The organism is Lutimaribacter pacificus (assembly GCF_900142185.1).
Lineage (GTDB): Bacteria > Pseudomonadota > Alphaproteobacteria > Rhodobacterales > Rhodobacteraceae > Lutimaribacter > Lutimaribacter pacificus.
The window spans coordinates 392,391-448,283 of the sequence record NZ_FQZZ01000002.1; the positions used below are offsets into that span (position 1 = coordinate 392,391).

Below are 55,893 nucleotides of genomic sequence, written 5' to 3' on the forward strand. Positions count from 1 at the left end.
ATGTCGTCCTGGCTGACGCTGACCGTATCGGGGCTGGCGATGGGGATGATGATCTTCATCATGGCGTCGGGCATGACGCTGGTCTTCGGCCTGATGGACGTGATCAATTTCGGGCATGGCGTGTTCATCTCGGTCGGTGCCTTTGTCGGCATCTCGATCCTGCTGGTGCTGGGACACATGACCGAAGCGCCGTCGCTGGCGCTGAACCTGGCCGCGATCCTGGCCGCCGTGCTGGCTGCGATGGCCGCCACCGGCGTTCTGGGCTGGGCGTTCGAGCGGGTGATCGTCAAACCCGTTTACGGTGCGCATCTCAAACAGATTCTTGTCACGATGGGCGGGCTGATCGTGGTGGAGCAGCTGATCATCGTGCTGTGGGGGCCCGAAGAGATCTATATCCTGCGGCCCGAGGCGCTGCGCGGCGCGATCACCTTTGCCGGGGCCGCGATGGAGAAATACCGCCTGCTGGCCGTGGGCATCGGGGCGGTGCTGTTCCTGGTCATGCGCTACACCCTGCGGCGCACCAAGATCGGGCTGATCGTGCGCGCGGGCGTCGAAAACGGCGAGATGGTCGAGGCGCTGGGATACCGGTTGCGGCTGGTCTTCGTGGGCGTGTTCATCGCCGGGTCGGCGCTGGCGGGGCTGGGCGGCGTGATGTGGGGCCTGTATCAAGAGGTCATCACCGCCCATATGGGCCAGCAGATCATGATCCTGATCTTCATCGTCGTCATCATCGGCGGGCTCGGTTCGGTCGAGGGCTGTTTCATCGGCGCGCTGCTGGTGGGGCTGTTGCAGAACTACATCGCGTTTCTCGAGCCCAAGCTGGCGCTGATTTCCAATATCGGCCTGATGGTCGCCATCCTGATGTGGCGCCCGCAGGGCATGATCCCGGTGGTAAAGGCAAAATGATCGTGAAACTCCTGTCCGGCGACACGCCCCGCAGCCCGGTCCTGGCGGTGATCCTGCTGGCGATCCTTGTCGCGCTGGCCTTTGCGCCCTTCCTGTTTCCCGGCGTGCGCTCGGTCGATACGGCGGCGCGCATCTGCATTTTCATCGTGCTGGTCGCCAGTTACGACCTGATGCTGGGCTATGGCGGGATCGTCAGCTTCGCGCATACGATGTTCTTCGGCATGGGTGCCTATGGCGTGGCGCTTGCCAGCACGCATATGGGGCGCGGGTTCGACGCGGTGGCTGTGGGTGCGCTGTCGGGCGCACTGCTGGCGGCGGCCATCGCGTTCCTGATCGGGCTGTTCAGCCTGCGGGTCAGGGCGATCTTTTTCGCAATGATCACGCTGGCCGTGGCCAGTGCCGTTGCCGTGCTGGTCAGCCAGCTTTCGGGCCTGACGGGCGGCGAGGACGGGCTGAGCTTCCAGACCCCGCGCGCGCTGACCCCGGCCTTCCGGTTCGGGGACGAGCTGTTCGGGGTCAGGCTGAACGGCCGGCTGCTGGCCTATTACCTGATCTTCGGGGTGTCGCTGATCCTGTTCCTTCTGATGTTGCGGGTCGTGAACTCGCCCTTCGGGCGGGTGCTGCAGGCGATCCGCGAAAACGATTTCCGGGCCGAGGCGATCGGCTATCGCGTGGTCGGCTACCGCGTGACGGTGACCTGCCTGTCGGCCTTCATCGCGGCGCTGGCGGGGGCGCTTTACGCGATCTGGCTCCGCTATGTCGGGCCGGATACGGTGCTGAGCTTCGATATCATGGTGGATATCCTGCTGATGGTCGTCATCGGTGGCATGGGCACGATGTATGGCGCGGTGATCGGCGCGGCGTTGCTGGTGCTGGCGCAGAACTACCTTCAGGCGCTGATGGGCATGGCCGCCGGCGCGGTGGCGGGGCTGCCGGTTTTGCCGGAGCTGATGAATGCCGACCGCTGGCTGCTGTGGCTGGGCGTGCTGTTCGTTCTCAGCATCTATTTCTTCCCCACCGGTATCGTCGGGCGGTTGCGGCAGCGGCGGCAGGGCAGGGCGGCGCAGGGTCGTTAACGCCTTAAGCGTCTTGCATCTTCGGTCCGCGCGTGCCACCCAATTGCCGGACGTCAGGGAGGAAGGCGGATGAAACTGGGGATGGTGCTGCTGTGCGCAGCCTATGTTCTGAGCCAATTTTTCCGTGCCTTTCTGGCGGTTCTCACCAATGCGCTGGAGCGTGATGTCGGGGCCACGCCCGACGACCTGGCCTTTGCCTCGGGCATGTGGTTCCTGGTTTTCGCGCTGATGCAGCTTCCCATAGGCGAGGCGCTGGACCGGGTCGGCCCGCGCCGCACGGCGGCGATCCTGCTGGCGCTGGGCGGTGGCGGCGGCGCGGCGATATTCGCGCTGGCGACGACGCCGGTGCATATCTCGGTCGCCATGGCGCTGATCGGGGTGGGGTGTTCGCCGGTGCTGATGGCGTCCTACTATATCTTCGCGCGGATGTTCCCGCCGGCGATGTTCGCCACGCTGGGCGCGGCGATGATCGGCGTCGGGTCCATCGGCAACCTTGCCAGCGCCGCGCCGCTGGCCTGGGCGATCGAGGCGTTCGGCTGGCGCGAAAGCCTGTGGGCGCTGTCGGCGATCTCGGTCCTCGTGGCGGTCGGTGTCTGGGCCGTGGTGCAGGACCCGCCCCGTGCCGAAGGGGCCGAGGGCGGCAGCGTGCTGGCGGTGCTGAAAATCCCCGCGCTGTGGCTGATCCTGCCGCTGCTGGCGGTCAACTATGCCCCGGCGGCGGGTCTGCGGGGGCTGTGGGTGGGGCCATACCTGTCGGATGTCTATGGCGCGACCGCACAGGTGATCGGCACCGCGACCCTGATCATGGGGTTGGTCATGGTGGTGGCGGTTTTCGTCTACGGCCCGCTCGACCGGCTGTTCGGCACCCGAAAATGGGTGGTGGTGGGCGGCAACACGGCGGGGATCGTCGCCTGCGGTATCCTGGCCCTGACGCCCGAACCGGGATACTGGCCGTCGGTCATTCTTTGCGCGGCGATCGCCATGTTCGGGCTCAGCTATCCGGTCATCATGGCACATGGGCGCAGCTTTCTGCCGCCGCACCTGACCGGGCGGGGCGTGACGCTGATGAACCTGTTTTCCATCGGTGGCGTGGGGCTGTTCCAGGTGATCACCGGGCGGCTGTATTCGGCAGCGGCGGCCACCACCGAAAGCGCGGTCGCGCCCTATCAGCTTTTGTTCGGTTTCTTCGCGGCGATCCTTGCGCTGGGCATGATCCCCTACCTGTTCAGCCGCGACCGGCTGGACTGATCGGCCCTTTCCCTTGGCCCTGCGCTCATGTATTGAGCGCGCGTCCTGAAACGAAAGGAGCGACCCCATGGGGTATAACGTCGTCGTCGTCGGCGCCACGGGCAATGTGGGCCGGGAAATGCTGAACATCCTCGCGGAACGCCAGTTCCCGGTGGACAAGATCGCCGCGCTGGCCTCGCGCCGCAGCCTTGGCACCGAGGTCAGCTTTGGCGACAAGACACTGACCACCGAGGATCTGGATACGTTCGATTTCACCGGCTGGGACATGGCGCTGTTCGCCATCGGCTCGGACGCGACAAAGAAATACGCGCCCGTCGCGGCCAAGGCCGGTTGCGTGGTGATCGACAACAGCTCGCTCTACCGCTACGACCCGGATGTGCCGCTGATCGTGCCCGAGGTGAACCCGCAGGCGGTGCACGGCTATGCGAAGAAGAACATCATCGCCAATCCCAACTGCTCGACCGCGCAGATGGTTGTGGCGCTCAAGCCGCTGCATGACCGCGCCACGATCAGGCGCGTCGTGGTGTCGACCTATCAATCCGTGTCGGGCGCCGGCAAGGAAGGCATGGACGAGCTGTGGGACCAGACGAAAGCCGTCTACAACCCCACCGCCGAGGTGCCGCCCAAGAAGTTCCAGAAGCAGATCGCTTTCAACGTGATTCCGCATATCGACGTCTTCATGGAGGACGGTTCGACCAAGGAAGAATGGAAGATGGTGGCCGAGACGAAAAAGATCGTCGATCCGGCGATCAAGCTGACCGCCACCTGCGTGCGGGTGCCGGTTTTCGTCGGCCATTCCGAGGCGATCAATATCGAGTTCGAAGAATTCCTGGACGAGGACGAGGCCCGCGACATCCTGCGCGAATCGCCGGGGATCATGGTCATCGACAAGCGCGAGGACGGCGGATACGCGACCCCGGTCGAATGCGTGGGCGATTTCGCCACCTTCATCAGCCGCATCCGCCAGGATTCGACCATCGAGAACGGTCTGAACCTGTGGTGCGTCAGCGACAACCTGCGCAAGGGCGCGGCCCTGAACGCGGTGCAGATCGCCGAATTGCTGGGCCGCGAGGTTCTGAAAAAAGGCTGAGCGCCGTTGCGCGCGCGTGAAACAGGGGCCGGGCGGGATCACCGCCCGGCCCTTGCCGTCCGGCGGTTTCGTCCACTCACAGGGGTTTGCGTTTCTTCCTTGAACGCCCAGAAAGCCGCCCGTCGATCGCCAGCAGCCCGATGGCGATCAGGCCCATTCCGGCATAGTGCCTCGGGGCCAGTTCCTCGCCCAGGACAAGCGTGCCCAGCAGGATCGCGCTGACCGGAACCAGCAGCGTGACCAGCGCGGTATTCACCGCCCCGGCCGAGGCAAGGATGCGGAAGAAGATCACATAGGCCAGCGCCGTCGACACGATGGCCAGCGCCAGAACCGCCGCGATCACCGGCAGGCCGGGGGGCGGCAGTGTCCACGGCCGGTCGGTCACGGCGACGATGGGCAGCATCATGGCCGTCGTTGCGACAAGCTGGCCGAACGCGACCTGCGTGGCACTCAGCCTCATCGCCTTGAACCTGCGCCCGAAAACCGAGGCGAACCCGTAGGACAGCGCCGCCCCCAGACAGGCCAGCATTCCCAGCGATGCGATGCCCGCCCCGGTCACGACATTACCCCTCAGCAGAACCACCACGCCCAGGAACCCGAACAGGATGCCCGTGGCCTTGTTGGGCGCCATGCGTTCGTCGGCCAGCAGGAAATGTGCCACGACAATGGAAAAGATCGGCGTGGTGGCGTTCAGGATCGAGGCAAGGCCGCTGGGTATCGTGGTCTGCGCCCAGAACAGCAGGCTGAACGGTATCATGTTGTTCAGCAGCCCCATGACGAGGAACGCGCCGGTTGCACCCCCGGCGAGGGGCCACGCCTCACCCCGCATCCGCAGGATCGCACCCAGGGCCAGCGCCGCGATGCCGGTGCGCAGCACCACGACGGTCAGCGGGGGCAGGTCCCGAATCGCGATGGCAACGAAGAAGAACGACCCGCCCCAGAGGATCGAAAGCAGGAACAGCAGCGCCCAGTCCTGTAATGTCATACGCATGGCATTTGTCCGTGATGCAGAAAGATGCCCGAGCTCTACCGCTTTGCACCTTTCCGCACTGGCCGTTTTCGGACGTCATCACCGGCGCGATCTCGCCTTGCGCCGTGGCGGGGGGTAAACTCTGCCCCATGTTCGATTTCGACACATGCAACGCGGCGCGGCTGAGGCGCGACCCCGCCTTCGACGGAAAGTTCTTTACGGCTGTCCGCACGACGATGATCTATTGCCGCCCGGTCTGTCCGGTAAAGCAGCCGCTGACGGCGAATGTCAGCTACTACCCGACCGCCGCCGCGGCCGAGCAGGCAGGATACCGCCCCTGCCTGCGCTGCCGCCCCGAAACCGCGCCGTTCTGCGCGGCCTGGAACGGCACCCGCACCACGGTCGCGCGCGCGCTGAAACTGATCGAGGCGGGCGCGCTGGATACCGGCACGGTCGCGGAGCTGGCGGCGCGGCTGGGTGTCGGCGCACGACACCTGACGCGGCTGTTCGCGGATCATGTCGGCGCCTCGCCGGTTCAGACCGCGCAGACCCTGCGCATCGGGCGTGCCAAGCGGCTGCTGGACGAAACCACGCTGCCGGTCACGGATATCGCGTTCCGGGCGGGGTTCGGCAGCGTCCGGCGGTTCAACGCGGCCTTCCTGAAACTCTATGGCCGCCCGCCCTCGTCGATCCGCAGGCCAAAGGGATGAGCGGGCTGTATTATACCCATATCGCCAGCCCGGTCGGGCAGCTTCTGGTGGCGGGCACCGGTGACGCCCTGCATTTCCTGAGCTTCCCGTCGGGGCACAAGGCGTTCGGCCCGCGTGCGGACTGGCGGCAGGCCGATGCGCCGTTTCGTGAGGTCGCGCGCCAGCTCGACGCCTATTTCGCCGGTGACCTGCAACGGTTCGACCTGCCCCTGCACCTGTCGGGCACCGCCTTTCAGAACAGCGTCTGGCGCTACCTTGCCGATATCCCGTTCGGCGACACGCGCAGCTACGGCCAGATCGCGGCAGAGCTTGGCCGCCCGAAGGCCAGCCGCGCGGTCGGCGCCGCCAACGGCAACAACCCGCTGCCGGTCATCCTGCCCTGCCACCGTGTCCTTGGGGCCGACGGATCGCTGACCGGATTCGGCGGCGGCATCCCGGTCAAGGAGTTTCTTTTGCGGCACGAAGGCGTTTTGCCCCGGAATCGCGGGTCCGCTACCCGCCTTTTTAACGGTTTTTCGTAAAAACCTATCCGTTCGGATATTCGGCTGTCCCTATGTTCGGGGTGCCTATCCCACCGTCCGCGGGCTTTTGTCGGGCGACTCGATTAGAAACAGGGGTGTCGCAAGACACAACATCAACTCCACAAGGTATTGGCTGGCCGCACCGTACTCTCTCACACTCTCTCACATCACCGGGCGGCCAGCCGGTCCAGATCAGCAGACCATCCGTTCCCTCACGGATCAGGTTGCCAAAGGTCTTAACAGGATACGGGGCGTATCGCTTGGTCGATACGCCCCTTCTTTTTCAGCGGCGCCCGGCCACATATCCGAACGGCTAGGGAAATAGACGCATGGGCGCATCGCCTATTCAGGTGGGTCGCCGCGGGTTGGGGAAGAATCGGTTTACGGTTCAGGGAATGTCACGCAGGGGATCGAGACATGCTTGCCATGCTTAAGACGCTGGGCCCGCAACCGGCTGCAAATCCGAAACATGCGGCACCCGGCAAGACCGGGACGCGCCAGACCCGCGCCGGGATGGTGACGCGGGACGAGGTTTCACGCCTGTTTCGCCATGATCTGGACAAGCTCAGCGACCGGGCCGCGCGCCTGTCGCAGACCCGCCCGAACAGCTGAAAACCGGCCTTACAGAATCGCCGAAGTCAGCGCCGCGCTGGCAATGCCATAGCCCGCGAACACGAACATCAGCGCGTAGTTCAGCGTGATATTGCGGAATCGCGAGGCAACGGCCCCCAGAACACCGCCCAGAAGCGCCAGGTGCGCCACGGCGACAAAGGCCATGAGCGGCAGGTAATTCGCCGCGTCCGGCGTGATGCCGGGACCGACAAACAGGGTCGTCATCAGGCCGATGGCCAGGCCCACCGGAACCATCATGATCCCCGTCATCACCAGCTTTGCCGAACCCGGCCGGTTCGGCATCGCGGCCTTTACGCGGCTGTTCCTGCGCACCGCGTCCACATCGGCCGGCCCCGCCAGCATCTCCACCTCTCCCGAACGCTGCTGAATCCGCGCAATACGCTCGTGAAAACTCTGCTGGACCATCGTTCCCTCTCCCGATTCCAGTACCCTCTGTGACAACCATGGGCTGTCACCGCGTCAGGAACTGGGAGGATTTGTGCCATTTTTTTGACGTCAAGGTTAACGCCACAAGGGAAACGCCACGCCGCGCCGGTCAGACGCGGGCGAAATCCTTTTTGCCGGTGTCGAAATACTCCAGCGACCCCTCGCCGATATCGGTCCAAAGCCCGTGCAGCGACAGCTTTCCGTCCTCGACCGCCTCGGAAACGAAGGGAAAGGTCATCAGGTTTTCAAGGCTGACCAGCACCGCCTGTTTCTCCAGCGCGTTGCGCCGCGATTCGGTGTTCTCGATCTCTTTTACGCGCTCGTAACCGGGGCGCAGGATGTCCATCCAGCGTCCGACGAAGCTGGATTTTTCCTCAAGCTCGGGGGCGTGGCCGGAACACATGTCCAGGCAGCCCTGCACACCGCCGCAATTGGAATGGCCCAGCACGATGATATGCGCGACCTTCAGCGCGTTGACCGCGTATTCCACCGCCGCCGAGGTGCCGTGCTGCTGCCCGTCGGGTTTGTGCGGCGGCACCAGGTTGGCGATGTTGCGGTGGATGAAGAACTCGCCCTGGTCCGCCCCGAAGATCGAGGTCACGTGAACCCGGCTGTCGCAGCAGGAAATGACCATCGCCCGCGGGTGCTGCCCGCTTTCGGCAAGGCGGCGGTACCAGCTTTCGTTTTCCTGGTAGGTGGTGGCCTTCCAGCCCTGATAGCGGTGGACCAGATAGCTTGGCAGGGGCTTGGCGTGCTGCATGTCACCTCTCGTCGTCTTTCGATCTGCACGGCGTCATAGACGGTATTCGACGCGAATTCGAGAGGAAAGACCACACCGCCTAAACCTTTTGGAAGGGTGCAGGGGGCAGGTTCGGCACCCGTGGGGGCAGGAACATCAGGGGTGAGAATTTGGAACAGGTCACGGTATTGCAAACCGATGAGCGGGTTCGCCTGGACCATGACAGGCTGGGCGAACTGTATGAACGGCTGGGCCCCTCGGGGGCCGAGGATGTCGTTTGCCGCGCGATGGAGGAACTGGCCGCGCGGCTGGCGCAGATCGACCGCGACTATCGCGCGGGCCACCGGGCCGAGCTGCGCAAGGGCGCGCGGGCGCTGGCCGCCATCGCCGACCAGATCGGCATGAATACGCTGGCACGCGTCGGGCGCGACGTCACGCGATGCGTGGATACGGGCGATCACGTGGCGCTGACGGCGGTTCTGGCGCGGCTTTTCCGGTCGGGCGAACGCTCGCTCACGGCGGTGTGGGACATGCAGGGGCTGTCGGTCTGACAAGGGCCTTGCAGGCGGGACGCAGGGGGGTAACCTGCGCGGCAGGAACCGCAGCAGGGAGTACCAGTGCATGACGCCCCAATTCGCAGACGCCACCGACAGCGCCATCCCCGTCCACGTGATCGAAGAGGGCGCTCAGGACGCATGGGCCAATGATCGGCCGCCGCGTGTGCAGGCATGGGTCAGGGCCAACGGCTTTACCGGCGCACTGGGCTGGCACCTGCTGATTCCGGGCGATGACGGTGCCCCCGCTGCCGTCCTGGCGGGCTATGGCACGGCAGCGGCACGGGCGCGCGGGCGGTTCCACCTGGCGGCGATGGCCGCGACCCTGCCCGAAGGCACCTACCGCATCGCCTCGGGCCTGCCCGAAAGCGACACCGAGACCGAGGCGCTGGGCTGGCTTCTGTCGGGCTACGCCTTCGCCCGATACAAGGCGCAGGAGGCCGGCAAGGCCCGCCTCGTCGCACCCGAGGGGACCGATGCCGCCCGGCTGCAAACCATCGCTGCGGGCGAATGCCTGACCCGCGACCTGATCAACACCCCCGCCAGCGACATGGGCCCCGAGGCGCTGGACCAGGCGGCGCGCGATCTGGCGGCTGATTTCGGCGCCGCCGTCACCGTCACGGCGGGCGACGACCTGCTGGCGCAGAACCTGCCGCTGATCCACACGGTCGGCCGCGCCGCCGCGCAGGCCCCGCGCCTGATCGACATGCGCTGGGGCGATGCCGGCCCGGCGCTGACGCTGGTGGGCAAGGGCGTCTGCTTCGATACCGGCGGGCTGAACCTGAAACCCGGCGCGTCGATGGGACTGATGAAAAAGGACATGGGCGGCGCCGCCACGGTGTTGGGGCTGGCGCGCATGATCATGGCGCTGAAGCTGCCGCTGCGCCTGCGTGTCCTGATCCCGGCGGTCGAAAACAGCGTCGCGGGCAACAGCTTTCGCCCCGGCGATATCCTGACCGCGCGGAACGGCAAGACGGTCGAGATCAACAACACCGATGCCGAGGGGCGGCTGGTGCTGGCGGACGCGCTGACGCTGGGCGCCGAAGACAGCCCCGACCTGATGATCTCGATGGCGACCCTCACCGGCGCCGCGCGGGTGGCCGTGGGGCCGGACCTTGCGCCCTTCTACACCGATGATGACGCGATGGCGCAGGCGGTGTCCGACGCCGCCGCGCAGGTGGCCGATCCGGTCTGGCGGATGCCGTTCTGGGAGCCGTATGAGAAGATGATCGAACCCGGCATCGCCGATCTCGACAACGCGCCCTCGGGCGGCTTCGCGGGCTCGATCACCGCCGCGCTGTTCCTGCGCCGCTTTGCCGGCGACACGCCCTATACCCATTTCGACATCTACGGCTGGAACCCGACGCCCGCGCCCGCCCGCCCCAAGGGCGGCGTGGGGCAGGGCGCGCGCGCCCTGCTGGATGCGCTGCCGCAGGTGCTGGGGCTGTGACCGACCGGCGCACGCATTTCGCCAATCCCCACGTGGCGCATGACAGCCTCAGGGGCCAGGTGGATGCGCCGCGCTTCTCCGCCGGAAAGCGGATGGCCGTCACCCGCCCGGTCGCGCCGGTTCATGCCCGCCCCGACGATCCCGCGCTCGACCGGCAGGCGTTGTTTGGCCATCCGGTCACGGTGCTTGAGATCCGCGACGGTATGGCCTTCGCCCGGTGCGAAACGATGGGCCATGTGGGATACATGCCCGCCGATTGCCTCGGGCCCTGGCTGGCGCCGACCCATCGGGTTGCGGCCCGCGCGACGCTGCTGTTCGACCGGCCCGATTTCAAGTCGCCCGATCCGCTGGCGCTGTCCTGCGGGGCGCTTGTCACCGTGGCCGGGACCGAGGCGCGCTATGCCCGGCTTGCCGGCGGCGGTTTCGCCATCGCCGGTCACCTCGCCCCGCTGGACCAACCCGAACCCGACCCCGTCACTGTCGCCGAACGCCTGACCGGCACGCCTTACCTCTGGGGCGGCAACTCGGCCTTCGGGATCGACTGTTCCGGCCTCGTGCAGATCGCCTGCCATGCCTGCGGCATCGCCTGCCCCGGCGACAGCGACCAGCAGGAAACCGCGCTGGGCCACACGCTGCCCCCCGGCACCCCGCCCGAACGCGGCGACCTGCTGTTCTGGCCCGGCCATGTCGCCTGGGTCGCCGATGCCGACACGCTGCTGCACGCCAACGCGTGTCACATGGCCGTGGCGTTCGAGCCGATGCAGCAGGCCATCGCGCGGATCGCGGCGCAGGGCGATGGCCCCGTCACCCGCCACGCGCGCCTGACCGCCTGATCTTCATCGTTCCACAAATACTCACTGGAAACGCTGGCCGCGCAGTCCGACGGCCCGCCCTTAATGCGCCTCGGCCCAGTTCGCGCCTTGCCCCGCATCCACGATCAGCGGCACGTCGAGCTTGATCGCCGGTTCCGCCGCGCCCTCCATGATCTCGCGGGCGGCGCGGGTCACCTTGTCGGCGGCACCCTCTTCGACCTCGAACAGCAATTCGTCATGGACCTGCAACAGCATCTTCGCGGGCAGTCCTGCGATGGCGCCGGGCATCCGCACCATCGCGCGGCGGATCACGTCGGCCGCGGTGCCCTGGATCGGCGCGTTGATCGCCGCGCGCTTGGCAAAGCCCGCGCCGGGGCCCTTGGCGTTGATCTCGGGTGTGTGGATCTTGCGCCCGAACAGCGTCTGCACGAACCCGTGTTCCTTTGCGAAATTCACCGTGTCGTCCATATAGGCGCGGATGCCGGGGAAACGCTCGAAATAGCGGTCGATGAATCCCTGCGCCTCGGCGCGCGGGATGCGCAGGTTGCGCGCCAGCCCGAACCCCGAAATGCCATAGATCACCCCGAAATTGATCGCCTTGGCCTGCCGGCGGATATCCGGCGTCATTTCGTCCATCGGCACATCGAACATTTCCGACGCGGTCATGGCGTGGATGTCCTGCCCCTCGCGGAACGCCGCCTTCAGCGCGTCGATACCGGCCACATGGGCCAGGATGCGCAGCTCGATCTGGCTGTAATCGAGGCTCAGCAGCACCTTGCCCGGCTCGGCCACGAACGCCTCGCGGATGCGGCGGCCTTCCTCGGTGCGCACGGGGATGTTCTGCAGGTTCGGATCGGTCGAGGCCAGCCGCCCGGTCGAGGCCCCGGTCTGCACGTATGAGGTATGCACCCGCCCGGTATCGGGGTCGATATGATCCTGCAACGCGTCCGTATAGGTCGACTTCAGCTTGGATACCTGCCGCCAGTCCAGGATGCGTGCGGGCAGGTCGTGCTCGGTCGCCAGGTCTTCCAGCACATCGGCGGGGGTCGAGTATTTGCCGGTCTTGCCCTTCTTGCCGCCTTCCAGCCCCATCTTCTCGAACAGGATCTCGCCCACCTGCGCGGGCGAGCCGACGTTGAATTTCTCGCCCGCCAGCCCGTGTATCTCGTCCTCAAGCTGCGCCATCTTCTGCGCAAAGGCGTTCGACATGCGCGACAGCACTTCGCGGTCGACCCGGATACCGGCCATTTCCATCCCGGCCAGAACCGGCACCAATGGGCGTTCCAGCGTTTCATAGACCGTCGTCACCTGCGTCTGGTGCAGCTGCGGCCTGAACCGCTGCCACAGCCGCAGGGTGATGTCGGCATCCTCGGCGGCGTATTTCGTGGCATCGTCGATGGCGACCCGGTCAAATGTGACCTGGCTCTTGCCCGAACCGATCAACTCCTTGATCGGGATCGGCGTGTGACCCAGGTACCGCTCGGACAGGGTATCCATCCCGTGCCCGTGCAGCCCCGCATTCATGGCGTAGGACATCAGCATCGTGTCGTCGATCGGCGCGATGGTAACGCCATGGCGCGCCAGGATCTTGGCGTCGTATTTCATGTTCTGCCCGATCTTGAGGATCGAGTCGTCCTCCAGTACCGGCTTCAGCGCGGCCAGCACATCGTCCAGCGGCAACTGCCCCTCGGCCAGCTCGTCCGAGCCGAACAAGTCGTCCGCCCCACCCGCGCGATGGGTCAGCGGGATGTAACAGGCATGGCCCGGATCGACAGACAGCGAGATGCCGACAAGGTCGGCCTGCATCTCGTTCAGCCCCGTGGTTTCGGTGTCGAAGGCCACGTAACCGCGTTCGGCGATCCGGTCGATCCAGCCCTGCAGCGCGCCCATGTCGCGGATGCATTCATATGTCTCGGGCGCAAAGGGCAGGTCGGCGGGGCCTTCCACCTCGGTGCCGCCGGGATCGGTATCCATGATGACCGGCGGCTCCACATGCAGCGCGTCGGCGATGCGCTTGGACAGCGTGCGGAATTCCATCTCGGCCAGGAACGCCAGCAGCGTGTCGGGTTCGGGGTCGCGTGCCTCAAGATCGTCCAGCGTGAAATCCAGCTCCATGTCCCGGTCAAGCTGCACCAGCGCCTTCGACAGCTCGATCTGCGCGCGGTTCTCGATCAGGGTCTGGCGGCGCTTGGGCTGCTTGATCTCGTCGGCGCGCTCCAGCAGATCCTCAAGGCTGCCGAACTCGTTGATCAGCAGCGCGGCGGTCTTGATGCCGATGCCTGGCGCGCCGGGGATGTTGTCGACGCTGTCACCGGCCAGCGCCTGCACGTCGACCACCCGTTCCGGGCCGACGCCGAATTTCTCCATCACGCCCTCGCGGTCGATGCGGCGGTTCTTCATCGGGTCCAGCATTTCGACCCCGTCGCCCACAAGCTGCATCAGGTCCTTGTCCGAGGACAGGATCGTGACCCGGCCGCCCGCATCGCGCGCCCGGCAGGCCAGCGTCGCCATGATGTCGTCGGCCTCGAACCCCTCGATCTCCTTGCAGGCGATGTTGAACGCCTCGGTCGCGCGGCGGGTCAGCGGGATCTGCGGGCGCAGATCCTCGGGCATCTCGTCGCGGTTGGCCTTGTACTGATCGTAAAGATCGTTGCGGAACGTATGGCTGCCCTTGTCGAAGATCACCGCCACATGGGTCGGCGCGTCCGAGCCGTTGGCGTTACCGTCGATATAACGTTGCAGCATGTTGCAGAACCCGCTGACCGCCCCGATCGGCAGCCCGTCGGATTTGCGCGTCAGCGGCGGCAGCGCGTGATAGGCGCGAAAGATAAAGGCCGATCCGTCGATCAGGTGCAGGTGACAGCCTTTGCCGAATGCCATGTGGTTTCCCTCCGCGCGGTGATTGCCCGCCGTTCTTGCCACGAAGCGCCGCGCGCTTCCAGCCGCTTAACCGCTCGCGGGGCAGGGCGGCGGCAGATCACCGGCGCGTTCGGCCCCGATCAGGCGCAGCAGTTCGTGCCGCGCCATCCGGCCCGTCACCGCCGTGCGCCTGATGACCAGCGCCGGCGTGCCGACAAAGCCAAAGCGCCGTGCCAGCGCCGCCGTCACCGCAAGCTGGCGTTCCACCGCCGGGCTGTCCATGTCGGCCAGCAGCCGCGCGGGGTCGATCCCGGCCTCCTGCGCCAGCCGTGTCAGATAGCTTTCCGTCGGCAACAGGGTCGCCCCCATCAGCCGTTCATGGAACAGCCCGTAGGCCCCCTGCACCCGTGCCGCCAGCGCCGCGCGGGCGGCGCGCACCGACATCGGCCCGAGGATCGGCCATTCGTGCCAGGTGACATGCACGCCGGGTTCCGCGTCCAGCTTCGCCAGTATCGGGCTGACCACCCGGCAATTGACGCAGCGCGCGTCCGAGAAATAGGCGATGGGCACGGCATCTGCCGGCCGGTCGGGCGCGAACAGCGCGGTGCAGATATCGGGCAGGTCCACCTGCGGGGCCGGGCTGTCGCCAAGGCCCACGAAAAGCGCGGCACCCGACGACACCGGTCCGCCCGCCACGCGGCGAAAGCCGGGCAATCCGGGCAGGGGTTCGTAATCCGGCGCAGGCACCATCAGGCGCCGCAGCAGCCCCGCGCCGCCATAGGCCGCGCCGATCACGCCACCCGCGACGGCCAGTTTCAGGAAAGCCCGCCGAGGGGTCAGGCCTTGCCCTCGAAATCCCGGTGCACGTATTTCGCGTCGCAATAGGGACATTCGACAAATCCCGTCTCATGCGGGATCTGCAGCCAGACGCGGGGATGGCCCAGGGCACCCTCGCCACCGTCGCAGGCGATGCGCCAGCTGTCCACAACCTTGGTTTCCGGGGCGTCGATCGTCATCGGGGACATTCCCTTTCGGCTGCTGATGGTTTAGCCCCTTATGAGCGAAGCAGCGAACGGGGGCAAGTGGGCCATGAGCGGGAACGCCATCGAGATCGAGGGCTTGCGAAAGACCTATGCCGGCCAGAAGGGCACCGGCCCCAAGCAGGCGCTGAAAGGTATCGACCTGGCGATTCCCGAAGGCTCGGTTTTCGGGCTGCTGGGGCCGAACGGCGCGGGCAAGTCGACGCTGATCAACATCCTTGCCGGGCTGGTGGTGAAAACGGCGGGCCGCGTGCGCATCTGGGGGTTCGACCAGGATGTGAACCCGCGCCAGTCGCGCGCCGCCATCGGCGTGATGCCGCAAGAGCTGAACCTCGATCCGTTCTTCACCCCGCGCGCCGCGCTCGAGGTGCAGGCGGGGCTTTACGGCGTGCCGAAATCGCAACGGCGCTCGGACGAGATCCTTGCCCTTGTCGGGCTCGAGGACAAGGCCGAATCCTATGCCCGCACACTCAGCGGCGGGATGCGGCGGCGGCTGTTGCTGGCCAAGGCGCTGGTGCATTCGCCGCAGATCCTGGTGCTGGACGAACCCACCGCCGGGGTGGATATCGAGCTGCGCCAGATGCTGTGGTCGAACGTGCGCAGGCTGAACGAACAGGGCATGACGATCATCCTGACCACCCATTACCTGGAAGAGGCCGAAGAGATGTGCGACGAGATCGCCATCATCAACCACGGCGAAAAGGTGGCGCAGGACAGCACCGCCAACCTGCTGGGCCGGATCGACGCAAAGACGATGGTCATCCATCCCGCCAGCGACGTGGCGACCCTGCCCGCAGGGCCGGGGATGGAGATCGACCAACGCCCCGATGGCGCCATCGCCATCACCTATCGTTCGGCCGAAACCTCGGCCGACGCGGTGCTGGCGGCGGTGCACGAGGCGGGTATCTCGATCCGCGACGTGAAAACCGAAGAGGCCGATCTTGAGGACGTGTTCCTGGAACTGACAAGGGCAGGGTAAGGGCTGGGGGCCGCCGGCTCCCGTCATTCGGACGATTTGCAACGGAAGGGCATCACCCGGCCGCGGCCGTGCGATGCCCGGGCCGCTGCGCGGCTGTTCCGGGCGGGGCACGCCTCCCAAACGCCCCCTCACTCTTCGCCGGTCACCTTGCCGCGCAGGGCCTTGACCTCGCCGCGTTGTTTCTTGCCGGCAAGGCGACGTTTCTTCGATCCCAGCGTGGGGCGTGTGGGGATGCGGCGCTTGGGTTTGTGGGTGGCCTGTTCGACCAGCTCGGCCAGCCTCTGGCGGGCGATTTCGCGGTTGCGGGCCTGGCTGCGCGTCTCGTCCACCTGGATCACCACCGCGCCCTCCTTGGTCCAGCGCCGCCCGGCCAGCCGCTTCAGCCGCGCCTTGACCGGGCCGGGCAGGTTGGGCGACCGCCCGGCCTCGAACCGCAATTCCACGGCGGTGCTGACCTTGTTCACGTTCTGCCCGCCGGGGCCGCTGGCGCGGATGAACTGCTCGGTCAGTTCCCAGTCCTCGATGGTGATGTCGTCTGTGATGCGTAGCATGGCCCGATCCTATCGCAGGCGAAGGGTGACAGCCAGCCAGCGAAAAGGGCCGTCCAAACGGTTCGGACGGCCCCCACAGAATTCGGAGGTGGTGTTGGTTAGGTTACCACCAATTCGGGTTTTTCGCGCCCAAGGGCTGCCTCAGACACGCGCCCCCCGAACTGTTCCGACACCTTTCTCCATTATCCCATTAGACACTAGAGCACCTCCTTTCTGCTGTTGAACCGTAAGGCCAGCCTGCCACAGAAATCGGGTATGTCAAAACAAAATCATGTGGTGCGCGGGATAAGTGCCCCCACGATGATGCGGAAGGGCACAAGTGCCAAAATAGCAAGCGACAGTTTCACCAGCCAGTCGGCCACCGCCAGCGACACCCACAAGGGCACCATCGGCCCGACGCCCAGCAGCGGCAGCGCCTCGCCCGCCCAGCTTACGTCGTTGCCCGGCTCCAGCCAGGTCAGCGCGGCGGAGAACGCGATGGTAAAGAACAGCGCGGTATCCAGCGACGACCCCACCAGGGTCGAGGCCAGCGGCGCGCGCCACCAGCGCCCTTCGCGCAGCCGGTCGAACACGGCGATGTCCATCAGTTGCGCGGTCAGGAACGCCAGCCCCGATCCGATGGCGATGCGCAGCGTCACGGCGGGGTAGGTATAGCCGTCGCCCTGCAGCATGATCTGCGTGCCGATCAGGGAACAGATCACGCCCACCACGAACCCGGCGGCCACCACCCGGCGCGCGGCCCGCACGCCGTAGACGCGGTTCATCACGTCGGTGACGAGAAAGGCCAGCGGATAGGTGAACGCGCCCCAGGTCAGCCACTGGCCGAACAGGAACTGCACAAGGATGTTCGAGGCCACGACGATGGCGGCCATGACAAGAATGCCGGGAAGATGGGTGCGGGTCATATCTGTGATCCGTTTTTACAAGGTTGCGGAGACTTGGCCCCGCCACCGGCAGGACGCGCCGCGTTTACGCCCTGTGCGCCCTTATTGCAAGGGTTTGTCGATCACGTATTCCACGATCTCGGTGCGCTGCAGCCGGCGGAAATTGTCGTCCGAGATCATCGTCAGCCGGACCCGCCCCTGCCCGTCGCGCCAGACGGAAATACCTTCGAGGTTGTCATGCGCCAGTATGGCCGAGGTCAGCAGAACCTCGCCCGCCTGTATGCCGCCCTCCAGCGGGCGGATACGGCGCACGCGGCTGCGGAACCCGATGCCGTTGAACCCGCGCTCCAGTATGTAAAGCCACCCGTCCGGCCCGAAATCCGCGCCCACCGGCAGGTAATCGGCATCGCGGGTCAGCCGCGCCACCATCTGCCAGCGCGGCGCGGCGAACATCCAGACCGGGAAGGGCCGGTCATATGCGCCCGACCGTTCCGGCAGGGTATAAAGCCGGCCCTGATCGTCGATGGCCAGCGCCTCCATCCCCGAATTGTGCTGCACCGCCTGCAATTCCGGGTGCAGCGGCAGCACGCCGCTTTGCGCGGGGTCGGGCGGCAGGCGGGCGATCATCGGCGTGCCCTCGTAGCTGACATAGATCGTTCCGTCCGTGCCGATGGCCAGCCCCTCGGCGTCCCTTGTGTCGTCGGGCAGGCGCCCGCCCGCGCGGGTGGCGATCTCGTCCATGCCGGTCAGGCTGGCGCCGGTGATCCGGTCGCCCTCGCGGGTCAGCCCGGCGGTCACGATCAGCCCCCGGTCGGAAATCGCGGTCAGCGACAACCCGTCATCGGACAACTCGATCCCCGACAGCCCGCCGAACCCGTCCACCCCGGCAGCCCACGTGAATTGCGACAGGAACCGCGCCGGCAGCCCCTCTGCCAGTGCCGCCGTTGCGCCAAGCGTCGCAAGCGCCGCGATCAGGGCGCGCGCAGGACCGAGACGCATTGATTGGGCAGATCGGCCAGCGTGTATTCGCGGCGGGGCCTGGGTTTGGGCGCGTCGGGGTCGGGCGGCGGCGGGTTCAGGATGTTACGCTGCCACTGGCGCGCATCGGCGCAGCCGTCCCCGGCTGGCGGCGGGTCCTGGCTGACGCAACCGCGCGCACCCCTGGGGCAGTTCAGCCGCACGTGGAAATGATAATGATGCCCCCACCACGGCCGCACCTTGCGCAGCCAGCTCCGGTCGCCGGTCTCATCGGCGCACATCTGCACCTTGGCGCCCGGAAAGACAAAGATACGCGCCACGCGCGGGTCTTTCGCCGCGGCCTTGATGATCTCGTGATGGGCGCGGGTCCATTTGTCGTTCACATAGGCCCCGTTCGCCCGCCGCATCGAGATCGAGGACATGCTTTCCCGCTCGCCCCGGCTCAGGTTCAGCCGGTCGGCGGGGCGCATCCAGATGTCGATATCCATGCCGATCTGGTGGCTGCGGTGCCCGGTCAGCATCGGCCCGCCGCGCGGCTGGCTGATATCCCCGACATAAAGCCCGTTCCACCCCGGCTGCTGCGCCGCCTTCGCCGACAGGTCGCGGATGAACCCGACGGTGTCGGGATGGCCCCAGTTGCGGTTCCGGCTCAGCCGCATGGCCTGCCATGTCGGCCCGGTCTCGGGCAGTTGCGCCCCCCCGGCAAGACAACCCTTGGCATATCCGCCAAAGGGCTCGGACGCCTGCGACGACCCGCGCGGCGCCGCGCCGAACAGCTGCCTGGCCTCAACCCCCTGCATCGCGGCGGGAATGGCCTGCTGGGTCGAGACGCGCGGCGGCGCCTCGGCGTTGCCGTCGTCGGAACTGCGGCCACCGCAGGCGGCCAGCGTCAGGCAGAGGGCTGCAAGGGCTGCGTGTCGGACCATGTGCCGTGATCTCCTTCCGGTTTCACCCAGCGTAGCAGGATCAGCCCGATCAGGAAAAGGGCGATCAGCGGGGTCACGCCCAATTGCTGGCTGCCGGTCAGCGCGGTGGCGATGCCGATGGCGGTGGGCGCCAGAAACGAGGTCGCCTTGCCCGCCAGCGCATACAGGCCGAACGCCTCGGCCATGCGCTCGGGATCGGCCTGCCGCACCATCATCGTCCGGCTTGCCGCCTGAATCACGCCGCCCGCCGCGCCGATCAGCGCGCCCATCACGTAGAACGCGATGTCCGGCAGGGACGAACCCGGCCCGACCACGATGCCGTAAACACTGTCGCGCGAGATGAACACGATCGAGATCGCCACGAAACTCAGCACGAGGATGCAGGAGGTGATCACCGGCTTGGGCCCGAACGTCTGGTCGGCCCGCCCGCCGATCATGGCGAATACCGCGCCGGTGATGATCGCGATGATGCCGAAGATGCCGGTATCCACCACCGACCAGCCCAGCACGCCCGCCGCGTAGATGCCGCCGAACACATACATCCCGTTCAGCGCGTCCCGATAGAACATCGAACTGCCAAGATAGGCGAAAAGCGACGGTTTCGCGGGCAGCCCGCGCACGGTCTCCACCACCTCGCCCAGTGCCTTTTTCAGGGCACCCTTTGGCGGGCGGGTCGGTTTCGGGTCGCGCACCCACAGGAAGAACGGGATCATGAACACCGCATACCAGATCGCCGTCAGCGGCCCCACCGCGCGCGTGCCCTCGCGCGCGGCGGCATCCAGCCCAAGGATCGGGTCCAGCCCGATAAAGGTTTTGCCGGTCTCGGCGCTTTCGGCCAGCAAAAGCAGCATGATCACCAGCGCCACCAGCCCCCCGGCATAGCCGAAGGCCCATCCATTGCCCGAGATCCGCCCGATCTGATCCTTCGGGCCAAGATCTGGCAGCATCGAGTTGGTGAAGATCGTGGCGAATTCCATCCCGATCATGCCGACCGCAAAGGAAAACAGGATCAGGTAGAGGTTGAAATCCCCCGGCACCGCCCACCACAGGCAATAGGCGCCGACCACGTAAAGCAGCGAAAAGAACCAGATCCAGCGCAGCCGGTTGCCCGACAGGTCCGACAGCGCGCCCAGGATCGGCGCCAGTATGGCGATCACGAACCCCGCCGCCCCGATGCCGAACCCCCAGGCCGATTGCGCCGCCGCCCCGTCGCCGATCAGTTCCTTGACATAGGGCGCGAAGATGAAGGTGATCAGCAACGTGTTATAGGGCTGGCTGGCCCAGTCGAAGAAATACCAGCCCCAGATGCGCTTGCGTTGCGATGGTGCCGTCATGCCCGGTCGTCCCCCTGTCCTTCGTGCGGGGATAAGACAGCCAAACCATGACGCTGGCAAGACAATCCTTGGTCGGTCAGTCCTGCATCGGGGGCCAGGGGCGGGCCTCTTCGGCCGCGATCCATTTCGTCACCCAGTCGGGGATCGGGCGGGTTTCGCCCGGATGGCCGAGCGCCGCCAGCACCCGGTCGGTGCCCACGATACCGGCCGTATCCGTCACCGCCGCGCGATACAGGATATGGCCCGCGCATTGCCCGTCACGCCGCCACATGGATTGCTCAAGATAGATGAACCGCCCGTCCCAGCACAGCGCGCGGCTGCGCATCTCGATCCGTTCGAACAGCCGCACCCGCCGGCGATAGCGCACGCAGGCCCCGGCCATGGTCAGGCCCCAGCGGTTGTCCCGCAACGCCTGCACCAGCCCGACCCGAAAGGCCAGCGGCAGCCGCCCCAGATCATAGAGCGTCAGCGCCCGCCCGTTATTCAGCTCCAGGAACGGGTCCAGATCCCAGGGCAGGCACATGTGATGCGACACATGCACCCCGTCCAGCGGCAGCCGGGGCAGGCGCCGCGCGCGAATGACCTGCGTGGCAAGGCGGAGAAACGGATACATCGGACCCTCCCGTCGTTTCGGGCCGGGGTGCCGCGCCACGCCCCGAAGGTCAAGCGCGACGGTGCGGCAACCCTTGCCCTTCGGGGGCTCTGCGCTTACCTCTTGCGCGACGAAAGAAAGGTTTTGCGCAAATGATGGCGATTTACGGCCCGCTGGCCCTGATCCTGAACGTGATGTTCTTCATCCTGCTGGCCCATATCATCATGAGCTGGCTGATCAATTTCCAGGTGCTGAACCTCAACCAGCAATTCGTGGCGCAGGTCTGGTATGGCCTCAACCGCCTGCTGGAGCCGATCTACACCCCCATCCGCCGCATCCTGCCCGACACGCGGCCGCTCGACCTTGCGCCGCTGGTGCTGTTCATCATCATCATCTCGCTGCGCGACTACATCCTGCCGGAACTGCTGCTGCGCTGAAGCGCGCACCGCGGGCCTGGATTGCCGCGCAGTCTGGGCCGAAACGCCCTTGATTCACCAAATCTTGGTGTGTGATACCTCATGCAAGAGCAGATATAGATCAATCTTGCAGGGTGCCCCATGACAGCGGCCAGCGGCCTTTTGCGCGACGTATTCGGCTTCGACGCCTTCCGCCCCGGGCAGGAAGAGATCGTTCAGGCCGTCGCGCAGGGCGAAAACGTGCTGGCCATCATGCCCACGGGCGGCGGCAAATCCCTGTGTTTCCAGCTGCCCGCCCTGATGCGCGACGGCGTGACCGTGGTGATCTCGCCGCTGATCGCGCTGATGCGCGATCAGGTCCGCGCCCTGCGCGAGGCCGGGGTCGAAGCCGGGGCACTGACCTCGGGCAATACCGACGAGGAAACCGATGCCGTCTGGCAGGCGCTGTCCGAGGGGCGGCTGAAACTGCTTTACATCGCGCCGGAACGGCTGGCCGCCGGCTCCGCGCCGGGGATGCTGCGGCGGATCGGCGTGTCGCTGATCGCCGTGGACGAGGCGCATTGCGTCAGCCAGTGGGGCCATGATTTCCGCCCCGACTACCTGCGCATCGGGGAACTGCGCCGCGCGCTGGGCGTGCCGCTGGCCGCCTTCACCGCCACCGCCGATGCCGAAACCCGCGACGAGATCGTGACGCGCCTCTTCGACGGGCAGCCGCCCCGCAGTTTCCTGCGCGGGTTCGACCGGCCCAACATCCACCTTGCCTTTGCCGCCAAGAACGGCCCACGCCAGCAGATCCTGTCCTTCGCCGCCGCGCGCAAGGGGCAGTCGGGCATCGTCTATTGCGGCACCCGCGCCAAGACCGAAACGCTGGCCGCCGCCCTGGCGGATGCCGGGCATAACGCCTGCGCCTATCACGGCGGGATGGAGCCGGGCGACCGCCGCACGGTCGAAAGCCGTTTCTCGCGCGAGGACGGGCTGATCGTCGTGGCCACCGTCGCCTTCGGCATGGGTGTGGACAAGCCCGATATCCGCTGGGTCGCCCATGCCGACCTGCCCAAGTCGATCGAGGCGTATTACCAGGAAATCGGCCGCGCCGGCCGCGATGGCGCCCCGGCCGAAACGCTGACCCTGTTCGGCCCCGACGACATCCGCCTGCGCCGGTCCCAGATCGACGAGGGGCTTGCGCCCCCCGAACGCCGCATGGCCGATCACGCGCGGCTCAACGCGCTGCTGGGGCTGGCCGAGGCCTTGGGCTGCCGGCGCCAGACCCTGCTGGGCTATTTCGGCGAAGAGGCCGCGCCCTGCGGCCATTGCGACCTCTGCGATCAGGCGCCCGAAACCTTCGACGGCACGCAGGCCGTGCGCAAGGCGCTGTCGGCGATCCTGCGCACCGAGGAATGGTTCGGCGCCGGCCACCTGATCGACATCCTGACCGGCAACCTGACCGACAAGGTGCGCGAAAAGGGCCATGACCGCCTGCCGACCTTCGGTGTGGGTCAGGAATTCAGCCGCCCGCAATGGCAGGCGATCTTCCGGCAGATGATGGGCCACGACCTGATCCGCCCCAACCCCGACCGCCACGGCGCGCTGACGATGACCGACGCCGCCCTGCCGATCCTGCGCGACCAGCAGGCGATCACCCTGCGCAGCGACAGCGTGGCAAAACCCGAACGCCGCCCCGCCGTGCGCGCGCTGGTCAGCGACGAGGACGCGCCGCTGCTTTCCGCGCTCAAGGCGAAACGCCGCGCGCTGGCCGAGGCCGCCAGCCTGCCCGCCTACATGATCTTCAACGACCGCACCCTGATCGAAATGGCGGAAAAGCGCCCCGCCAACCTGGACCAGATGGCGCGGATCAACGGGGTGGGGGCGAAAAAGCTCGACAGTTACGGCGCGGCCTTCCTTGAAATCATCACCGGCGCGGCCGAGGACATGCACCCCGCGCGCATGAAGCTGGCCGGGCGCGATGCCGGCAGCGTCTATGACCGGCTGCTCGCCGTGCAGGCCGACCTGATCCGCGGCCCCGACGGGACGGACAAGCCGATTTCCTGTTCCTCCTCGCAACTGGCAAAGCTGGCGCAGGCGCGTCCCGGCGACGAACAGGCGCTGACCCGCATCCTCGGCGACCGCCGGGCCGAGCGTTTCGGCCCCGCCTTTCTGGACGTCCTGCGCATGGCCGATTAAGACATCCGCAACACCGACACTCACGGGGGAAACCATGTTCGTCGTCGTATCGCCTGCCAAGAAACTCGACATGTCGCCGGTTGCCGGGGTTGCCGCCACCGAGCCCGAATTTTCCGACGCCGCGCGCGATCTCGCGCAGGTGGCGCGCGAGCTGTCGGTGGGCGATCTGCAAAAGCTGATGCATATCAGCGAATCCCTGGCAAAGCTGAACGCCGGCCGGTTCCGCGATTTCGGCGGGATGGAGACCAAGCCCGCCGTGTTCGCCTTTGCCGGCGACACCTACCAGGGGTTCGAGGCCGCGACGCTGGATGCCGACGCGCTGCGCTGGGCGCAGGATCATTTCGGCATCCTGTCGGGGCTTTACGGCATCCTGCGGCCCTTCGACGCGATCGAACCCTACCGGCTGGAAATGGGCAGCCGCCTGAAAACCGGCCGCGGCACATCGCTCTATGATTACTGGGGCGACCGGATCGCAAGGGCGATCAACGAACGCGCCGCGGCGGTGGGCGCAAAGGCGCTGGTGAACTGCGCCAGCCAGGAATATTTCGGCGCGGTCGACCGCGCGGCGCTGGCCCTGCCGGTCATCACCCCCGTCTTCATGGAGGACAAGCCCGGCGGCCCCAAGATCGTCAGCTTCTATGCCAAGCGGGCGCGCGGCGCGATGGCGCGTTTCGTGATGGAAAACCGCCTGACCGATCCCGCCGCCCTGCGCGATTTCGACATTGGCGGCTACAGCTACCGGCCCGACATGTCCGAAGAAAAGGACCGGCCGGTTTTCCTCCGCAGCGCCGAGGCCGCGGAACAGGCCGCCTGACCATCCTGCTGTCGGCTCACGCGCTGACCGCCTGCGGCAGCCGGGCGCCGGGGTCGCGCACGCCGGCGGGGCAATGGGCGGCAATCGCCTCCCATATCCCGGCCTTGCGCAGCGGCTTGGTCAGGTAATCGTCCAGCCCGGCCTCCAGTATCCCCTCGCGGTCGCCGGTCATCGCGTGGGCGGTCATGGCGACGATCGGAACATGGGCCTTTTGCCGTCTGCGGATTTCGGCGGTGGCGGCCTTGCCGTCCATCCCCGGCATCGAGATATCCATGAAGATCAGGTCGGGCGCGAACCTGTCGAAGGCCGCGACCGCCTCGCTCCCGTTGGCGGCGAATTCCAGCTCGATATCCAGCCCCTGCACCATCTTGCGAAAGACCAGCCGGTTGGTCCGGTTGTCCTCGGCCGCAAGGATGCGCATCGCGCGGCCCGGCGCAGGGGCGGGCGTGCCGGGCCGCGCCCCGGCCACCGGCAGCACGATGCGGAACCCGAAGGCCGCGCCGTGGCCTTCCTCGCTTTCCGCCCAGATCGTGCCGCCCATCAGCCCGATCAGCCGGCGCGAGATCGCCAGCCCCAGCCCGGTGCCCTCGAACCGGCGGTTGGTTTCGCTGTCGACCTGGTTGAACTCGCCGAACACGTGCTCGATCTTGTCGGGCGGAATGCCGATGCCGGTATCCTCGACCGTGATGTGCAACTGGCAATCGCCCTCCTCGCCGGTCACGCCCGTCACCCGCACCAGAACGTGACCCTGCGCGGTGAATTTCACCGCGTTACCCATCAGGTTCGTCAGCACCTGCCGGATGCGGCCCTGATCGCCGGTGAACATGGTGGGCAGGAAAAGATCGTAATCCACCACGATATCCAGCCCCTTGTCGCGCGCGCCCGGCTGCAGCAGCATCGCAAGCTCGCGGATGCAGCGTTCCAGGTCGAACGGCTCGGGGTTCAGGGTCAGTTTCTCGGCCTCGATCTTGGAATAATCCAGCACGTCGTTGATGATTCCCAGCAGCGCCGCGCCCGAGTTGCGGATGGTGTCGACATAAAGCGCCTGTTCCCCGGTCAGCGCGGTGTCGGCCAGCAGGTCCGCCATGCCCACAACGCCGTTCATCGGGGTGCGTATCTCGTGGCTCATATTGGCCAGGAAGGCCGATTTCGCCCGGCTCGCCGCCTCGGCCACCTTGCGCGCCTCGCGCAGCTCGGCCTCGTGGCGCACGGTGGCGGTGATGTTCAGCGCCAGGCTGACCACGTCGCCGCCATGGCCGCGCTGGTCGACCAGCCGGATATACTTGTCGGCATAGCTGCGCATGACAAAGGGCCGGGGCGCGGGCGATTGCCAGCGCTCCATCATCATCGCGCGCCATTCCGCCGGGGCCATGTCGCCGATATTGACGATCCCCTCTTCGGTCAGCAGTTGCAGAAGGCGGGGATAGGTGACGCCGGGGCGCACCTCCTCCAGCCCGTCGAAGAAATCGATATAGGCGTTGTTGGCCGCGATCATCCGGTCGTCGGCATCGAAAAAGGCGAACCCGTCGCGGATCGTCTCGATCGACAGCCACAACCGCCGCTCGGCGATCTCGATCTGCCGGCGGGCCTGCGACAGGTCCGATTTCACCCGCTGGTTCTCGTCCCGGTAGGTTGCGACCTGCGCGCGGGTCTCGGTGATCTCCTCCGACAGGTTCCTTGCGTGCTGGCCCAGCTTGCGGTTGGCGGTGAAAAGCTCGGCCTGCTTCAGCTCCAGCAGCCGTTCGGCAGCCAGCCGCGCGCGCCGTTCTTCGGCCAGTTTGTTGGCAAGGCTCATGCCCGCTCTCCGACAAGGCCCCTGAAACGGGGGATCGGCCGCAGAGTCCGCAAACCTGATAAAGATGACGTTAAGGGAGGCGGGCCTGGGGCGTTGCCACGACTCGGGCGCCCTGCCACGATGGGCGCATTGCCAAGGAGTCCCGCCATGCGCCACATCGCCGCCCGCCTGTCCGTTCTTGTCCTGACCCTTCTGCCGCTGGCCGCGATGGCGCAGGACCGGGCCTTCGTGCCCGGCGAACGATTCGTCGTGACGCGCGACGTGGATTTCTACGGCGCCGACCTGCAGGCGCTGTTCGACACCAGCTACGAGGCCTGCGAACGCGCCTGCCGCGCCGATGCGCGCTGCACCGCCTTCACCTTCAACACCCGGTCGAACGCCTGTTTCCCGAAATCGGCCATCGATTCGCGCCAGCCCTACGCGGGCGCATGGTCCGCCGAACGGCGCGGGACCCCGGCCGGGGTCACCACGCGCGCCGCGCAGCGCGCCGCCGACCTGGCCTATCTGGGCGACCGCGCGCTGACGCAGGCGCGCGAGCTGGCCGCCGGTATCGGCCGGATGCACCCGTCGGGGCAGTTCACCCTGCAACAGCTGAACGACGCCGCGCAGGACCGCCGCGCCGCGGGCGATCACCTGAACGCCCTGCGCTGGACCGGCGGCGCCCTCGCGCATGAGGACAGCAGCCCGCTCTGGGCCGAATACGCCCGGCTGGGCCTTCTGGCGCAGCCGGAAAACAACTCTCCGGCCTATCGCCAGCGCGCGCTGCCCGCCGCGGTCAACGCCTATCTGCGCGCGGGCAACGGCCCCGAACAGGTGAACGCGCTGGCCATCCTCGCCCGCGCGCTCGAGGCGAACAACCGCGGGCGCGACATGATCCCGGCGCTGCGGCTGGCCCAGTCGATCCGGCCGCGCGACGATCTGGCCGATCTGCTGGACGACGCCATCGGCAAATACGGCTTTCGCATTACCGGCAACCGGGTCGAAAGCGACCTGGCCGCGCCCCGCATCTGCGCGGAGTTCTCCGAACCGCTGGCGCGCGGCGGCGTCGATTACGCCGATTACGTGCGCCTGCCCAGCCCCACCATGGCCGTGCGCGCCGAGGGCCGCGACCTCTGCGTCGAAGGGCTGGACCACGGCCAGCGGTACAGCCTGACCTTCCGTGCCGGCCTGCCCGACGCCGTGGGCGAGGCGCTGACCAGGGACGTGCCCCTGCGCCTTTACGTGCGCGACCGTGCGCCCTCGGTCGTGTTCCCGGGCCGCGCCTACGTGCTGCCGCGCGGCGCGGGGGTGGCGCTGCCGGTGCAGACGGTCAACCTCGACACGCTCGACCTGGTGCTGCACCGGGTCGACGACCGCAACCTGCTGCGCGCGATGCAGCAGGGCTTTTTCGGCGGCCGCCTGTCGCAATGGCAGCGCCGCGAATTTACCGGCGATGTGGGGCAAGAGGTCTGGCGCGGTCAGGGCCAGGTCGAAAACCGGCTCAACACCGACATGACGACCCGCCTGCCGATGGGCGATATCGTCGCCGGCATGGCGCCGGGGCTTTATGCGCTGGTCGCCTCGGTGCCCGGCGTCGACGGTTACGACGATCCCGGCGCGGCGCAATGGTTCGTGCTGTCCGACCTGGGGCTGACCACGCTGTCCGGCGTGGACGGGCTGCACGTGATGGTGCGCGGCCTTGGCGATGCCGAACCGCGCGCCGGCGTGACGGTCAGCCTGCTGTCGCGCGCCAACCGCGTGCTGGGCACGGCGGAAACCGATGCGGCGGGGCACGCGCTCTTTCCCGCCGGGCTGACGCGCGGCACCGGCGGGGCCGAGCCCGCGCTGGTCACCGTGCGCGACGGGCAGGACGACATGGCCTTCCTGTCGCTGACCGATCCGGCCTTCGACCTCTCCGATCGCGGGGTCGAGGGGCGCGAGGCCGCGCCGCCCGTCGATCTGTTCCTTGCCACCGATCGCGGCGCCTATCGCGCGGGCGAGGTGATCCACGCCACCGCGCTGGCCCGCGACGGGCAGGCGCAGGCGATCACCGGCCTGCCGCTCACCGCGATCCTGACCCGGCCCGACGGGGTGGAATATTCCCGCACGCTCGGCACCGGCGACGTGGCGGGCGGGCATGTCTTCGCCCTGCCGGTGGGCGAAACCGCCCCGCGCGGCACCTGGCGGCTTGAACTGCGCGCCGACCCGGACGCCCCCGCGCTGGCCGCCACCGACCTGCTGGTCGAGGATTTTCTGCCCGAGCGTATTGATTTCGACCTGTCCCTGCCCGACGGCCCGCTCGACCCCGGAACCGCGCCCGCCGTCACCGTCGATGCGCGCTATCTTTTCGGGGCGCCCGGCGCCGACCTGGGGGTCGAGGGCACCCTGCGCCTGCTGCCCGCCCGTCGCCTTGCGGCGCATCCCGGCTATCTGTTCGGGCGCTACGACGATCCGTTCCGCGGCCGGGCCGCGACGCTCGACAGCACGCGCACCGATGCGCAGGGCCGCGCCACCCTGCCGCTGCAATTCCCCGATACCGGCGACTATTCCGGCCCGTCCGAGGCGCGGCTGACCCTCCGCGTGACCGAAGGATCGGGCCGCCCGGTCGAACGGCAGATCGCCCGCGACCTTGCCGCAAGGGGCGCGCTGATCGGCATCCGCCCGGCCTTCGACGAGGTGCTCGATGAAGGCGCCAGCGCCGAATTCGCACTGATCGCCACCACGCCCGCGCTGCCGGTGGACTGGGTGCTGAACCGCGTCGAAACGCGCTACCAGTGGTATTCGCAAAACGGCGACTGGAACTGGGAGCCGGTGACGACCCGCAGCCGCGTGGCGCAGGGCTCTGCCACGCTGGGTGCCGATCCGGTCACGGTCTCGGCCCCGGTCGACTGGGGCCGGTACGAGCTTGTGGTCGAATCCACCGGCGCCGCCTACACCGCTTCGTCGGTCGATTTCCACGCCGGCTGGTATGCGCCCGCCAACCCCGCGACCACGCCCGACATGCTGGCGGTGTCGCTCGACCGTCCTGCCTATCGCGCGGGCGATACCGCGCGGCTGCGGGTGGTGCCGCGCGCGCCGGGCAAGGCGCTGGTCACCGTGATGTCCAACCGCGTGATCGCCATGCAGATGGTGGATCTGTCCGAGGGCGAAAACCTCGTCGATCTGCCCGTGACACAGGAATGGGGTGCCGGCGTCTATGTCGCTGCACAGGCGATCCGCCCGATGGATGCCGGGGCGGGCCGCAACCCCGCCCGCGCGCTGGGGCTGGCCCATGCCTCCGTCGATCCCGGCGACAGGCTGCTGTCGGTCGCCATCGACGCGCCCGCCCGCGCCGATCCGCGCGGGCCGCTTTCGGCCACCGTGCAGGTGGATGGCGTGGCCGCGGGCGATACCGCCCATGTCACCCTTGCCGCCGTCGACCTGGGTATCCTGAACCTCACCGGGTTCCAGGCCCCGGATCCCGGCGGGCATTATTTCGGCCAGCGCCGCCTCGGGGTCGAGATCCGCGATGTCTATGGCCGGCTGATCGACGGGCTGAACGGCGCGCTGGGCCAGGTCCGCTCGGGCGGCGACGCGGGTAACGCGATGCAGATGCAAAGCCCGCCCCCGACCGGGGAACTGGTCGCCTTCTTCACAGGCCCCGTCACCGTGGATGCCGATGGCCGGGCCGGGATCGCCTTCGACCTGCCCGATTTCAACGGCACCGTGCGGCTGATGGCGATCGCCTGGACCCCGCGCGCGGTGGGGCAGGCGCAGGCCGACGTGCTGGTGGCCGACCCGGTGGTCGTCACCGCCAGCCTGCCGCGCTTTCTTGCGCCGGGGGACGAAAGCCGCCTGCTGCTCGAAATCGTCCATGCCAGCGGCCCGGCGGGCCGGATGGGGCTGGACGTGACAGCGCAGGGCGTCAGCCTCGACGCCGCCGCGATCCCCTCGGGCGTCACGCTGGAGCCGCAGGGCAAGCAGACCCTGTCGATCCCGCTCACCGCGGGCGAGGCGGGCGATCATACCCTGCGCGTCGCGCTGACCACACCGGACGGCCGGCAACTGACCAAGGCGCTGACGCTGGCGGTGCGCGCCAACGATCCGGCCGTGTCCGAAACGCGGCAGATCACGCTCGATCCCGGCCAGACGCTCAGCTTCGACGCCGACATGCTGGCCGGTTTCCGCGCGGGCACCGGGCAGGCGGTGCTGTCCGCCGGGCCGCTGGCCACGCTCGACGTGCCGGACCTGCTGACGCAGCTCGATCGCTACCCCTATGGCTGCACCGAACAGGTGGCCAGCCAGGCGCTGCCGCTGCTCTACCTCTCCTCGGTGGCCGAGCCGCTGGGGCTGGGCGATACCGCCCGCATCCGCACCCGCATCGCGCAGGCCGTCGACCGCATCCTGACCCGGCAGGCGCCCGGCGGCGGCTTCGGCCTCTGGCGGGCCGGGGACGGGGATTTCTGGCTCGATGCCTATGTCACCGATTTCCTCTCGCGCGCCCGCGCGCAGGGGCAGGAGGTGCCCGACCGTGCCTTCCGCATGGCGCTCGACAACCTGCGCAACCGCGTCAACTATGCCGCCGATTTCGACAGCGGCGGCGAGGCGCTGGCCTATGCCCTGCTGGTGCTGGCACGCGAAGGCGCGGCGGCCATGGGCGACCTGCGCTATTACGCCGACGAAAAGGCCGACAGCTTCGCCACGCCCCTTGCCGCGGCCCAGCTTGCCGCCGCGCTGGCCGCCTATGGCGACCAGGCCCGCGCCGACGCGATGTTCGCCGTGGCCGCGCGCAAGCTCGCCCCGCGGCTGGCCACGCCCTCCGCCCCCGAATGGCGCATCGACTACGGCACCGACCTGCGCGACGCCGCGGGCGTTCTGGCGCTCGCGGCCGAGGCCGGAAGCACCGCCATCGACCGCCCCGCGCTGATCGCCCATATCGGCACGCGCACCGCGCAGATGTCCACGCAAGAGGCCGCCTGGACCCTGATGGCCGCCCGCGCGCTGGTGGACGATCCCGCCGCTACCGGCCTGACGCTGAACGGCACCGCCCTGCAGGGCCCGCTGCTGCGCCGGTTCGGCGACGACCTGACCGGGGGCATCGCACTGTCGAACACCGCCGATGCGCCGACGCGGGTGACCCTCAGCACCATCGGCGTGCCGCGCCAGCCCGCCCCGGCGGGCGGCTACGGCTATGGTATCGAACGCAGCTATTACGACCTCGACGGTGCCGCCATCGACCCCACGCAGGTGGCGGCGGGCACCCGCATGGTCGCCGTGCTGCGCGTCACGCCCTTCCAGGACATCGGCGCGCGGCTGATGGTGAACGACCCGCTGCCCGCCGGGTTCGAGATCGACAACCCCAACCTGCTGCGCTCGGGCGATATCCGCGCGCTCGACTGGCTCGACCCGCCCGAGGCGCAATATACCGAGTTCCGCGCCGACCGTTTCCTCGCCGCGGTCGACTGGCGCTCGGACGCGCCCTTTACGCTGGCCTATATCGTCCGCGCGATCAGCCCCGGCCGCTACCATCACCCCGCCGCCACGGTCGAGGACATGTACCGCCCGCAATACCGCGCCCGCACCGACACGGGCGAGGTGCGGATCGGGGGCTAAGGCCCCGCCATGCGGCGCGCGGGCCGCCTCCTGTTCCTCGCGGTGGCGCTGCTGCTGGGCGCCGCCGCCGCGCGCGATGCCGCCGACGCCTGGATCGACGCCACCCGCCTGCCGCTGCTGCCGGTGGCGCAGTCGGTGGAGATCCGCGACCGCAACGGCACGCTTTTGCGCGCCTACCCGGTCGCGGACGGGCGCTGGCGGCTGGGCGCGCAGCCCGCGCAGGTCGACCCGGCCTATCTTGCCATGCTGATCGCCTATGAGGACCGGCGCTTTGCCACCCATGCCGGGATCGACCCGCGCGCGCTTTTGCGCGCCGCGGCGCAGGCGGCGTGGCACGGGCGGGTGGTGTCGGGCGGCTCGACCCTGACGATGCAGGTGGCGCGGCTGCTCGAGGGCACCGGCACCGGCCGCTGGCAGGGCAAGCTGCGGCAGATGCGCGTCGCGCTGGCGCTCGAGCGGCGGCTGCCCAAGGACCGGATACTGTCGCTCTACCTGACGCTGGCGCCCTTCGGCGGCAATCTCGAAGGGGTGCGCGCCGCCACGCTGTCGTGGTTCGGCAAGGAACCCGGCCGCCTGACGCCCGCGCAGGCCGCGCTGCTGGTCGCCCTGCCGCAATCGCCCGAAACCCGCCGCCCCGACCGCGCCCATCCCGCCGCCCGCGCCGCGCGCGACCGGGTGCTGGCGCGGATGGAACGGGCCGGCATCCTGTCGCCCGACACTGCTGCCGCGGCGCGCTCCGAACCCGTGCCCACCCTGCGCCGCCCCTTCCCGATGCTGGCGCCGCACCTGGGCGACCGGCTGCGGCTGGCCGATCCCGCCCGGCAACGCCACGACGTCACGCTCGATGCCCGCCTGCAATCCGCGTTCGAGGATCTGGCGCAGGGCGCCCTGCGCGGCCGCCCGCCGCACCTCTCCGTGGCGATCCTTGCCGCCGATCACCGCAACGGCGAGATCCTCGCCGCAATAGGCTCGCCCGATTACGCGCCCGGCCGCAGGCAGGGCTTTGTCGATATGACACGGGCGCTGCGCTCGCCCGGCTCGACGCTCAAACCGCTGGTCTACGCGCTGGCCTTCGACCAGGGCCTTGCCCATCCGCAAACCCTGATTGCCGACCGCGCCACCGATTTCGGCGGCTACGCGCCGCAGAATTTCGACGGCGCGTTCCGGGGCGAGCTGACCGTGGCCGAGGCGCTGCGCCTGTCGCTCAACATTCCCGCCGTCGCGCTGACCGACGCGCTGGGCCCCGCGCGCCTGCTGGCCGCCATCGAAGGCGCGGGCGCGACCCCGGTGATCCCCGGCGGCAAACCGGGGCTGGCCGTGGCGCTGGGCGGCCTCGGGCTGACGCTGCACGACCTGGTGCAGCTTTACGCCGGGCTGGGCAATGGCGGCCGGGCGGTCCCGCTGCACAGCCACGGCCCAGCGCAGCCCCCGCGCAGGCTGATCAGCGCGCGCGCGGCATGGTCGGTGGGCGATATCCTGTCGGGCCTCGCCCCGCCGCCCGGCAGCCCGGCGCTGCGGCTGGCCTACAAGACCGGCACCTCCTACGGGCACCGCGACGCCTGGGCGGTGGGGTTCGACGGGCGGCACGTGATCGGTGTCTGGATGGGCCGCGCCGACGGCACCCCGGTTCCCGGCGCCTTCGGCGGCGAGATCGCCGCGCCCCTGCTGTTCCGCGCCTTCTCGCGGCTCAAATCGCGGCCCGATCCGCTGCCGCCGCCCCCCGCCGATACGCTGCTTGTCCCGACCGACCGGCTGCCGCCGCCGCTGCAACAGTTTCGCCCGCGCAACGCCAGCTTCGCCCCCGCGCCCGACGCGCCGAAACTGGCCTTCCCGCCCGATGGTGCGCGGCTCGATCTGGGCGGGCTGCCGCTGGTGCTGAAACTGCGCGACGGGGCCGCGCCGTTCACCGTGCTGGCCAACGGCATGCCGGTCGCCATCCGGCAGCACGGGCGCGAGATCACGCTGCCGCCCCCCGGCGTGGGCTATCTTACCCTGTCGGTGATCGACGCGCAGGGCCGCGCCGCCCGCGCGGCGATCCGGGTCGAATAACGGGGCGGCGTGGCGTCACGGTACCGGGCCGAACCGCAGCCGCCCAAGGCCATAGCCAAGCAGCCCCAGGCAGGCCAGCGCCCCGACCGCATAGGGCGCATGCAGCGCCGCCTCGCGCCCGATCGTCGGCTCCAGCCCGGCCACCAGCGCCCCCGCGCCAAGCGCGCCAAAGGGCATCGCCCCCCAGCCGAAAAAGCGATAGACGGAATTGACCCGCCCAAGCAGCGCGTCGGGGATCAGCCGTTGCCGGTAACTTACCGTCACCACGTTCCACAGCATCCCCGCCGCCGCCTCCAGGAACAGCGCCAGCCCGGCCAGGATCACCGAACCGGACAGCGCCAGAAGCGCATGGACCAGCGCGAAAACACCCAGCGCCGCGATCAGGCTGGCCCGCATCCCGATGCGCCGCGCGATCCATGGCGATGCCAGCCCGCCCAGCACACCCCCCGTCGCCCCGACCGTCAGCAGTAGGCCGTACCCGGCGGCGGACAGGCCAAGGATTTCCTGCGCGTAAAGCACCAGGATCGTCATGCCGCCGACGAACACCGCGTTGATCGCCCCCAGCATGACCGCAAGGCGCAGGATCGCCGGATTTCGCCGCATCCATCCCATGCCCTCCAGCAGCGCCGCCCGGAAACGGCCACCCGCCTGCGCCTTTTTCGGCGGCAGGGCGATCATCCAGATCAGCGCGGCCGACAGCGCATAGACCGAGGCATCGACCCCGAAGGGCAGGGCGACCGAATAGGCGATCAGCACCCCCGCCAGCGGCGGGCCGACGAATTGCCCGGTGACCTGCTCGGCGCTCCACATCTGGCCGTTCGCCTGCTCCAGGTCTCCCGGCGCAACGATCGAGGGCAGCACCGTCTGGGCGGCATTGTCGCGGATCACCTCTGCCGATCCGAACAGGAAGGCGATCAGCACCAGCGACAGGATCGCCCCGGCCCCGCCGCCCTCCGGCACCGGCAGCGCGGTCATCGAAAAGACCATGCCGACGGTGCACAGCATCAGGCCCATGCGCACCAGGTCGGCGCGCAGCATCAGAAGCCGGCGGTCGACCCGGTCCGTCCAGACGCCCGCCGGCAGCGCGAAAAGCAGCCAGGGCAGCCGCTGCGCCGTGGCCACCGCCGAGATCAGCAGCGGATCATGCGTCAGCAGCGTCGCCAGCCAGGGCAGCGCGACCATCGAGATCCCGTCCCCCAGGTTGGAGACCGAGCTTGCCGAAAACAGCATCCGGTAGTTCCGGTTCGTCCTCAAAAGGGTCGCGCGCATCCCGATCCCTCCAAAGGGCTGGTCATCCATCCCGGCAACCATACCCGGCCCGAAGGGGGGTGCAACCGGCGCCGCGCCGGTGATCTGCGACAGACAAAGGTTAACACCGCGCGGTTTTGCGGCGGGATCGCGCGGTTTCGAACCGATGGGGTAACATGCTACCGCGATCCGGCGGTTTCGGCCCCGCATGGCCGGGCCGAAGCCGGCAAAACCGCGCGCCTTGCGGCCCGAACCGCGCGGTTTGCGTTAAGCTTTCGGCAGGAAGTGCACGGTTTCACCGGCAAACCGCGCGATTAACCTTGTTTCGCGCCCCGGTTTCCTCTCTCGGGAAATATCCTCGGGGGAGTCCCCGAAGGGGACGGGGGGCAGACAGCCCCCCTCCCAGCGGCCCGGTCAGAGCCGCTCGATGGCCAGCGCGATGCCCTGTCCGCCGCCGATGCACATCGTCATCAGCGCCTTGCTGCCGCCGGTGCGCTCCAGCTCGTACATCGCCTTTACCGTGATGATGCAGCCGGTCGCGCCCACCGGGTGTCCCAGCGCGATGGCGCCGCCATTGGGGTTTACCCTGGCCGGGTCCAGCCCCAGCCCCCGGTTCACCGCGATCGCCTGCGCGGCGAAGGCTTCGTTCGATTCGATCACGTCGAAATCGGTGATCTTCAGCCCGGTCCGCGCCAGCAGGTTTTCCACCGCCGGCACCGGCCCGATGCCCATCACCTCGGGCCGCACGCCCGCGTGGGCATAGCCGAGCACGCGGAATTTCGGTTTCAGCCCAGCGGCTTGCGCCGCGCCTGCCCGGGCCAGGACGATGGCCGCCGCACCGTCGTTGATGCCGCTGGCGTTACCGGCCGTCACGCTGCCGTCCTTGCGGAACGCCGGGCGCAGCCCCGCCAGCGCCTCGGCGGTCGAGGCCTTGGGATGCTCGTCGGTGTCGAACGGCACCATGTCGCGCTTCACCTTCACCTCGACCGGCACGATCTGTTCCTTGAAATGGCCCGCTTCAATCGCCGCGGCGGCGCGGTTCTGGCTTTCCAGCGCAAAGGCGTCCTGATCCTCGCGGGTGACGTCGTGTTCGGCCGCCACGTTCTCGGCGGTGATGCCCATGTGGCCGGTGCCGAAGGGGCAGTTCAGCGCGCCCAGCATCATGTCGAGCGTCCTGATATCGCCCATCTTGGCGCCCCAGCGCTGATCCTGGTTGATATAGGGGCTGCGCGACATCGCCTCGGCCCCGCCCGCCAGCGCGAAATCGGCGTCGCCCAGCATCAGCGATTGGGTGGCCGACACGATGGCCTGCGCGCCCGAGCCGCAGAGCCGGTTGACGTTCATCGCCGGGGTGGTGTCGGGGATGCCGGCCTGGATCGCGGCCACGCGGGAAAGATACATGTCGCGCGGTTCGGTGTTGATGACATGGCCGAACATGACATGGCCGATCTGCCCGCCCTCGACGCCGGCGCGTTCCATCGCCGCCCGGGCCGCCACGGTGGCGGTTTCGATGGGCGGGGTGCCGGCCAGGCTGCCGCCGAATGTGCCGATGGCGGTGCGTGCGCCGCCGAGGATGACGATATCGTCGCTCATGATTTCCCTCCTGATGAGTCGTTCCGCCAGACCCTAACGCCGTGCCGCGCCGGATGGCAGGGGAAACGTTCCGTCACGTCAGGCCGCGCGGCCTCAGCTGGCGTAGGTCGATCCCTCTTCGTCCAGGATCGCCTTAAGCTCGGCCAGGTGCCTTTCGTCCTGTTCGGGATAGGTCTCCAGCTCGGTCGCGGTCTTTTCCGCGATCTCGTCGGACAGCACGCGCAGCGGCCGGCCGGTTTGCAGCGCGCGGATATAGGTTTCGGCGGCGCGTTCGAAATAATACATCCGGTTGAAGGTTTCGGCCACGGTCCGCCCGATCACCAGCACGCCGTGATTGCCCATGATCATGACACGTTTTTTCGGATCGTCGAACAGCCGCGCGCAGCGTTCGCCCTCGTCCCCGAAAGCCAGCCCGCCATAGCCGTCGTCGATGACGTAGCGGTTGAAGAAGGTGGCGCAGTTCTGGTCGATGGGCGGCAGGCGGCTGTCGGCAAGGGATGCCAGAACCGTGGCATGGATCGAATGCACATGCATCGCGCAGCGCGCGTGCGGGCAATGGCGGTGGATGCCGCCATGCAGGCCCCAGGCGGTCGGGTCGGGGGCATTCGGGCCTTCCAGCGTTTCGGGGTCGTTGGCATCCACCACGATCAGGTCGGATGCGCGGATGCGGCTGAAATGCACCTGGTTGGGGTTCATCAGGAACCTTGTGCCCTCCTCGTTGATCGCCAGCGAAAAGTGGTTGGCCACCGCCTCGTGCATGTTCAGCCGCGCGGTCCAGCGAAAGGCGGCGGCAAGGTCCACGCGCTCCTGCCAGTGATCCATGTTGGGTTTGAGGTTCGTCACGCTCATCGTTCAGGTTCCTTGTCTGGTTTCCGGTTTCGGCAGGCTGGCCACCCAGGCATAGCCGTTGTCGCACAGGATGCAGGTTTCGCGCAGCCCGTGGGGCTTGTCGGTGGGCGGTTGCAGCACCGTCGCGCCGCGCGCATCGGCGCGGGCGGCGGCGGTGTCGGGATCGGTGTCGTAAAGGCGGATCTCGATACCCGCCCCGCGCGGCGGGGTTTCCGGCAGCAGGCCCAGCAGCGGGTGGCTGCGATAGGTGCCGTCGGCATGGATCTGCATGACCTGGGTGCCATAGGTCAGGATGGCGAAATCGGCGCTGACGCGGTGCGCGCCCATCCCGAACACATCGCGCAGGAAATCCACCTGCGCGGGTACGTCGCGCACCAGCAGGTTCAGCCCGATGCCGCGCAGCGCGGCGCCGAAGGCGTCGGCGCCCACCGTTTCGTAATCCATTGCCGTGCTCCTGTTCCCGATGACGGGCAGCTTCCGGTGGCGGGCGGCGGGGGTCAACGGCTGACATCAAAGTTGATCTTCCCCGCACGACCTGTTCCATTGGCCAAAAGGCAGGAAGGATCGCCCGGTGACGCCGCCCATCGACATTCAGACCCCGGACGCCGCAGGGCCGGACCTGTTTACCGATCCGCAGGCGGCGGTGGCGCGGCTGGTCGCGCTTTACGATCAGGCCGCCGGTTACCTGTGCGACGCCTTCACCGCCGCCATTGAGGGACGCCCGCCGAAACATCGCGTGCGCGCCTTTTATCCCGAAATCCGCATCACCACGCGATCCTATGCGCAGATCGACAGCCGGCTGAGTTTCGGCCACGTATCCTCGCCCGGCACCCATGCGGCGACGATCACGCGGCCCGACCTGTTCCGGCATTACCTGGAGCAACAGATCGGCCTGCTGGTGCAGAACCACGGCCAGCCGGTGCAGATCGGCCCGTCGGACACGCCGATGCCGGTGCATTTCGCGGTGGCCGGGCGCGCGGGCATCACCGTGCCGCACGAGGGCGCGGCCGATTTCACGCTGCGCGACATCTTCGACGTGCCGGACCTGACGACCACGCATGACGACATCGTCAACGGCACCCACCAGCCGGGGCCGGACGGGGCGGGGCCGCTGGCGCCCTTCACCGCGCAGCGCGTGGATTACAGCCTTGCGCGGCTGGCGCATTACACCGCGACCGACCCCGCGCATTTCCAGAATTACGTGCTGTTCACCAATTACCAGTTCTATGTCGAGGAGTTCGAGGCCTTCGCCCGCACCGTGCTGGCCGATCCCGCCAGCGGCTATACCGCCTTCGTGGGCACCGGCAACGCGACCATCACCGATGCGCAGGCGCCGCTGGACCTGCCGGCGAAGATGCCGCAGATGCCGACCTATCACCTCAAGCGGAAGAACGGCGAGGGGATCACCCTGGTCAATATCGGCGTGGGCCCGTCGAACGCGAAAACCGCGACCGACCATATCGCCGTGCTGCGCCCCCATGCCTGGATCATGGTCGGCCATTGCGCAGGTCTGCGCAATTCGCAAAGCCTTGGCGATTTCGTGCTGGCCCATGCCTATCTGCGCGAAGACAAGGTGCTGGACGACGACCTGCCGGTCTGGGTGCCGGTGCCGGCGCTGGCGGAAATCCAGATCGCGCTGGAACGCGCGGTGGCCGAGGAAACCGCGCTGGACGGGTACGACCTGAAACGGATCATGCGCACCGGCACGGTGGCCAGCGTCGACAACCGCAACTGGGAACTGCGCGACCAGCAGGGCCCGGTGCAACGGCTGTCGCAATCGCGCGCCATCGCGCTGGACATGGAAAGCGCGACGATCGCGGCCAACGGGTTCCGGTTCCGTGTGCCTTACGGCACGCTTCTGTGCGTGTCCGACAAGCCGCTGCATGGCGAGCTGAAGCTGCCCGGCATGGCCAGCGATTTCTATAAAACGCAGGTCGCGCGGCACCTGATGATCGGGATTCGCGCGATGGAATCGTTGCGCGACATGCCGCTCGAACGCATCCACAGCCGCAAGTTGCGGAGTTTCGACGAAACCGCCTTTCTCTGACGTTGGGAAAAATGCGCAAAATCGGCGATTTTCCCTTGCAAACGCCCACTAATCGTTGTGTTTAACCGCTATATGCCGTTAGATATGGCGGGAGAGGCCCTAGAAGTCGGGCATGATAAGGAGACCAAACATGGCAAAACCGATGACCAAAACCCAGCTTGTGGCCACTCTGGCCGAGGAAATGGGCAGTGACAAGAAAACCGCTTCGGGCGCGCTCGACGCCATCATCGCGATCATCACCCGCGAAGTTTCGGCCGGCGGCGCCGTGACCCTGCCGGGCGTCGGCAAGATCTACTGCCGCGAACGCCCCGAGCGGATGGTGCGCAACCCCGCCACCGGCGAACAGATCAAGAAAGAGGCCGACAAGGTGGTCAAGATGACCATCGCCAAGGCGCTCAAGGACAGCGTGAACGGCTGATCCCTCCGTCATTCGGTGCAAGGGGCCGTCCGGTTGGGCGGCCTTTTGTCGTTTCCGGCCATGGGGTTCCGGTGGTCTGTCAGGACGGCTGACTTAAATTCGCCACCGCGGATCGCCATCTCCGTCCATGCCCGCCACGTATGGCCGGGAAGGGCGCGGGCACTGGTTGAGACAAGGGAAAAGGAGCACCGATCCTCATGTCCGAAATGTCCGAACGCGACGCATATATCGAGAAGGCCAAGGCGCAGCTGGACCAGTGGAACGCCGAGATCGACAGGATCGAGGCCCGCACACGCGAGGCGTCGGCGGATGGCGAAACCGCCCTGCGCGGGATGGTGCAGGACCTGCACGGCAAGCGCGACGCGCTGGAGCAGAGGCTGAACGAAACCCGCCAGTCCGGCGAACTGGCCTGGAGCGACCTGAAGGCCGGGATGGATTCGGCCTGCAAGAACCTGTCGGATGCCATCGAAGAGGCGCGCTCGCGCTTTGGCTGACATCTGATTGCATCCCCCGCCCGCCCCGTGTCTAAGAAGGGCAGATAACGGACGGGGGCAGGGGATGAATATCCGGGCGGTCATTCTGGGGCTGGCTTTCGCGGTGATGTGGTCGAGCGCCTTCACCTCGGCGCGGGTGATCGTGGCCCATGCGCCGCCGCTGGCCTCGCTTTCGGCGCGGTTCTTCCTGTCGGGGGTGCTGGGTGTCGCCATCGCCATGATGCTGGGCCAGACGCTGCGGCTGACGCGCGGGCAATGGCGCGCGACGATCATCTTCGGGATCTGCCAGAACGCGCTGTACCTGGGGCTGAACTTCGTGGCGATGCAATGGGTCGAGGCGTCGCTGGCGTCGATCATCGCGTCCACGATGCCGCTGATGGTGGCCTTTGCCGGCTGGGTGCTGTTCCGCGACAGGTTGCCGTGGATCGGCGTGGCCGGGCTGGTGCTGGGCGTCGTCGGGGTGGCGCTGATCATGGGCGCGCGGCTGGAGGCCGGGGTGGACCGCACGGGGCTGCTGCTGTGCATCCTCGGCGCGGCGGCGCTGACGGTGGCGACGCTGTCGGTGCGCGGCGCCTCGTCCGGCGGCAACGTGATGATGGTGGTGGGGTTGCAGATGTTCGTGGGCGCGGGCTGCCTTGCCGTGGTCTCGGCCCTGACCGAGACGATCACGGTGGACTGGACGTGGCAACTGGTGGTGGCCTTCCTCTATACCACGCTGGTGCCCGGGCTGGCGGCGACCTGGGTCTGGTTCACGCTGGTAAGCGAGATCGGCGCGGTGAAGGCCGCGACCTTCCATTTCCTCAACCCGTTCTTCGGCGTGGCGATCGCCGCGGCGCTTCTGGGCGAGAAGCTGGGCGCGCTGGACGTCGTGGGCGTCGTGGTGATCGCGGCGGGCATCCTGATGGTGCAGCTGTCGAAACAGAAGGCTGTGGGGTAAGACGTCGGGCGGGGCAGGGGGCGCTGCCCCTCTTGGGCCTGCGGCCCAATTCACCCCCGGAGGTATTTGGGGCAAGATGAAGCGACTGGTGGCTGGTTTTCAGACCAGCCCTTCGGCCCTGAACAGCGCCATGACATCCGCCTCGGGGCGGGCGCCGTAATGGCCGATCACCTCGGCCGCGGCGATGCAGCCCATCCGGCCCGAGACCGCAAGGCCCTGCCCCGTCGCCAGCCCGTACAGGAACCCGGCGGCGAACTGGTCGCCCGCGCCGGTGGCATCCAGCGGCGTGACCGGGGTGACCGGGACGGTCACGGTTTCCTCGCCCCGCACCAGCACGACGTCATGGCCCGAGCGGGTGCAGACGATCAGCCCGCTGTCACCGGCGGCCTGTTCCAGCGCATGTCCAAGGTCGTCGGTTTCGTAAAGCGATTTCCATTCGTGTTCATTGCCGATCACGTAATCCAGCGATTTCACCAGCCGCCGGAAATCGGCGCGGTGGCGGTCGACGCAGAACGGATCGGACAGCGCGATACCGGCCTGCCCGCCGCCCGCCCGGCACAGTTCGGCGGCGCGTTCGAAGGCCTGTTTGCCCTTGGGCTTGTCGTAAAGGTAGCCTTCGAGAAACAGGATTTCCGCGCCCCGCGCCACGTCGTCGGGCACGTCGTCGGGGCCCAGCTCGGACGAGATGCCGAGATAGGTGTTCATCGACCGTTCGCCATCGGGCGAGACGAAGATCATCGAGCGCGAGGTCGGCAACTCGCCCCCCGGCACGGGGGCATTGACGAAATCGGTGCCGTCCTCGGCCATGCCCGCCGCGTAGAAGCGGCCGAGCGCGTCGTCATGCACCCGCCCGATAAAGGCGGTGGACAGCCCCAGCGCGCCCGCGCCCGCGACGCTGTTGGCGACCGAGCCGCCGGGCATCTGCACGCGGTTTTCCATCTGGTCATACAGGAATTCGCCGCGTTCCTGTTCGACAAGCTGCATCACGCCCTTGTCGATCCCCATGCGGGTCAGAAAGCGGTCGTCGCATTGCGAGATCACGTCGACCACGGCGTTGCCGATCCCGACGATCTGGTGTTTGGTCATGCGGTCTTGTCCTCGTACTGGCACAGGTCGCGGATCAGGCAGGCGTTGCATTTCGGCTTGCGCGCGACGCAGATATAGCGCCCGTGCAGGATCAGCCAGTGATGCGCGTGCTGCTGGAAATCCACGGGAATGTTGTCTTCGATGGCGCGCTCCACGGCGACCACGTCCTTGCCGGGGCAGATGCCGGTGCGGTTGCCGACGCGGAAGATATGGGTATCCACCGCCTGCGCGGGATAGTGCCACCACATGTTCAGCACCACGTTGGCCGTCTTGCGCCCGACGCCGGGCAGCGCCTGCAGCGCGGCGCGCGAGCAGGGCACCTCGCCGCCGTAGTCGTCGGCCAGGATACGGCTGAGCTTGATGACGTTTTTCGCCTTGTTGCGGTAAAGCCCGATTGTCCTGATATGTTCGATCAGCCCCTCTTCGCCGAGGGCCAGCATCTTTTCCGGGGTGTCGGCGATCTGGAACAGCTTGCGCGTTGCCTTGTTCACGCCGGCATCGGTGGCCTGCGCCGACAGCGCCACCGCCACCACCAGCGTGTAGGCGTTGACATGCTCCAACTCGCCCTTGGGTTCGGGTTCGGCCGCGTGAAAGCGGGTAAAGATCTCGCGGATCGTGTGATAATCAAGCTGCTTTGCCATGTTGCGGGTTGGTATGCCCGGTTTGCTCAGGCCCGTCCAGACGGTTGCGCAGGTTTCGGGTCGCAAGCGATGGGGCCGCGGCGTAATCTGCCCGCAAAGGAGACAGAGGATGAACGTGCAGAACCCCGAAGGGCATTATCACTACCAGGTCATGCGTCGCGCGCTCGACCTGATCGATGCGGCCGATCATCCGCTGTCGCTGGAGGAGCTGTCGGGCGCGATGGGGATGAGCGCCGCACATTTCCAGCGCCTGTTCACGCAATGGGTGGGCGTCAGCCCGAAACGCTATCAGCAATACCTGGCGCTGGGGCAGGCGCGGGCGCTGCTGGCCGACCGTCACACGATGCTGGAAGCGGCGGATGGCGCGGGGCTGTCGGGGTCGGGGCGGCTGCACGACCTGTTCCTGCGGTGGGAGGCGATGAGCCCCGGCGAATACGCGCGCGGCGGGGCCGGCCTGACGATCCGCTGGGGCTGGTTCGACAGCCCGTTCGGCCGGGTGCTGGCGATGGGCACCGATCGCGGGCTGTGCGGTCTGGCCTTCGCCGAAGAAACCGGCGAGGCCGTGGCGATGGCCGATCTGCGCGCCCGCTGGCCCAAGGCGAGCTATGTCGAGGACGCGCAGGCGATCCGCCCCTGGGTCGAGGCCGGTTTCGCGCAAAAGGGCGAGGCGCGGCTGCACATGATCGGCGCCCCCTTCCAGATCAAGGTGTGGGAGGCGCTGCTGAGTGTGCCCACGGGCCACGTGACCACCTATTCCGACATCGCCGCCGCGATCGGGCGGCCAAGGGCGGTGCGGGCGGTCGGCACGGCGGTGGGGCGCAACCCGGTCAGCTTCCTGATCCCGTGCCACCGCGCGCTGCGCAAATCCGGCGGCCTGGGCGGGTATCACTGGGGCCTGCCGGTCAAGCGGGCGCTGCTGGCGTGGGAAAGCGCGCGCACCGGCGCGTGATGCGGATATGGGCGGATTACCGCCGAATTCCCCCCAGTTCCTTGTTGGGAAGCGTCTTTGCCGTGCCTATACTGGTGTCATCCGGGGACGGACCGTAACACCACCTGATCAGAGGCTTTTTCATGATCCGAGCATCGAAACTATCCCTTCTTCTTGCGGGGTCGGCCCTTGCGCTGGCCGCCTGCAACGTGCAACCCGCCGAAAAGACGCGAACCGGCGCCGTGACCGGGGGGCTTCTGGGCGCGGTCCTGGGGGCCGCCACCAGCGACAACAAGGCGCAAGGCGCGATCAAGGGCGCGGCGCTGGGTGCGGCGGCGGGCGGCGTGATCGGCTACAGCCTGGATCAGCAGGCCGCCGAACTGCGCGAGGGTCTGGGCAATACCGCGACCGTCACCAATACCGGCGACCGGCTGATCGTGTCGATGTCGCAGGATATCCTGTTCGCCACCGACAGCTCGGCGCTGGCCCCCTCGATCCGGGACGAGCTGCGCACCGTTGCCGGCAGCCTGAACAAGTATCCCGACTCGACCGTGCAGGTGCTGGGCCATACCGACAATACCGGCGAGGCGGGTTACAACTTCGACCTGTCGCAGCGCCGGGCGGCGGCCGTGTCGTCCGAGCTGATCGCCTCGGGCGTGCCAGCGGGCCGGATACAGACCATCGGCCGGGGCGAGGATCAGCCGGTGGCCTCCAACCTGACGCCCGAGGGCCGGGCACAGAACCGCCGGGTCGAGATCGTGATCCTGCCGACCGCCTGACGGCTCAAGGCGACCCTTCGCAGCGCCCCGCCGGGTTCCCCGCGCGGGGCGTTTTGCGTTTGACGGGTGCGCGCGCGTCCCGCGCGAATAGCGGCCGCAGGCCGCCGCGCGATCGCCGACCCGCCCCCCGGGGCGGCGATTGGCTGGCGTCCCGCCACCGACGGATGTCAGAGGCGCTTGTCCGGGATAAATCGCCCCTCTCAACCGTTGATCGCCACCCCGCGGGTCGGCGACCGCGCGGCATTGCGTCAACGGGCTGTCCCGCCGCTAAAGCGCGTTGGATATCTCGATCAGGTTGCCATCCGGGTCGCGCAGGTAAAGCGACAGGATCGGGCCGGTGGCCCCGGTGCGGGCAATCGGGCCGCTTTCGACCGTGACCTTATGCGCGGCCAGGTGCGCCTCCCATTCGTCCAGCGGCGTGGCGGTCAGAAAGCACAGGTCGGCGCTGCCCGGCTGCACCTGTGCCGCCTTCGGTTCGAACTCGTGCCCCGACTGGTGCAGGTTGATCTTTTGCCGCCCGAACCGCAGCGCCCAGCGGGTCGTGCCGTCGGCGGGCGCAAAGGGCTGCGCCTCCATCCCCAGCACGTCGCGGTAGAATCCGATGGTGGCGGGGATGTCCGCCACGGTCAGGACAAGGTGATCCAGCGCGGTCAGTCGCGGCATTTCCGATTGCTCCTTTCACGGCGCGGGCCTAGCCTGCGCGATGCAAGGCGAAGGATGGGGCCGGGATGAGCGACAGTCAAACCGATGTGATGGACCCTGCGCGTGCCCGCGCGCTGCAGGCGACGCTGGGGCTGGATGCGACGATCGGCACTGGCGATCCGCTGCCGCCGTTTTTCCACCAGGTCTATTTCTGGGCGCCGGAACCGCCCGAACGGCTGGGCCGCGACGGGCATCCGCAAACCGGTATCGGGCTGATCCCCGACATGGGCCTGCCGCGCCGGATGTGGGCCGGCGGGCGGCTGGAATTCCACGGCCCCCTGCACGCGGGCGTGATGGCCGAGAAACGCTCGACCGTGGAAAAGACCGCGCGCAAGGATGGGCGCAGCGGCCCGCTGGCCTTTGTCACGCTGCGCCACGAGATCGCGCAGGAGGGTGTGATCCGCGTGACCGAATGGCAGGATCTGGTCTATCGCGAAGATCCCGCCCCGGATGCCCGGCAACCGGCCCCGCCGCTGGCGCCCACGGACGAAGACGCCGCCGAACGGTGGGAATTCGGCACCACGCGGCTGTTTCGCTATTCCGCGCTGACCTTCAACGGGCACCGTATCCATTACGACATGGATTACGCCACGGGCGTCGAGGGCTATGCCGGGCTGGTGACGCACGGGCCGCTTCTGGCGCAACTGCTGATGCTGCTGGCGGAAAAGCGGCTGGGGCGGGTGCAGAGCTTTGCCTTTCGCGCCACCGCGCCGCTGATGCATGACGAGGCGGCCGCGATCTGCTGGCGCGACGACGGCACGCTCTGGGCGCGGGGGCCGGACGGGCGGCAATGCATGACCGCCACCGCGGCCTGAGCGCCCCTCAGTGCGCGCCGCTGCACTGGTCGTGATCGGCCAGCGCCTCAAGCAGCCGGCAGGGCCCGTCATCGTGGTCGCAGACCTGCGTGATCCGCTCCAGTTCGCGCTCCAGCCGGGTCAGCCGGGCGATGCGGTCGCGGATATCGGCCAGGTGCGCCCCGGCAATGGCATGGGCATCCCGGCAGGGCGCCCCGTCGCGCCCCGACAGGTCCAGCAGCGCGCGGATCGCATCCAGCGGCAGCCCCAGCGCCCGCGCATGGGCGATAAAGCGCAGCCTGTCCCGCCCCGCCACGGAATAGCGGCGCTGGTTGCCTGCGCTGCGCCCGTCGCAGGGCAGCAGGCCGATATCCTCGTAATACCGGATCGTCGGCACCTTGACGCCGGTGGCCTGCGACAACTGGCCGATGGAAAACATGGGCGACCCCCCTTGAACCTCTAGTGACTGGAGAGATTAAGTTGTTTCGCGTCACAAGCGCAAGGAGGCGGGAACATGCCGCATGACCACCATCACCACCACCCCGAGGCCGACCTGGCCGGCGACCGGCGTGTCGCCGCGGCGGTGGGCGTCAATATCCTGCTGACTTTTGTGCAGATCGTGGCGGGGCTGCTGTCCGGCTCGCTCGCGCTGATCGCGGATGCGGTGCACAACCTGTCGGACGCGCTGTCGCTGGTGATCGCCTTTGCCGCAAGGCGCATAGCCCGGCGCCCGGCCGATGCCGACATGACCTTCGGCTATGGCCGGGCCGAGGTGGTGGCCGCGCTGATCAACTATGTCACGCTGATCGTCATCGCGCTGTGGCTGGCCGTCGAAGGGGTGGGCCGGTTCCTGAACCCGGTCGAGGTCGAGGGCTGGACCGTGGTGATCGTCGCGGGCGTGGCGCTGGTGGTCGACCTGGTGACCGCCGGGCTGATCCTGCGGCTGTCGCGCGACAGCATGAATATCCGCGCGGCGTTTTTGCACAACGTGGCCGATGCAATGGGCTCGGTCGCGGTGATCCTGGGCGGCACGCTGATCCTGCTTTACGGCTGGTGGGTGGTCGATCCGGTCATCACGCTGCTGATCTCGGGCTATATCCTGTGGCATTCCTGGCAGGGCATCGGCCCGGTGATCCGCGTGCTGATGCTGGGCAGCCCCGACAGCCCCGGCGTCGACGAGGTCGCCCGCGCGATCTGCGGGATGGAAGGGGTTGAGGACGTGCACGCCCTGCACCTGTGGCGCGTGCAGGAACACCGCATCGCGTTGCAGGCCCATGTGGTGATCGGGGATACGGCGGACATGGACGCCCTGCGCGCCGGGCTCAAGACTCTGCTGGACGAACGCTTCGGCATCACCCATTCCTCGCTCGAACTCGAAGGGCCGGGCGCGGTTTGCCACGACCGGGCGCTGATCGGGCAGGGCTAGGGGGTTGCACTCGGGCCCGTTTTACCGCCACTTGGCGGCATTACCAGACGGAGGGGCCGATGGCCGACGAAACCCAGCAGATCGACGATGCCGCGCTTGTCCGCGCCTTCGTCGACATCCTGACGGTCGAACGGATCGAGGAAAACTTCTATCGCGGGATCGCCACGCCGCAGGGCCGCGGGCGCAGCTTCGGGGGCCAGGTGATCGCGCAGGCGCTCAGCGCCGCCACGATGACGGTGCCCGACGACCGCCCGGCGCATTCGCTGCACGGCTATTTCATGCGCCCCGGCGATGCGACCCAGCCGGTGCTCTACCGGGTGGACCGCGACCGCGACGGCGGCAGCTTCACCACCCGCCGGGTTGTGGCGATCCAGCACGGCGCCCCGATCCTGAACCTGGCCGCATCGTTCCACGTGGCCGAACCGGGGCTGTTCCACCAGGACGACATGCCCAGGGCCACCCCGCCCGAGGACTTGCCGACCGAACTTGCGCTGGCCGAAACCATGCGCGACGAACTGCCCGAAACCTTCCTGAACTGGCTGGCCGTACCCCGCCCGGTCGAGATGCGGGCCGAGTTTCCGCGCCCGCCCTTCGACCGCACGCCGCGCCCCGCCATGCAGCACATGTGGTTCCGCACCAGGGGCAGCATCGGGGACGATCCGAAACTGCACCGGGCGGCGCTGGCCTTCATCTCGGATTTCGGGCTTCTGGGCACATCGATGATGCCGCATGGCAGGGCCTTCGCCGATCCCGATATGCAATTCGCCAGCCTCGATCATGCGCTGTGGATTCACGACGATTTCCGCGTCGACGACTGGCTGCTCTACGTGATGGACAGCCCCTGGGCGGGCGGCGCGCGGGGTTTCAACCGCGGCCGCATCTTCACCCGCGACGGGCGCATGGTTGCCAATGTCGCGCAGGAGGGGCTGGTGCGCAACATCACGCCCCGGACCTGACCGGCCCTTCATCTTGCCGAAAATACTCCGGGGGTGAGCCCGGAACGGGCGAGGGGGCAGCGCCCCCTCATTCCGCGGCCGCGATCTCCATCCCTACCCGGTGGCGCGAGGGCTGAAAGAACACGCCCTCCGCGCAGAACTGCCGATAGTCGCATGTCAGTTCTTCGCCCGCCGCGATGTCGCGGGTGGCGATGCCGCGCGCGGGGTCGGACAGGTCGACATTGGGCGCGTCGGCGTGGTTCATGAACCGCCCCTCGTCGCAATCCAGCACGATCCGCTCGGGGTCGGTCGGGTGGTCGTAGGTATAGCGTTCCAGGAAATCGCGGAAATGCGCGGGCAGGCCGGCGAGGTCGTCGCGGAAATAACTCACGTCGAAGCGCGGGTCATAGAGCCAGACCAGATCGCCCTTGCCGACGGGGACATGCGTGAAAACCCCCAGCCCTTCGATGGGCGAGGGGGCAAGATAGGCGCGCATCATCATCATGCGCTTCATCCTTCATGCGAAAGCGGTCGGCCCGCCCGTTCCGAACCGGGAAAAGCGCGCGCCCCGAGGGATCGGCGCGCGCACGCCGGGCGGGTGGCGCAGGGAAATCCTAAGCGGCAGATACCCGTTTCGCGCAACGGGAATCGCGCCTGTAACGAAAGATGTGATCGCGCCCTGCCGGGTCAGCCCGCGCGCATCCATCCCAGCCCGGCCACGGTGTCGCCTGCCGGCGTGTATTCGCCGCTGACCGCGCCGGTATACCCATCGGCGTCGAGCCTTGCGAAAAAGGCCGGGAAATCAATCGCCCCGCCCGGCACGGGTTCGTGCCGGCCCTCGGCGCCGGCCACCTGCACATGCGCCGCACGGTGGCCGTGGCGCGCCCATGTTCCGATCACGTCGCCGGTGATGCGGTGGGCGTGGTAGGCGTCGAATTGCAGCGCGAGGTTGGGGCGGTTCAGCCTGTCGAGTATCCCGGCCGCCTGTTCAAAACCGTCCAGGAAATAGCCGGGCATGTCATGGGGGTTGATCGGCTCGACAGTCAGCGTCAGGCCGGGGGCCTTCCGGGCCGCCTCGTCCGAGGCCCATGCCAGGTTGTCGCGAAAAATGCGGTCGGCCTCGGGTCCCGTGGCAAGCCCGGCCATCACATGCACCACCGGCACCGCCAGCGCGGCGGCATAGTCCAGCGACCGCGCGAAATCCGCCCGGAACCGCGCGGTTTCGCCGGGGATCGCGGCGGTCCCGCGCCCGCCCTTTGCCCAGTCGTCGGCGGGGGTGTTGATCAGCACCATGCGCGTGCCGGTCCCGTCCAGTTGCGCGCGCAGGTCCCCCGCGGGCATCGCGTAGGGAAACAGCATCTCGACACGCGCCACCCCTGCCGCCGCGGCTGCCGGGATACGGGCCGGCAGCGGCAGGTCCGAAAAGGCGAGTGTCAGGTTCAGGGCGAAACGCGGCATCGCGGCGTCACGCGTCGCGGGTCAGCGTTGCGACCAGCCGCCGCGCCACCGGGGCGACGACCAGGACGGTGGGAAAGGCGATGGCCCAGCTTGTCAGCCAGGAGGTGAACCAGCGCAGCGGGAAATCGGCGGGCAGGCCCACGGCAAGGAAGGTGGATAGCCCCGAAATCAGGCCGGACATCATGCCCGACAGCAGGAAACCGAACAGGACAGGGGTATAGCGCGACGGGATCATCCGGGCCTCGGTCATCAGGTTACATTCTGCGTGTCGCATATAACGTCCTGCCGCGACAGGCAATACCTGTGTGTTTTTGTCGGAAACCGAAAGCCGTCAGACCGCAGGTAGCTCCCCGGACGGGATCATGCCAAAGAATTCGCCCCCCGACCACAGCCCGAACCAGCCCTCGTGATGCGCGCCGATCTCGACCAGCCGGTAAAAGCTTTTCCGGTCGATCAGCGCCTCGAGGTTGGCACGGATCAGCACATATGGCGAAGGTTCGCCGGTCTCGGGGTCGCGGATCACGCGGATCGGGTGATCGGGGCCGGCCTCGGCCGTGTCGCCCACATTGGTGGTGAAGGTCAGCCGCTGGTCGCGGCCCTTGCCCGCAAGTTCGAAATCCACCGCGACAAAGGGCGCGTCGTCGACGGTGATGCCGACCTTTTCCACCGGCGTGACAAGGAAATACTGCTCGCCGTCCTTGCGCAGGATCGTTGAAAACAGCCGCACCAGTTCGGGCCGCCCGATCGGCGTGCCGAGGTAGAACCATGTGCCATCGCGCGCGATCCGCATGTCCAGGTCGCCGCAAAAGGGCGGGTTCCACAGATGCACGGGCGGCAGGCCTTTGCCTTTTTGCGCGGCTTTTACCGAGGCGGCGATCCCGTCTGCCGAAGGTTTCACGATGTTTTGTCCGCTCATTGCTTTTGCCATTTCAAATACGCGCGATACACTCTGATCTAACACATAGGTCCATGACAGGAGTTTTGCCATGTCCGATGACACCGATCTGGTGGCCGGGATCGAGGCGCTGGAAGAAAAGCTGGCACAGGCGCGCGCGTCGATCACGCGGCGATTCATCGGGCAGGAACGGGTCGTCGACCTGACGCTGACCGCGCTTTTATGCGGCGGTCACGGGCTGCTGATCGGCCTGCCGGGCCTTGGCAAGACGCGGCTGGTGGAAACGCTGTCCACGGTGATGGGGCTGGATGGCAACCGCATCCAGTTCACGCCCGACCTGATGCCGTCGGACATCCTGGGCTCGGAGGTGCTGGAAACCTCGGACGACGGCAAGCGGCATTTCCGCTTCGTGCCCGGCCCGGTCTTTTGCCAGCTTCTGATGGCGGACGAGATCAACCGCGCCAGCCCGCGCACGCAATCGGCGCTGTTGCAGGCGATGCAGGAACGCCGCGTGACCGTCGCGGGCGAGGACCGGCCGCTGGGCGTGCCGTTTCACGTGCTGGCGACCCAGAACCCGATCGAGCAGGAGGGCACCTATCCCCTGCCCGAGGCGCAGCTTGACCGGTTCCTGGTGCAGATCGACGTGGCCTATCCCGACCGCACGACCGAGCGGGATATCCTGCTGGCCACCACCGGCGTGGCCGAGGAAGAGGCGCACGAGGTATTCACCGCCGCCGAACTGATCGCGGCGCAGACGCTGCTGCGCCGGATGCCGGTGGGCGACAGCGTGGTCGAGGCGATCCTCGATCTGGTGCGCGCCTTCCGCCCCGATGACGACAGCGCGAACGAACGTGTGCGTCAGACGGTGGCCTGGGGGCCGGGCCCGCGCGCGGCACAGGCGCTGATGCTGACGGTGCGCGCCCGCGCGCTGCTGCAGGGGCGGCTGGCGCCCTCGGTCGAGGATGTGGCCGACATGGCGCACCCGGTCCTGGTGCACCGCATGGCGCTGAATTTCGCGGCGCGCGCGCGGGGTGACGACCTGCCGTCGCTGATCGCCGAGACCGTGGGGCAGGTGACCCTGAAAGAGGCCGCGGCGTGACAACCCCCCTTGCCCTTCGCGCCCGGGCCGAGGCCGAAGCCGCCCGGCTGCCCCCGCTTCTGGCGCGGGCCGAGCACCTGGCCGGCACCGTCCTGCTGGGCGAACACGGCCGGCGGCGGGCCGGGCTGGGCGACGATTTCTGGCAATACCGGCCGGCGCAGCCGGGCGATCCGGCGCATCGGATCGACTGGCGCCGCTCGGCGCGGGGCGACCAGCAATTCGTGCGCGAACGTGAATGGCAGATCGCGCAATCGGTGATGCTGTGGGTGGACCGCGCCGCCTCGATGCGGTTTTCGTCGGACAAGGGCCTGCCGGAAAAGGGCGACCGCGCGCGGCTGCTGGCGCTGGCGCTGTCGGTCATGCTGATCCGCGGCGGTGAGCGCGTAGGCCTGACCGGCGCCACGCTGCCGCCAAGGCGCGGCAACGCGCAACTGGAACGGCTGGCCGCGATCTTCGTGGACGACGACGCCAGCGACTATGGCACCCCCGAGGCGCGCGGGATGATCCCCCACGCGCGGGCGGTATTCATCTCGGATTTCATGGGCGATGTCGCGCCGGTGCATGCGGCACTGACCAAGGCCGCGGACCGGGGCGTGCGTGGCCTGCTGATCCAGGTGCTGGACCCCAGCGAAGAGGCATTTCCCTTCCAGGGCCGCACCGTGTTCGAAAGCATCGGCGGCACGCTCAGCCACGAAACGCTGAAGGCGGGCGATCTGCGCGGCCGCTATCTGCAACGGCTGGCCGCGCGCAAGGATGAGCTGGCGCAGCTTTGCCGCGCGACCGGCTGGCAATATCACTGCCACCACACCGGCGACAGCGCGCAGGCCGCGCTGCTGTGGGCGTGGCGGGCGATGGATCAGGGGGCGGTAAGATGATGCTGGGCCCCATCGGTTTCGCGGCGCCCTGGCTGCTGGCGGCGCTGATTGCGCTGCCGGTCCTGTGGCTGATCCTGCGCGCCATCCCGCCCGCGCCGATCCGGCGGCGGTTTCCGGGCGTGGCGCTGCTGCTGGGGCTGACGGATGACGACACGGTGACCGACCGCACGCCGTGGTGGCTGCTGCTGCTGCGGATGCTGGCGGTGGCGGCGGTGATCGTCGGGCTGGCCGGGCCGATCCTGAACCCGGACCCCGAGGATGCGACGGCGGGCGACGGGCCGGTGCTGTTCGTGCTGGATGGCGGATGGACCGGCGCGCAGGACTGGACCGCGCGGGCCGACATGCTGGATCGCCTGCTGGCCGAGGCGGGCCGCGCCGGGCGCACCGCCGCCGTGCTGCGCCTGACCACGCCCGAAGCGCCGGTATTCCAGGCGCCCGCGCAATGGCAGGCCCGGATCGCCGGGCTGGAACCCCAGCCGTGGGAGCCGTCGCAGGCGATGATGGCCGATGCCGCAGGCGCCCTTGGCGACGGGCCGTTCGATACCGTCTGGCTGTCCGACGGGCTGGACCGGCCGGGGCGCGATACACTGCTGGTGGCGCTGGAATCGCGCGGATCGGTGCGCGTGATCGAGGGCGGCCGCGGCGCGATGGCGCTGTTGCCCGCGACGTTCGAGGGCGGGATCGTCACCCTGGCCGCCCGCCGGGCTGTCACGGCGGGCCCGCGTGACGTGACCATCGCTGCGCACGGGCTGGACCCGTCCGGCGTGGCCCGCGTGCTGGCGCGGCTGACGCTGAACTTCGCACCCGGCGAGGCCGAGGCCAGCGGCGAGTTGTCCCTGCCCGCCGAGCTGCGCGGCCGCATCACCCGGTTCGAGATCGAGGGCGCGCGCAGCGCAGGGGCGGTGGCGCTGTCCGACGACAGCCTGCGCCGGCGCGAGGTCGCGCTGATCGCCGGGCGCGACGACCGCGAGGGGCTGGAACTGCTGGAGCCGCTGCACTACCTGCGGCAGGCGCTGGACCCGTCCGCCGACCTGCTGGACGGTGCGCTGACCGATATCCTGCCCGCCAACCCGGACGTGGTGATCCTGGCCGATGTGGCCACCCTGTCGGGGGCCGAACAGGCCGGCCTGCTGGACTGGGTCGAGGGCGGCGGGCTGCTGCTGCGCTTTGCCGGGCCGCGCCTTGCCGCAAGCGATGTCAGCCGCAGCGAAGAGGCCCCGCTGATGCCGGTGCGCCTGCGCGCAGGCGGCCGCACCGTGGGCGGCGCGATGAGCTGGGGCGAGCCGAAATCCTTGGCGCCCTTTGCCGAGGAAAGCCCGTTTTACGGGCTCGGTATCCCCGACGACGTGCGGGTCAGCGCGCAGGTGATGGCGCAGCCCGACCCGACGCTGGCCGAGCGCGTGATCGCGCAGCTTACCGATGGCACGCCGCTGGTCACGCGCAAGCGGATCGGGCAGGGGCAGGTGGTGCTGATGCACGTGACCGCCAATGCCGAATGGTCGACCCTGCCGCTGTCGGGTCTGTTCGTGCAGATGCTGGAGCGGCTGGCGGTCTCCTCGGCCACCGGCCAGCCCGAGGCGGGCGAGCTTGAGGGCACCACTTGGCAGCCGCGCGCGGTGCTGGACGGGTTCGGCCGCCTCGACGAGACGCAGACATTGCCCGGCGTCGACGGCGCCGATCTGATCGCCGCGCCGCTGGGCCCCGAGCTGCGCCCCGGTGTCTATGAGGGCGACGAGCGCCGCATCGCGCGCAACGCGATGACGCCCGACCGCACGTTTGCCCCCGCGGCCTGGCCCGCGCGCATCCCGGTCGAGGGCATGAACCGCCCGCCCGAACAGCCGCTGGGCGGCTGGCTGCTGGCGCTGGCGGTGATCCTGCTGGCGGCGGATGTGATCGCCACGCTGGCCCTGTCGGGCCGGCTGCGCGGCGGCGGCGGTGGTGGTATCGCCAGGGGCACCGGCGCGGCGCTGGTCGCGCTGGCGCTGGCGCTGCCGGGCGACGCGCGCGCGCAGGACGCCCTGCCGACGGACGAGGATTTCGCCATCGCCGCCACCGCCGAGATGGTGCTGGCCCATGTGCTGACCGGCGACCGCCAACTGGACGAGATGGCCGAGGCCGGGATGCGCGGGCTGTCGGATATCCTGTTCTTCCGCACCTCGGTCGAACCGGCGGACCCGATCGGCGTGAACCTCGAAACCGACGAGCTGTCGCTGTTCCCGATGCTGTACTGGCCGGTCACGCCGGATCAGCCGACCCCCTCGGCCGAGGCCTATGCCCGGCTCAACCGCTATCTGCGGGCGGGCGGGCTGATCCTGTTCGACACGCGCGACGCCGATGTGGCGGGGTTCGGCGCGGCCAGCCCCAATGGCCGCAAGCTGCAGGAACTGGCCCGCCCGCTGGATATCCCGCCGCTGGAGCCGGTGCCCGCCGACCACGTGCTGACGCGCACCTTCTACCTGTTGCAGGATTTCCCCGGACGGCATGTCAGCCGCGATGTCTGGGTCGAGGCCGCGCCGGCGGATGCCGAACAGATCGAGGGGATGCCGTTCCGCAACCTCAACGATGGCGTGACGCCTGTGGTGATC

The 55,893-nt window shown here is 68.2% G+C and carries 53 protein-coding genes (2 of these 53 running past the window's edge); 28 read left to right on the plus strand and 25 right to left on the minus strand.

Annotated features, from left to right (window positions below):
- From F3H87_RS07935 to F3H87_RS07950, 4 genes are all read left to right on the plus strand, one after another.
- Positions 1-906 carry the 3' portion of a branched-chain amino acid ABC transporter permease gene (locus tag F3H87_RS07935; RefSeq protein WP_149788043.1) on the plus strand. It extends 126 nt beyond the left edge of the window, so the window shows 906 of its 1,032 coding nt (coding positions 127-1,032); its start codon lies beyond the left edge, outside the window; the stop codon is at positions 904-906.
- Complete coding sequence (locus F3H87_RS07940; RefSeq protein WP_149788044.1) at positions 903-1,982, plus strand: branched-chain amino acid ABC transporter permease; 1,080 nt, start codon at positions 903-905, stop codon at positions 1,980-1,982. The genes F3H87_RS07935 and F3H87_RS07940 overlap by 4 nt, the downstream gene beginning before the upstream one ends.
- A gap of 69 nt (positions 1,983-2,051) precedes the next feature.
- The gene (locus F3H87_RS07945; protein WP_149788045.1) at positions 2,052-3,230 is read left to right on the plus strand and encodes an MFS transporter; all 1,179 of its coding nucleotides are present in this window, start codon (positions 2,052-2,054) and stop codon (positions 3,228-3,230) included.
- A gap of 67 nt (positions 3,231-3,297) precedes the next feature.
- The gene (locus tag F3H87_RS07950; protein ID WP_149788046.1) at positions 3,298-4,320 is read left to right on the plus strand and encodes an aspartate-semialdehyde dehydrogenase; all 1,023 of its coding nucleotides are present in this window, start codon (positions 3,298-3,300) and stop codon (positions 4,318-4,320) included.
- Between the two features lie 76 nt (positions 4,321-4,396).
- Here the strand turns inward: F3H87_RS07950 and F3H87_RS07955 are convergent, their stop codons facing one another.
- Positions 4,397-5,311: a DMT family transporter gene (locus tag F3H87_RS07955; RefSeq protein ID WP_223228008.1), complete on the minus strand. Its 915-nt coding sequence runs from the start codon at positions 5,309-5,311 to the stop codon at positions 4,397-4,399.
- Positions 5,312-5,439: 128 nt separating this feature from the next.
- Here F3H87_RS07955 and F3H87_RS07960 point away from each other — a divergent pair, with 128 nt between their 5' ends.
- From F3H87_RS07960 to F3H87_RS07970, 3 genes are all read left to right on the plus strand, one after another.
- Positions 5,440-6,000 carry a bifunctional transcriptional activator/DNA repair enzyme AdaA gene (locus F3H87_RS07960; protein WP_149788047.1) on the plus strand — a complete coding sequence of 187 codons (561 nt, stop codon included), beginning with the start codon at positions 5,440-5,442 and terminating at the stop codon, positions 5,998-6,000.
- Positions 5,997-6,521, plus strand: a complete 525-nt coding sequence (locus F3H87_RS07965; RefSeq protein WP_149788048.1) for a methylated-DNA--[protein]-cysteine S-methyltransferase — start codon at positions 5,997-5,999, stop codon at positions 6,519-6,521. Before F3H87_RS07960 ends, F3H87_RS07965 begins: the two co-directional genes overlap by 4 nt.
- Positions 6,522-6,938: 417 nt before the next feature.
- Positions 6,939-7,133: a hypothetical protein gene (locus F3H87_RS07970; RefSeq protein ID WP_149788049.1), complete on the plus strand. Its 195-nt coding sequence runs from the start codon at positions 6,939-6,941 to the stop codon at positions 7,131-7,133.
- Between the two features lie 9 nt (positions 7,134-7,142).
- Here F3H87_RS07970 and F3H87_RS07975 read toward each other — a convergent pair whose 3' ends face one another.
- Positions 7,143-7,559, minus strand: coding sequence for a hypothetical protein (locus F3H87_RS07975; RefSeq protein WP_149788050.1), 417 nt, complete (start codon positions 7,557-7,559; stop codon positions 7,143-7,145).
- Positions 7,560-7,689: 130 nt separating this feature from the next.
- Positions 7,690-8,340, minus strand: a complete 651-nt coding sequence (locus F3H87_RS07980; RefSeq protein WP_149788051.1) for a carbonic anhydrase — start codon at positions 8,338-8,340, stop codon at positions 7,690-7,692.
- A 149-nt stretch (positions 8,341-8,489) separates the two neighbouring features.
- On the opposite strand from F3H87_RS07980, the gene F3H87_RS07985 reads away from it, so the two are divergent.
- The 3 genes from F3H87_RS07985 to F3H87_RS07995 all read left to right on the plus strand — a co-directional run bounded on the left by F3H87_RS07985 (position 8,490) and on the right by F3H87_RS07995 (position 11,156).
- Complete coding sequence (locus F3H87_RS07985) at positions 8,490-8,870, plus strand: hypothetical protein (RefSeq protein WP_149788052.1); 381 nt, start codon at positions 8,490-8,492, stop codon at positions 8,868-8,870.
- A 70-nt stretch (positions 8,871-8,940) separates the two neighbouring features.
- On the plus strand, positions 8,941-10,323 hold the full coding sequence (locus F3H87_RS07990) for a leucyl aminopeptidase family protein (protein ID WP_149788053.1): 1,383 nt from the start codon (positions 8,941-8,943) through the stop codon (positions 10,321-10,323).
- Positions 10,320-11,156 carry a C40 family peptidase gene (locus F3H87_RS07995; protein ID WP_223228009.1) on the plus strand — a complete coding sequence of 279 codons (837 nt, stop codon included), beginning with the start codon at positions 10,320-10,322 and terminating at the stop codon, positions 11,154-11,156. The genes F3H87_RS07990 and F3H87_RS07995 overlap by 4 nt, the downstream gene beginning before the upstream one ends.
- 60 nt (positions 11,157-11,216) lie before the next feature.
- Here the strand turns inward: F3H87_RS07995 and polA are convergent, their stop codons facing one another.
- The 3 genes from polA to F3H87_RS08010 form a co-directional block, all read right to left on the minus strand.
- Positions 11,217-14,015 carry a DNA polymerase I gene (polA, locus tag F3H87_RS08000; RefSeq protein ID WP_149788054.1) on the minus strand — a complete coding sequence of 933 codons (2,799 nt, stop codon included), beginning with the start codon at positions 14,013-14,015 and terminating at the stop codon, positions 11,217-11,219.
- 66 nt (positions 14,016-14,081) lie between these two features.
- On the minus strand, positions 14,082-14,789 hold the full coding sequence (locus tag F3H87_RS08005) for a DsbA family protein (protein ID WP_188129196.1): 708 nt from the start codon (positions 14,787-14,789) through the stop codon (positions 14,082-14,084).
- A gap of 41 nt (positions 14,790-14,830) precedes the next feature.
- Positions 14,831-15,010, minus strand: coding sequence for a zinc-finger domain-containing protein (locus tag F3H87_RS08010; protein WP_149788056.1), 180 nt, complete (start codon positions 15,008-15,010; stop codon positions 14,831-14,833).
- 73 nt (positions 15,011-15,083) lie between these two features.
- Between F3H87_RS08010 and F3H87_RS08015 the strand changes: the two genes are divergently transcribed.
- Entirely contained in the window at positions 15,084-16,013 is a 930-nt protein-coding gene (locus tag F3H87_RS08015) for an ABC transporter ATP-binding protein (protein ID WP_149788057.1), read from the plus strand.
- Between the two features lie 128 nt (positions 16,014-16,141).
- Here F3H87_RS08015 and arfB read toward each other — a convergent pair whose 3' ends face one another.
- The 6 genes from arfB to F3H87_RS08045 all read right to left on the minus strand — a co-directional run bounded on the left by arfB (position 16,142) and on the right by F3H87_RS08045 (position 21,299).
- Entirely contained in the window at positions 16,142-16,564 is a 423-nt protein-coding gene (gene arfB, locus F3H87_RS08020) for an alternative ribosome rescue aminoacyl-tRNA hydrolase ArfB (protein WP_149788058.1), read from the minus strand.
- A 269-nt stretch (positions 16,565-16,833) separates the two neighbouring features.
- Positions 16,834-17,469, minus strand: coding sequence for a queuosine precursor transporter (locus F3H87_RS08025; protein ID WP_149788059.1), 636 nt, complete (start codon positions 17,467-17,469; stop codon positions 16,834-16,836).
- 81 nt (positions 17,470-17,550) lie between these two features.
- Entirely contained in the window at positions 17,551-18,447 is an 897-nt protein-coding gene (locus F3H87_RS08030; RefSeq protein ID WP_149788060.1) for an esterase-like activity of phytase family protein, read from the minus strand.
- Complete coding sequence (gene mepA, locus F3H87_RS08035) at positions 18,420-19,352, minus strand: penicillin-insensitive murein endopeptidase (protein WP_149788061.1); 933 nt, start codon at positions 19,350-19,352, stop codon at positions 18,420-18,422. Before mepA ends, F3H87_RS08030 begins: the two co-directional genes overlap by 28 nt.
- Positions 19,316-20,686 carry an MFS transporter gene (locus tag F3H87_RS08040; protein ID WP_149788062.1) on the minus strand — a complete coding sequence of 457 codons (1,371 nt, stop codon included), beginning with the start codon at positions 20,684-20,686 and terminating at the stop codon, positions 19,316-19,318. The genes mepA and F3H87_RS08040 overlap by 37 nt, the downstream gene beginning before the upstream one ends.
- 76 nt (positions 20,687-20,762) lie before the next feature.
- Positions 20,763-21,299 carry an acyl-CoA thioesterase gene (locus F3H87_RS08045; protein WP_149788063.1) on the minus strand — a complete coding sequence of 179 codons (537 nt, stop codon included), beginning with the start codon at positions 21,297-21,299 and terminating at the stop codon, positions 20,763-20,765.
- Between the two features lie 131 nt (positions 21,300-21,430).
- Between F3H87_RS08045 and F3H87_RS08050 the strand changes: the two genes are divergently transcribed.
- The 3 genes from F3H87_RS08050 (at position 21,431) to yaaA (ending at position 24,689) form a co-directional block, all read left to right on the plus strand.
- Complete coding sequence (locus F3H87_RS08050) at positions 21,431-21,715, plus strand: YggT family protein (protein WP_149788064.1); 285 nt, start codon at positions 21,431-21,433, stop codon at positions 21,713-21,715.
- A gap of 120 nt (positions 21,716-21,835) precedes the next feature.
- Positions 21,836-23,875, plus strand: coding sequence for a DNA helicase RecQ (recQ, locus tag F3H87_RS08055; protein WP_149788065.1), 2,040 nt, complete (start codon positions 21,836-21,838; stop codon positions 23,873-23,875).
- 34 nt (positions 23,876-23,909) lie between these two features.
- Entirely contained in the window at positions 23,910-24,689 is a 780-nt protein-coding gene (yaaA, locus tag F3H87_RS08060; protein WP_149788066.1) for a peroxide stress protein YaaA, read from the plus strand.
- Positions 24,690-24,705: 16 nt separating this feature from the next.
- Here yaaA and F3H87_RS08065 read toward each other — a convergent pair whose 3' ends face one another.
- Positions 24,706-26,484, minus strand: a complete 1,779-nt coding sequence (locus F3H87_RS08065; RefSeq protein ID WP_149788067.1) for an ATP-binding protein — start codon at positions 26,482-26,484, stop codon at positions 24,706-24,708.
- A 147-nt stretch (positions 26,485-26,631) separates the two neighbouring features.
- Here F3H87_RS08065 and F3H87_RS08070 point away from each other — a divergent pair, with 147 nt between their 5' ends.
- Positions 26,632-32,055: an alpha-2-macroglobulin family protein gene (locus F3H87_RS08070; protein ID WP_149788068.1), complete on the plus strand. Its 5,424-nt coding sequence runs from the start codon at positions 26,632-26,634 to the stop codon at positions 32,053-32,055.
- A gap of 9 nt (positions 32,056-32,064) precedes the next feature.
- The gene (gene pbpC / locus F3H87_RS08075; protein ID WP_149788069.1) at positions 32,065-34,104 is read left to right on the plus strand and encodes a penicillin-binding protein 1C; all 2,040 of its coding nucleotides are present in this window, start codon (positions 32,065-32,067) and stop codon (positions 34,102-34,104) included.
- 15 nt (positions 34,105-34,119) lie between these two features.
- Here the strand turns inward: pbpC and F3H87_RS08080 are convergent, their stop codons facing one another.
- The 4 genes from F3H87_RS08080 to F3H87_RS08095 form a co-directional block, all read right to left on the minus strand.
- On the minus strand, positions 34,120-35,373 hold the full coding sequence (locus tag F3H87_RS08080; RefSeq protein ID WP_149788070.1) for an MFS transporter: 1,254 nt from the start codon (positions 35,371-35,373) through the stop codon (positions 34,120-34,122).
- Between the two features lie 393 nt (positions 35,374-35,766).
- Positions 35,767-36,945, minus strand: a complete 1,179-nt coding sequence (locus F3H87_RS08085) for an acetyl-CoA C-acyltransferase family protein (RefSeq protein WP_149788071.1) — start codon at positions 36,943-36,945, stop codon at positions 35,767-35,769.
- Positions 36,946-37,038: 93 nt separating this feature from the next.
- Positions 37,039-37,794, minus strand: a complete 756-nt coding sequence (locus tag F3H87_RS08090) for a class II aldolase and adducin N-terminal domain-containing protein (protein WP_149788072.1) — start codon at positions 37,792-37,794, stop codon at positions 37,039-37,041.
- Between the two features lie 3 nt (positions 37,795-37,797).
- Positions 37,798-38,238: a VOC family protein gene (locus F3H87_RS08095; protein ID WP_149788073.1), complete on the minus strand. Its 441-nt coding sequence runs from the start codon at positions 38,236-38,238 to the stop codon at positions 37,798-37,800.
- A gap of 127 nt (positions 38,239-38,365) precedes the next feature.
- Between F3H87_RS08095 and F3H87_RS08100 the strand changes: the two genes are divergently transcribed.
- The 4 genes from F3H87_RS08100 (at position 38,366) to F3H87_RS08115 (ending at position 41,690) form a co-directional block, all read left to right on the plus strand.
- The gene (locus F3H87_RS08100) at positions 38,366-39,841 is read left to right on the plus strand and encodes an AMP nucleosidase (RefSeq protein ID WP_149788074.1); all 1,476 of its coding nucleotides are present in this window, start codon (positions 38,366-38,368) and stop codon (positions 39,839-39,841) included.
- A 130-nt stretch (positions 39,842-39,971) separates the two neighbouring features.
- Positions 39,972-40,259, plus strand: a complete 288-nt coding sequence (locus F3H87_RS08105; protein WP_149788075.1) for an HU family DNA-binding protein — start codon at positions 39,972-39,974, stop codon at positions 40,257-40,259.
- Positions 40,260-40,456: 197 nt separating this feature from the next.
- Positions 40,457-40,753, plus strand: coding sequence for a sll1863 family stress response protein (locus tag F3H87_RS08110; protein ID WP_149788076.1), 297 nt, complete (start codon positions 40,457-40,459; stop codon positions 40,751-40,753).
- Between the two features lie 64 nt (positions 40,754-40,817).
- Positions 40,818-41,690 carry a DMT family transporter gene (locus F3H87_RS08115; protein ID WP_149788077.1) on the plus strand — a complete coding sequence of 291 codons (873 nt, stop codon included), beginning with the start codon at positions 40,818-40,820 and terminating at the stop codon, positions 41,688-41,690.
- Between the two features lie 99 nt (positions 41,691-41,789).
- On the opposite strand, the gene F3H87_RS08120 is transcribed toward F3H87_RS08115, so the two are convergent.
- Positions 41,790-42,776, minus strand: a complete 987-nt coding sequence (locus tag F3H87_RS08120; RefSeq protein WP_149788078.1) for an adenosine kinase — start codon at positions 42,774-42,776, stop codon at positions 41,790-41,792.
- Positions 42,773-43,417 (minus strand): endonuclease III, encoded by a 645-nt coding sequence (gene nth, locus F3H87_RS08125; RefSeq protein ID WP_149788079.1) that lies wholly within the window; start codon positions 43,415-43,417, stop codon positions 42,773-42,775. The genes F3H87_RS08120 and nth overlap by 4 nt, the downstream gene beginning before the upstream one ends.
- Positions 43,418-43,526: 109 nt before the next feature.
- On the opposite strand from nth, the gene F3H87_RS08130 reads away from it, so the two are divergent.
- Complete coding sequence (locus F3H87_RS08130) at positions 43,527-44,366, plus strand: methylated-DNA--[protein]-cysteine S-methyltransferase (RefSeq protein WP_149788080.1); 840 nt, start codon at positions 43,527-43,529, stop codon at positions 44,364-44,366.
- 122 nt (positions 44,367-44,488) lie between these two features.
- On the plus strand, positions 44,489-45,124 hold the full coding sequence (locus F3H87_RS08135; RefSeq protein WP_149788081.1) for an OmpA family protein: 636 nt from the start codon (positions 44,489-44,491) through the stop codon (positions 45,122-45,124).
- A gap of 267 nt (positions 45,125-45,391) precedes the next feature.
- On the opposite strand, the gene F3H87_RS08140 is transcribed toward F3H87_RS08135, so the two are convergent.
- Entirely contained in the window at positions 45,392-45,787 is a 396-nt protein-coding gene (locus F3H87_RS08140; RefSeq protein ID WP_149788082.1) for a VOC family protein, read from the minus strand.
- A 65-nt stretch (positions 45,788-45,852) separates the two neighbouring features.
- On the opposite strand from F3H87_RS08140, the gene F3H87_RS08145 reads away from it, so the two are divergent.
- Positions 45,853-46,641, plus strand: coding sequence for an FAS1-like dehydratase domain-containing protein (locus F3H87_RS08145; protein ID WP_149788083.1), 789 nt, complete (start codon positions 45,853-45,855; stop codon positions 46,639-46,641).
- Between the two features lie 7 nt (positions 46,642-46,648).
- Here F3H87_RS08145 and F3H87_RS08150 read toward each other — a convergent pair whose 3' ends face one another.
- Complete coding sequence (locus tag F3H87_RS08150) at positions 46,649-47,059, minus strand: MerR family transcriptional regulator (RefSeq protein WP_149788084.1); 411 nt, start codon at positions 47,057-47,059, stop codon at positions 46,649-46,651.
- A 75-nt stretch (positions 47,060-47,134) separates the two neighbouring features.
- Between F3H87_RS08150 and F3H87_RS08155 the strand changes: the two genes are divergently transcribed.
- Complete coding sequence (locus tag F3H87_RS08155) at positions 47,135-48,046, plus strand: cation diffusion facilitator family transporter (protein WP_149788085.1); 912 nt, start codon at positions 47,135-47,137, stop codon at positions 48,044-48,046.
- 59 nt (positions 48,047-48,105) lie between these two features.
- Positions 48,106-49,002 carry an acyl-CoA thioesterase gene (locus F3H87_RS08160; protein WP_149788086.1) on the plus strand — a complete coding sequence of 299 codons (897 nt, stop codon included), beginning with the start codon at positions 48,106-48,108 and terminating at the stop codon, positions 49,000-49,002.
- Positions 49,003-49,069: 67 nt separating this feature from the next.
- Here the strand turns inward: F3H87_RS08160 and F3H87_RS08165 are convergent, their stop codons facing one another.
- The 4 genes from F3H87_RS08165 to F3H87_RS08180 all read right to left on the minus strand — a co-directional run bounded on the left by F3H87_RS08165 (position 49,070) and on the right by F3H87_RS08180 (position 51,355).
- Entirely contained in the window at positions 49,070-49,486 is a 417-nt protein-coding gene (locus F3H87_RS08165; protein WP_149788087.1) for an SET domain-containing protein, read from the minus strand.
- 182 nt (positions 49,487-49,668) lie between these two features.
- Positions 49,669-50,439 (minus strand): hydroxypyruvate isomerase family protein, encoded by a 771-nt coding sequence (locus tag F3H87_RS08170; RefSeq protein ID WP_149788088.1) that lies wholly within the window; start codon positions 50,437-50,439, stop codon positions 49,669-49,671.
- 7 nt (positions 50,440-50,446) lie between these two features.
- Positions 50,447-50,689, minus strand: coding sequence for a DUF2798 domain-containing protein (locus F3H87_RS08175; RefSeq protein WP_407657161.1), 243 nt, complete (start codon positions 50,687-50,689; stop codon positions 50,447-50,449).
- Positions 50,690-50,770: 81 nt separating this feature from the next.
- Positions 50,771-51,355, minus strand: coding sequence for a DUF1285 domain-containing protein (locus tag F3H87_RS08180; protein WP_149788089.1), 585 nt, complete (start codon positions 51,353-51,355; stop codon positions 50,771-50,773).
- Between the two features lie 70 nt (positions 51,356-51,425).
- On the opposite strand from F3H87_RS08180, the gene F3H87_RS08185 reads away from it, so the two are divergent.
- The 3 genes in view from F3H87_RS08185 to F3H87_RS08195 are tightly spaced (each overlapping or abutting the next) and all read left to right on the plus strand, a layout consistent with a single transcriptional unit that may run on beyond the window.
- On the plus strand, positions 51,426-52,433 hold the full coding sequence (locus F3H87_RS08185) for an AAA family ATPase (protein WP_149788090.1): 1,008 nt from the start codon (positions 51,426-51,428) through the stop codon (positions 52,431-52,433).
- The gene (locus F3H87_RS08190) at positions 52,430-53,308 is read left to right on the plus strand and encodes a DUF58 domain-containing protein (RefSeq protein ID WP_149788091.1); all 879 of its coding nucleotides are present in this window, start codon (positions 52,430-52,432) and stop codon (positions 53,306-53,308) included. The genes F3H87_RS08185 and F3H87_RS08190 overlap by 4 nt, the downstream gene beginning before the upstream one ends.
- A protein-coding gene (locus F3H87_RS08195; RefSeq protein ID WP_149788092.1) for a DUF4159 domain-containing protein crosses the window boundary here: on the plus strand, positions 53,305-55,893 show its 5' portion. It continues 201 nt past the right edge of the window; 2,589 of the gene's 2,790 nt are visible here — the first part of the coding sequence; it begins with the start codon at positions 53,305-53,307; the stop codon falls past the right edge of the window. Before F3H87_RS08190 ends, F3H87_RS08195 begins: the two co-directional genes overlap by 4 nt.

Coding starts and splice junctions, on each gene's coding strand:
- F3H87_RS07940 (WP_149788044.1), top strand. CDS start 903: ATGATCGTGAAACTCCTGTCCGGCGACACGCCCCGCAGCCCGGTCCTG.
- F3H87_RS07945 (WP_149788045.1), top strand. CDS start 2,052: ATGAAACTGGGGATGGTGCTGCTGTGCGCAGCCTATGTTCTGAGCCAA.
- F3H87_RS07950 (WP_149788046.1), top strand. CDS start 3,298: ATGGGGTATAACGTCGTCGTCGTCGGCGCCACGGGCAATGTGGGCCGG.
- F3H87_RS07955 (WP_223228008.1), bottom strand. CDS start 5,311: ATGCGTATGACATTACAGGACTGGGCGCTGCTGTTCCTGCTTTCGATC.
- F3H87_RS07960 (WP_149788047.1), top strand. CDS start 5,440: ATGTTCGATTTCGACACATGCAACGCGGCGCGGCTGAGGCGCGACCCC.
- F3H87_RS07965 (WP_149788048.1), top strand. CDS start 5,997: ATGAGCGGGCTGTATTATACCCATATCGCCAGCCCGGTCGGGCAGCTT.
- F3H87_RS07970 (WP_149788049.1), top strand. CDS start 6,939: ATGCTTGCCATGCTTAAGACGCTGGGCCCGCAACCGGCTGCAAATCCG.
- F3H87_RS07975 (WP_149788050.1), bottom strand. CDS start 7,559: ATGGTCCAGCAGAGTTTTCACGAGCGTATTGCGCGGATTCAGCAGCGT.
- F3H87_RS07980 (WP_149788051.1), bottom strand. CDS start 8,340: ATGCAGCACGCCAAGCCCCTGCCAAGCTATCTGGTCCACCGCTATCAG.
- F3H87_RS07990 (WP_149788053.1), top strand. CDS start 8,941: ATGACGCCCCAATTCGCAGACGCCACCGACAGCGCCATCCCCGTCCAC.
- polA (WP_149788054.1), bottom strand. CDS start 14,015: ATGGCATTCGGCAAAGGCTGTCACCTGCACCTGATCGACGGATCGGCC.
- F3H87_RS08010 (WP_149788056.1), bottom strand. CDS start 15,010: ATGACGATCGACGCCCCGGAAACCAAGGTTGTGGACAGCTGGCGCATC.
- F3H87_RS08015 (WP_149788057.1), top strand. CDS start 15,084: ATGAGCGGGAACGCCATCGAGATCGAGGGCTTGCGAAAGACCTATGCC.
- arfB (WP_149788058.1), bottom strand. CDS start 16,564: ATGCTACGCATCACAGACGACATCACCATCGAGGACTGGGAACTGACC.
- F3H87_RS08025 (WP_149788059.1), bottom strand. CDS start 17,469: ATGACCCGCACCCATCTTCCCGGCATTCTTGTCATGGCCGCCATCGTC.
- F3H87_RS08030 (WP_149788060.1), bottom strand. CDS start 18,447: ATGCGTCTCGGTCCTGCGCGCGCCCTGATCGCGGCGCTTGCGACGCTT.
- mepA (WP_149788061.1), bottom strand. CDS start 19,352: ATGGTCCGACACGCAGCCCTTGCAGCCCTCTGCCTGACGCTGGCCGCC.
- F3H87_RS08040 (WP_149788062.1), bottom strand. CDS start 20,686: ATGACGGCACCATCGCAACGCAAGCGCATCTGGGGCTGGTATTTCTTC.
- F3H87_RS08045 (WP_149788063.1), bottom strand. CDS start 21,299: ATGTATCCGTTTCTCCGCCTTGCCACGCAGGTCATTCGCGCGCGGCGC.
- F3H87_RS08050 (WP_149788064.1), top strand. CDS start 21,431: ATGATGGCGATTTACGGCCCGCTGGCCCTGATCCTGAACGTGATGTTC.
- recQ (WP_149788065.1), top strand. CDS start 21,836: ATGACAGCGGCCAGCGGCCTTTTGCGCGACGTATTCGGCTTCGACGCC.
- yaaA (WP_149788066.1), top strand. CDS start 23,910: ATGTTCGTCGTCGTATCGCCTGCCAAGAAACTCGACATGTCGCCGGTT.
- F3H87_RS08065 (WP_149788067.1), bottom strand. CDS start 26,484: ATGAGCCTTGCCAACAAACTGGCCGAAGAACGGCGCGCGCGGCTGGCT.
- F3H87_RS08070 (WP_149788068.1), top strand. CDS start 26,632: ATGCGCCACATCGCCGCCCGCCTGTCCGTTCTTGTCCTGACCCTTCTG.
- pbpC (WP_149788069.1), top strand. CDS start 32,065: ATGCGGCGCGCGGGCCGCCTCCTGTTCCTCGCGGTGGCGCTGCTGCTG.
- F3H87_RS08080 (WP_149788070.1), bottom strand. CDS start 35,373: ATGCGCGCGACCCTTTTGAGGACGAACCGGAACTACCGGATGCTGTTT.
- F3H87_RS08085 (WP_149788071.1), bottom strand. CDS start 36,945: ATGAGCGACGATATCGTCATCCTCGGCGGCGCACGCACCGCCATCGGC.
- F3H87_RS08090 (WP_149788072.1), bottom strand. CDS start 37,794: ATGAGCGTGACGAACCTCAAACCCAACATGGATCACTGGCAGGAGCGC.
- F3H87_RS08095 (WP_149788073.1), bottom strand. CDS start 38,238: ATGGATTACGAAACGGTGGGCGCCGACGCCTTCGGCGCCGCGCTGCGC.
- F3H87_RS08105 (WP_149788075.1), top strand. CDS start 39,972: ATGGCAAAACCGATGACCAAAACCCAGCTTGTGGCCACTCTGGCCGAG.
- F3H87_RS08110 (WP_149788076.1), top strand. CDS start 40,457: ATGTCCGAAATGTCCGAACGCGACGCATATATCGAGAAGGCCAAGGCG.
- F3H87_RS08115 (WP_149788077.1), top strand. CDS start 40,818: ATGAATATCCGGGCGGTCATTCTGGGGCTGGCTTTCGCGGTGATGTGG.
- F3H87_RS08120 (WP_149788078.1), bottom strand. CDS start 42,776: ATGACCAAACACCAGATCGTCGGGATCGGCAACGCCGTGGTCGACGTG.
- nth (WP_149788079.1), bottom strand. CDS start 43,417: ATGGCAAAGCAGCTTGATTATCACACGATCCGCGAGATCTTTACCCGC.
- F3H87_RS08130 (WP_149788080.1), top strand. CDS start 43,527: ATGAACGTGCAGAACCCCGAAGGGCATTATCACTACCAGGTCATGCGT.
- F3H87_RS08135 (WP_149788081.1), top strand. CDS start 44,489: ATGATCCGAGCATCGAAACTATCCCTTCTTCTTGCGGGGTCGGCCCTT.
- F3H87_RS08140 (WP_149788082.1), bottom strand. CDS start 45,787: ATGCCGCGACTGACCGCGCTGGATCACCTTGTCCTGACCGTGGCGGAC.
- F3H87_RS08145 (WP_149788083.1), top strand. CDS start 45,853: ATGAGCGACAGTCAAACCGATGTGATGGACCCTGCGCGTGCCCGCGCG.
- F3H87_RS08150 (WP_149788084.1), bottom strand. CDS start 47,059: ATGTTTTCCATCGGCCAGTTGTCGCAGGCCACCGGCGTCAAGGTGCCG.
- F3H87_RS08155 (WP_149788085.1), top strand. CDS start 47,135: ATGCCGCATGACCACCATCACCACCACCCCGAGGCCGACCTGGCCGGC.
- F3H87_RS08160 (WP_149788086.1), top strand. CDS start 48,106: ATGGCCGACGAAACCCAGCAGATCGACGATGCCGCGCTTGTCCGCGCC.
- F3H87_RS08165 (WP_149788087.1), bottom strand. CDS start 49,486: ATGATGATGATGCGCGCCTATCTTGCCCCCTCGCCCATCGAAGGGCTG.
- F3H87_RS08170 (WP_149788088.1), bottom strand. CDS start 50,439: ATGCCGCGTTTCGCCCTGAACCTGACACTCGCCTTTTCGGACCTGCCG.
- F3H87_RS08175 (WP_407657161.1), bottom strand. CDS start 50,689: ATGACCGAGGCCCGGATGATCCCGTCGCGCTATACCCCTGTCCTGTTC.
- F3H87_RS08180 (WP_149788089.1), bottom strand. CDS start 51,355: ATGAGCGGACAAAACATCGTGAAACCTTCGGCAGACGGGATCGCCGCC.
- F3H87_RS08185 (WP_149788090.1), top strand. CDS start 51,426: ATGTCCGATGACACCGATCTGGTGGCCGGGATCGAGGCGCTGGAAGAA.